Source organism: Curtobacterium sp. CFBP9011, assembly GCF_034045095.1.
Lineage (GTDB): Bacteria > Actinomycetota > Actinomycetes > Actinomycetales > Microbacteriaceae > Curtobacterium.
In genome coordinates this window covers 394,170-451,840 of the sequence record NZ_JAXCWN010000003.1, presented here as the reverse complement: position 1 = coordinate 451,840, position 57,671 = coordinate 394,170, and the positions used below count along the sequence as shown (strand labels likewise).

Annotated in this window: 47 protein-coding genes (2 of these 47 cut by a window edge); 23 read left to right on the top strand and 24 right to left on the bottom strand. The window is 72.7% G+C overall.

Features of this window, described 5'->3' with window-relative positions:
* The 6 genes from secA to mtrA form a co-directional block, all read right to left on the bottom strand.
* On the bottom strand, nt 1-404 hold the 5' portion of the coding sequence (gene secA, locus SOM35_RS09415; protein WP_320515190.1) for a preprotein translocase subunit SecA. 2,380 nt of this gene lie to the left of the window's left edge; only the first 404 of its 2,784 coding nucleotides appear in the window; the start codon lies at nt 402-404; its stop codon lies off the left edge, out of view.
* A 150-nt stretch (nt 405-554) separates the two neighbouring features.
* Nucleotides 555-1,277 (bottom strand): ribosome hibernation-promoting factor, HPF/YfiA family, encoded by a 723-nt coding sequence (gene hpf / locus SOM35_RS09410; RefSeq protein WP_301221749.1) that lies wholly within the window; start codon nt 1,275-1,277, stop codon nt 555-557.
* 185 nt (nt 1,278-1,462) lie between these two features.
* Nucleotides 1,463-2,242, bottom strand: coding sequence for a ComF family protein (locus SOM35_RS09405; protein WP_320515189.1), 780 nt, complete (start codon nt 2,240-2,242; stop codon nt 1,463-1,465).
* A gap of 198 nt (nt 2,243-2,440) precedes the next feature.
* Nucleotides 2,441-4,186, bottom strand: a complete 1,746-nt coding sequence (locus SOM35_RS09400; protein WP_320515188.1) for an LpqB family beta-propeller domain-containing protein — start codon at nt 4,184-4,186, stop codon at nt 2,441-2,443.
* On the bottom strand, nt 4,183-5,847 hold the full coding sequence (gene mtrB, locus SOM35_RS09395) for an MtrAB system histidine kinase MtrB (protein WP_320515187.1): 1,665 nt from the start codon (nt 5,845-5,847) through the stop codon (nt 4,183-4,185). The genes SOM35_RS09400 and mtrB overlap by 4 nt, the downstream gene beginning before the upstream one ends.
* A 5-nt stretch (nt 5,848-5,852) precedes the next feature.
* Nucleotides 5,853-6,530, bottom strand: a complete 678-nt coding sequence (gene mtrA, locus SOM35_RS09390; protein WP_110904734.1) for an MtrAB system response regulator MtrA — start codon at nt 6,528-6,530, stop codon at nt 5,853-5,855.
* Nucleotides 6,531-6,675: 145 nt separating this feature from the next.
* Here mtrA and SOM35_RS09385 point away from each other — a divergent pair, with 145 nt between their 5' ends.
* From SOM35_RS09385 to SOM35_RS09365, 5 genes are read left to right on the top strand one after another with little or no spacing between them, the layout of a single operon-like run.
* Entirely contained in the window at nt 6,676-8,154 is a 1,479-nt protein-coding gene (locus tag SOM35_RS09385; protein ID WP_320515186.1) for a glycerophosphoryl diester phosphodiesterase membrane domain-containing protein, read from the top strand.
* Nucleotides 8,151-8,792: a DUF4129 domain-containing protein gene (locus tag SOM35_RS09380; RefSeq protein ID WP_320515185.1), complete on the top strand. Its 642-nt coding sequence runs from the start codon at nt 8,151-8,153 to the stop codon at nt 8,790-8,792. Before SOM35_RS09385 ends, SOM35_RS09380 begins: the two co-directional genes overlap by 4 nt.
* On the top strand, nt 8,789-10,105 hold the full coding sequence (locus tag SOM35_RS09375) for a DUF4350 domain-containing protein (protein ID WP_320515184.1): 1,317 nt from the start codon (nt 8,789-8,791) through the stop codon (nt 10,103-10,105). The genes SOM35_RS09380 and SOM35_RS09375 overlap by 4 nt, the downstream gene beginning before the upstream one ends.
* 38 nt (nt 10,106-10,143) lie before the next feature.
* Nucleotides 10,144-11,133 carry an AAA family ATPase gene (locus SOM35_RS09370; RefSeq protein WP_414648566.1) on the top strand — a complete coding sequence of 330 codons (990 nt, stop codon included), beginning with the start codon at nt 10,144-10,146 and terminating at the stop codon, nt 11,131-11,133.
* On the top strand, nt 11,133-12,482 hold the full coding sequence (locus SOM35_RS09365) for a DUF58 domain-containing protein (RefSeq protein ID WP_320515183.1): 1,350 nt from the start codon (nt 11,133-11,135) through the stop codon (nt 12,480-12,482). The genes SOM35_RS09370 and SOM35_RS09365 overlap by 1 nt, the downstream gene beginning before the upstream one ends.
* A 50-nt stretch (nt 12,483-12,532) precedes the next feature.
* On the opposite strand, the gene SOM35_RS09360 is transcribed toward SOM35_RS09365, so the two are convergent.
* On the bottom strand, nt 12,533-13,528 hold the full coding sequence (locus tag SOM35_RS09360) for a stage II sporulation protein M (RefSeq protein WP_320515182.1): 996 nt from the start codon (nt 13,526-13,528) through the stop codon (nt 12,533-12,535).
* 77 nt (nt 13,529-13,605) lie between these two features.
* Here SOM35_RS09360 and SOM35_RS09355 point away from each other — a divergent pair, with 77 nt between their 5' ends.
* Entirely contained in the window at nt 13,606-14,475 is an 870-nt protein-coding gene (locus tag SOM35_RS09355) for an RDD family protein (protein ID WP_320515181.1), read from the top strand.
* A 62-nt stretch (nt 14,476-14,537) separates the two neighbouring features.
* On the opposite strand, the gene ahcY is transcribed toward SOM35_RS09355, so the two are convergent.
* Together ahcY and SOM35_RS09345 are read right to left on the bottom strand one after the other, a co-directional pair.
* Nucleotides 14,538-16,016, bottom strand: a complete 1,479-nt coding sequence (gene ahcY, locus SOM35_RS09350; protein ID WP_320515180.1) for an adenosylhomocysteinase — start codon at nt 16,014-16,016, stop codon at nt 14,538-14,540.
* Between the two features lie 108 nt (nt 16,017-16,124).
* Nucleotides 16,125-16,352: a DUF3499 family protein gene (locus SOM35_RS09345; RefSeq protein ID WP_110904719.1), complete on the bottom strand. Its 228-nt coding sequence runs from the start codon at nt 16,350-16,352 to the stop codon at nt 16,125-16,127.
* Nucleotides 16,353-16,420: 68 nt separating this feature from the next.
* Here SOM35_RS09345 and SOM35_RS09340 point away from each other — a divergent pair, with 68 nt between their 5' ends.
* Nucleotides 16,421-16,861, top strand: a complete 441-nt coding sequence (locus SOM35_RS09340) for a metallopeptidase family protein (RefSeq protein WP_111074221.1) — start codon at nt 16,421-16,423, stop codon at nt 16,859-16,861.
* A 58-nt stretch (nt 16,862-16,919) separates the two neighbouring features.
* Here the strand turns inward: SOM35_RS09340 and SOM35_RS09335 are convergent, their stop codons facing one another.
* The 5 genes from SOM35_RS09335 to manA form a co-directional block, all read right to left on the bottom strand.
* Nucleotides 16,920-18,317, bottom strand: coding sequence for a DUF5719 family protein (locus SOM35_RS09335; protein WP_320515179.1), 1,398 nt, complete (start codon nt 18,315-18,317; stop codon nt 16,920-16,922).
* Nucleotides 18,314-21,166 carry a glycosyltransferase gene (locus SOM35_RS09330; protein ID WP_320515178.1) on the bottom strand — a complete coding sequence of 951 codons (2,853 nt, stop codon included), beginning with the start codon at nt 21,164-21,166 and terminating at the stop codon, nt 18,314-18,316. The genes SOM35_RS09335 and SOM35_RS09330 overlap by 4 nt, the downstream gene beginning before the upstream one ends.
* A 75-nt stretch (nt 21,167-21,241) precedes the next feature.
* Nucleotides 21,242-21,574 carry a WhiB family transcriptional regulator gene (locus tag SOM35_RS09325; protein WP_374107134.1) on the bottom strand — a complete coding sequence of 111 codons (333 nt, stop codon included), beginning with the start codon at nt 21,572-21,574 and terminating at the stop codon, nt 21,242-21,244.
* Nucleotides 21,575-21,791: 217 nt separating this feature from the next.
* Nucleotides 21,792-22,754 (bottom strand): UDP-glucose 4-epimerase GalE, encoded by a 963-nt coding sequence (galE, locus tag SOM35_RS09320; RefSeq protein ID WP_320515177.1) that lies wholly within the window; start codon nt 22,752-22,754, stop codon nt 21,792-21,794.
* Nucleotides 22,755-22,834: 80 nt separating this feature from the next.
* Complete coding sequence (gene manA, locus SOM35_RS09315) at nt 22,835-24,061, bottom strand: mannose-6-phosphate isomerase, class I (protein ID WP_320515176.1); 1,227 nt, start codon at nt 24,059-24,061, stop codon at nt 22,835-22,837.
* A 92-nt stretch (nt 24,062-24,153) separates the two neighbouring features.
* Between manA and SOM35_RS09310 the strand changes: the two genes are divergently transcribed.
* Together SOM35_RS09310 and SOM35_RS09305 are read left to right on the top strand one after the other, a co-directional pair.
* Nucleotides 24,154-26,241: an acyltransferase family protein gene (locus SOM35_RS09310; protein WP_320515175.1), complete on the top strand. Its 2,088-nt coding sequence runs from the start codon at nt 24,154-24,156 to the stop codon at nt 26,239-26,241.
* Between the two features lie 24 nt (nt 26,242-26,265).
* Nucleotides 26,266-27,645, top strand: coding sequence for an O-antigen ligase family protein (locus SOM35_RS09305; protein WP_320515174.1), 1,380 nt, complete (start codon nt 26,266-26,268; stop codon nt 27,643-27,645).
* 57 nt (nt 27,646-27,702) lie between these two features.
* Here SOM35_RS09305 and SOM35_RS09300 read toward each other — a convergent pair whose 3' ends face one another.
* On the bottom strand, nt 27,703-29,196 hold the full coding sequence (locus tag SOM35_RS09300; protein WP_320515173.1) for a hypothetical protein: 1,494 nt from the start codon (nt 29,194-29,196) through the stop codon (nt 27,703-27,705).
* A 121-nt stretch (nt 29,197-29,317) separates the two neighbouring features.
* Here SOM35_RS09300 and SOM35_RS09295 point away from each other — a divergent pair, with 121 nt between their 5' ends.
* Entirely contained in the window at nt 29,318-30,592 is a 1,275-nt protein-coding gene (locus SOM35_RS09295) for an exopolysaccharide production protein (protein WP_320515172.1), read from the top strand.
* A gap of 49 nt (nt 30,593-30,641) precedes the next feature.
* On the opposite strand, the gene SOM35_RS09290 is transcribed toward SOM35_RS09295, so the two are convergent.
* From SOM35_RS09290 to SOM35_RS09275, 4 genes are all read right to left on the bottom strand, one after another.
* The gene (locus SOM35_RS09290) at nt 30,642-31,406 is read right to left on the bottom strand and encodes a polyprenol monophosphomannose synthase (protein WP_204607509.1); all 765 of its coding nucleotides are present in this window, start codon (nt 31,404-31,406) and stop codon (nt 30,642-30,644) included.
* A gap of 32 nt (nt 31,407-31,438) precedes the next feature.
* The gene (locus SOM35_RS09285) at nt 31,439-32,875 is read right to left on the bottom strand and encodes a hypothetical protein (protein WP_320515171.1); all 1,437 of its coding nucleotides are present in this window, start codon (nt 32,873-32,875) and stop codon (nt 31,439-31,441) included.
* Between the two features lie 159 nt (nt 32,876-33,034).
* On the bottom strand, nt 33,035-35,119 hold the full coding sequence (locus SOM35_RS09280; protein WP_320515170.1) for a hypothetical protein: 2,085 nt from the start codon (nt 35,117-35,119) through the stop codon (nt 33,035-33,037).
* A 182-nt stretch (nt 35,120-35,301) separates the two neighbouring features.
* Nucleotides 35,302-36,327, bottom strand: a complete 1,026-nt coding sequence (locus SOM35_RS09275) for a glycosyltransferase family 2 protein (protein WP_320515169.1) — start codon at nt 36,325-36,327, stop codon at nt 35,302-35,304.
* A gap of 153 nt (nt 36,328-36,480) precedes the next feature.
* Here SOM35_RS09275 and SOM35_RS09270 point away from each other — a divergent pair, with 153 nt between their 5' ends.
* From SOM35_RS09270 to SOM35_RS09245, 6 genes are all read left to right on the top strand, one after another.
* Nucleotides 36,481-39,048: a glycosyltransferase gene (locus SOM35_RS09270; RefSeq protein ID WP_320515168.1), complete on the top strand. Its 2,568-nt coding sequence runs from the start codon at nt 36,481-36,483 to the stop codon at nt 39,046-39,048.
* 72 nt (nt 39,049-39,120) lie between these two features.
* Nucleotides 39,121-40,017 (top strand): ABC transporter permease, encoded by an 897-nt coding sequence (locus tag SOM35_RS09265; RefSeq protein WP_320515167.1) that lies wholly within the window; start codon nt 39,121-39,123, stop codon nt 40,015-40,017.
* A 4-nt stretch (nt 40,018-40,021) separates the two neighbouring features.
* Nucleotides 40,022-41,260, top strand: a complete 1,239-nt coding sequence (locus tag SOM35_RS09260; protein ID WP_320515166.1) for an ABC transporter ATP-binding protein — start codon at nt 40,022-40,024, stop codon at nt 41,258-41,260.
* Between the two features lies 1 nt (nt 41,261).
* Entirely contained in the window at nt 41,262-42,410 is a 1,149-nt protein-coding gene (locus SOM35_RS09255; protein ID WP_320515165.1) for a glycosyltransferase family 4 protein, read from the top strand.
* The gene (locus SOM35_RS09250; protein WP_320515164.1) at nt 42,407-43,258 is read left to right on the top strand and encodes a glycosyltransferase family 2 protein; all 852 of its coding nucleotides are present in this window, start codon (nt 42,407-42,409) and stop codon (nt 43,256-43,258) included. The genes SOM35_RS09255 and SOM35_RS09250 overlap by 4 nt, the downstream gene beginning before the upstream one ends.
* Nucleotides 43,259-43,311: 53 nt before the next feature.
* Nucleotides 43,312-44,448 (top strand): glycosyltransferase family 2 protein, encoded by a 1,137-nt coding sequence (locus SOM35_RS09245; RefSeq protein WP_320515163.1) that lies wholly within the window; start codon nt 43,312-43,314, stop codon nt 44,446-44,448.
* A gap of 83 nt (nt 44,449-44,531) precedes the next feature.
* Here the strand turns inward: SOM35_RS09245 and SOM35_RS09240 are convergent, their stop codons facing one another.
* The 4 genes from SOM35_RS09240 to SOM35_RS09225 all read right to left on the bottom strand — a co-directional run bounded on the left by SOM35_RS09240 (nt 44,532) and on the right by SOM35_RS09225 (nt 49,123).
* Entirely contained in the window at nt 44,532-46,337 is a 1,806-nt protein-coding gene (locus SOM35_RS09240; protein ID WP_320515162.1) for a glycosyltransferase family protein, read from the bottom strand.
* Between the two features lie 113 nt (nt 46,338-46,450).
* Complete coding sequence (rfbA, locus tag SOM35_RS09235; RefSeq protein WP_320515161.1) at nt 46,451-47,314, bottom strand: glucose-1-phosphate thymidylyltransferase RfbA; 864 nt, start codon at nt 47,312-47,314, stop codon at nt 46,451-46,453.
* 12 nt (nt 47,315-47,326) lie between these two features.
* A complete protein-coding gene (locus SOM35_RS09230; RefSeq protein ID WP_320515160.1) occupies nt 47,327-47,938 on the bottom strand; it encodes a dTDP-4-dehydrorhamnose 3,5-epimerase family protein in 612 nt (203 codons plus the stop codon).
* 75 nt (nt 47,939-48,013) lie between these two features.
* Nucleotides 48,014-49,123: a glycosyltransferase family protein gene (locus SOM35_RS09225; protein WP_320515159.1), complete on the bottom strand. Its 1,110-nt coding sequence runs from the start codon at nt 49,121-49,123 to the stop codon at nt 48,014-48,016.
* Nucleotides 49,124-49,252: 129 nt separating this feature from the next.
* Here SOM35_RS09225 and SOM35_RS09220 point away from each other — a divergent pair, with 129 nt between their 5' ends.
* Genes SOM35_RS09220 through SOM35_RS09195 form a run of 6 tightly spaced genes read left to right on the top strand, consistent with a single transcriptional unit; the run spans nt 49,253 to nt 56,114 of the window.
* Entirely contained in the window at nt 49,253-50,194 is a 942-nt protein-coding gene (locus tag SOM35_RS09220; RefSeq protein WP_320515158.1) for a glycosyltransferase family 2 protein, read from the top strand.
* A 4-nt stretch (nt 50,195-50,198) separates the two neighbouring features.
* A complete protein-coding gene (locus SOM35_RS09215; protein ID WP_320515157.1) occupies nt 50,199-51,755 on the top strand; it encodes a DUF2142 domain-containing protein in 1,557 nt (518 codons plus the stop codon).
* Between the two features lie 48 nt (nt 51,756-51,803).
* Nucleotides 51,804-52,790: a dTDP-glucose 4,6-dehydratase gene (rfbB, locus tag SOM35_RS09210; protein ID WP_320515156.1), complete on the top strand. Its 987-nt coding sequence runs from the start codon at nt 51,804-51,806 to the stop codon at nt 52,788-52,790.
* A 14-nt stretch (nt 52,791-52,804) separates the two neighbouring features.
* The gene (gene rfbD, locus SOM35_RS09205) at nt 52,805-53,656 is read left to right on the top strand and encodes a dTDP-4-dehydrorhamnose reductase (RefSeq protein ID WP_320515155.1); all 852 of its coding nucleotides are present in this window, start codon (nt 52,805-52,807) and stop codon (nt 53,654-53,656) included.
* Complete coding sequence (locus SOM35_RS09200) at nt 53,653-54,591, top strand: NAD-dependent epimerase/dehydratase family protein (protein ID WP_320515154.1); 939 nt, start codon at nt 53,653-53,655, stop codon at nt 54,589-54,591. Before rfbD ends, SOM35_RS09200 begins: the two co-directional genes overlap by 4 nt.
* The gene (locus SOM35_RS09195; protein WP_320515153.1) at nt 54,588-56,114 is read left to right on the top strand and encodes a hypothetical protein; all 1,527 of its coding nucleotides are present in this window, start codon (nt 54,588-54,590) and stop codon (nt 56,112-56,114) included. The genes SOM35_RS09200 and SOM35_RS09195 overlap by 4 nt, the downstream gene beginning before the upstream one ends.
* Here SOM35_RS09195 and SOM35_RS09190 read toward each other — a convergent pair.
* Nucleotides 56,078-57,259: a glycosyltransferase gene (locus SOM35_RS09190; protein ID WP_320515152.1), complete on the bottom strand. Its 1,182-nt coding sequence runs from the start codon at nt 57,257-57,259 to the stop codon at nt 56,078-56,080. The genes SOM35_RS09195 and SOM35_RS09190 overlap by 37 nt on opposite strands.
* Before the next feature lie 28 nt (nt 57,260-57,287).
* Between SOM35_RS09190 and SOM35_RS09185 the strand changes: the two genes are divergently transcribed.
* Nucleotides 57,288-57,671: the beginning of a lysylphosphatidylglycerol synthase transmembrane domain-containing protein gene (locus SOM35_RS09185; RefSeq protein WP_320515151.1), read on the top strand. The gene runs 699 nt beyond the window's last position; only the first 384 of its 1,083 coding nucleotides appear in the window; the start codon lies at nt 57,288-57,290; its stop codon lies off the right edge, out of view.

Below are 57,671 nucleotides of genomic sequence, written 5' to 3'. Positions count from 1 at the left end.
GCCAGGAAGTCGTTGACCGTGATGACGTGCACACCGCGCGACGGGATCGCGTTGAGGTAGGCGGCGGTCGTCGCCACGAGGGTCTTGCCCTCACCGGTCTTCATCTCGGCGATGTTGCCGAGGTGCAGCGCCGCGCCACCCATGAGCTGCACGTCGAAGTGCCGCATGCCGAGGGTGCGCTTCGAGGCTTCGCGGACGGCGGCGAACGCCTCCGGCAGGAGGTCGTCGAGCGTCTCGCCGTTGGCGTACCGCTCGCGGAGCTCCGTCGTCTCCTCCTGGAGTTCCTCGTCGGTGAGGCTCGCGAAGTCGTCCTCGAGGTCGTTGATCGCCGAGGCGTACGCCTTCAGCCGACGGAGGGTCCGCCCTTCACCGATGCGGAGGACCTTCTCCAACACGTTTGCCACGTGAGCTCCTTACGAAGTCGTCGTGCGCGGTCGACGCGCCCGATCAGCCAGTCATGCTAGCAACCCGCCGGGGTCCGGCGCTGGGAGCAGCACGAGTGCGCACGACCCCGGACGGGACCGTGCGCACTCGGAGGTGGTGCGTCGCGTCGACTACGCGGTGGCGGACACGGACTCCTCGACGAGGACGTGCTCGCTCCCCCGGGCGTCGGCGCCCGGGTTCTCGTCGATGCCAATGACGCCGTAGTCCCAGCCCTTGCGGCGGTACACGACGCTCGGGCGGTGGGTCTCGGAGTCGACGAAGAGGTAGAAGTCGTGCCCGACGAGCTCCATGTGGTAGAGCGCGTCGTCGACCGTCATCGGTGCGGCTTCGAAGACCTTCTGGCGGATGACGACCGGCGAGTACGCGGCGTCTTCCTCGTCGCGCCCGGCTTCCTGGTCGGCGTCGACCACGGGGACGGCTCCGGTGGCGACGGTCTCGATGAGCCTGCCGTCGGCGGGCTCGACGCCCATGCCCTCGAACGCCGCACCCGAGGCCTCGGCCACCGAGGTCGGACGGTGACGCCCGCGGTGCACCTTCTTGCGGTCACGTGCCCGGCGCAGGCGCTCGGCGATGCGCGCGAACGCCAGGTCGAAGGCGGCGTACTTGTCCGACGCGGCGGACTCGGCCCGGACGAGCGGTCCGGGTCCGATGAGGGTCAGTTCGACGCGGTCCTCGCCCTGCGCCCCGCTGCTCTTCTCGTGGTGCCGGCTCACCCGCACCTCGAAGGCGAGGGCCCGGTCGGCGAGCACGTCGATCTTCTCGGACTTCTGCTCCACGTAGGCCCGGAATCGGTCGGTGACCCCGACGTTGCGGCCCGTGATCGTCACGTCCATGGCGGCTCCCATCCACATTCGGCGGTTCGCCTGCGTCCGGCGAACACCAACGCCTTGCCGCGAGGCTAGACCCTGCGGGCTCGACCCGTGCCGCTGGGGGCCCGCGTGCCGGAGACCTCCACCGGATGCCCAGGGGACGTCCATCTCCGTGGCCGGGCGCTCGTCCTGGTCGTCGGCGTGCACGCTCACACCTCCACCGTGGCGACGGCCACGCAGCGGACGACACGGCCGCCGGCGGCCCGGACGGCCCGGATCGCCTCGGCCATCGTCACGCCGGTGGTGACGACGTCGTCCACGAGCACGACGTCGTGGCCGTCCACCCCGTCCGCGACGAGGGTGCCGACGGTGGCCGCCACGCGCTGGATCGCGGTCCGTTCCTTCTGCCCCCGACCGGCTGCCCCGGCCGCGTGCGGTCCGTCACCGCGCACCGGATCCGGCAGCGGGACGCGCCGCAGTGCCCGCGCGCGTCGGACGCCCGCACAGCGCAGCACCGTCACCACCGGGTCGAAGCCGCGTCGCCGGCGCCCGCGCGGCGAGGGCGGGACGCGGAGGACAACCGTGCCCGGGGGCGCTGCGGCGAGCGCCGACCGGACGAGGTCTGCGGTCCGTCTGGTGAGGCCGCGGACGACGTCCACCCGCCCCCGCAGTTTCCACTCGAGCACGAGGGTGCGGACGAGACCGTCGTACTCGTGGGCGGCGTCGAGCCGGACGCCGGCGACGAGCCGGGTGCGTGTGGGGAGGGCGTCGAGTGCTGACCGGCAGGCGCGGCACAGGGCGCGGTCTGCGACGCCGCAGCCGACGCAGACGACGGGCAGGACGAGGGCGAGGACCGTGGCGGCGGCATCGGACCAGGGCCGGTCCGCGCAGCGCGGCGGTGTCGGCGGTCGCGGCGAGCCCGCCGATGACGGGACGGCCGATGACGGGACGGCGGGTGGCGGGACGGCGGGCATCTGGAGCGTCGGCATGACCCGATGGTGCCGGGCGGGGACCACCGGGCGCGGGCCGGCGGGACGGACTGTGGACGGGCCTCCCGGCCGGGCCGGATGTGCAGGACGAGGCGACCAGCCGGCACCGACCGGAGCAGCACCGACCCGACCAGCGTCGACCCGACGGTCAGCGCTGCACGCCGACCAGCACCGACCGGACCAGCACCGACCCGACGGTCAGCGCTGCACGCCGAGCACCGACGCCTCGACGCCGGTGGTGTCCCACGCGCCCCCGGTGGACTGCAGCACCGACCCGTCCGACATCCGGAGCAGCAACGCGCTGCCGCTCCCCCCGACGATCCCCGTGGCCCGCCCGTCCGGCTTGGCGAGCGTGTCCCACTGGCCGCCGACGGTGGTGCGGACGACGCTCGAACCGGCGCTGGTGCGTCCGACCGAGGCGACGTCGAGCTCGTCGACCCAGGCGGCTCCGACGGGGTCGCCCTCGGCGGCCTGCACCCGGACCGGCGGTCCGAGTGAGGTCGGTGCCCGGTCCGACCCCCGGGTGATCGCGACGACGTAGAGCGCTGCCCCGTCGTCGGTGTCGAGCAGGGCCAGGGCGCGCGTCGAGTCGCGGGACACCTGGAACGACACGAGTTTCCCGTCCGGCAGGGTCGAGGTGACGGTGTGCGGGTCGCCGCCGAGGCCGTAGGCGGTGATCGACCGGGTGTCGGACCGCTGGGCGACCCAGACGAAGCCCTGGTCGTCGATGCTCGGGGCGACCAGGTCCTCCCGGGTGTCGATGCGGAGCGGGGCCTTGCCGGACCGGACGACGAACACGCCGTCGTCGTTGCCGACGGCGGCGACCGTGCCGGAGGCGGAGAGCGCGAGGAACTGCGGTCGGAGCCCGGCGATGCGGTCGCTGAGGCCGCCGCCGAGCGCGGTGACGTCCCCGGTGCCGGCCGTCGCGTACCCGGTGACCCGGTCCTGCACGACGAGTGGACGGGCGTCGACGTCGGGGTTGCGCTGCGCGCTCGTGCCGCTGGAGTCGGGCAACGGGACGGGGACGCCCTCGACCGTGAGGTCGACCGAAGAGATCGTGGCGACGGACGAGAGCGAGTCGGTGAGCTGTTCGCGCATCCGGACCTTCTCGACCGTGTTCGCCCGGAGCGCCTCGCTCGACAGGTCGACCTGCGCGCTGCCGCTCTCGATCGTGACGGCGTTCAGCGAGAGCTGCGTGCCCTCGGGGAACGAGGACACGACCGAGCCCTCGAGCCACTCGGCGGGTCCGGCGAGCAGGGCGCTGACGATTCGGGTGCTCGTCGAGGACCGGGCCAGGAACCACCGTTCGTCGGGGACGAGGAACCGGTAGGTCGGGTCGTAGAAGTACAGGGCGTGCGGCTGGAACACCGAGGTGAAGTTGACCGGCGACAGGATGATCCCGTCGGGGGCGTAGCTGATGCGCCACTGGCCGTCCTCGCGGACGAACTGGAACGTCAGCGTCGAGGACGTCGGCCGGACGGCCTGGGTGTACTCGCCGTCGGCGTCGACCGAGGCACTCGCCGTCAGGGTGTAGGTGAGTTCCTCGTCCCCGACCCGTTCGACGTCGCCGTCGCCCTGCCGGATGGTGACGCCCTGGCGCGGGTTCCACTTCTGCGAGAACCCGCTGCTGAGGAACTCGCGCGCGACCGCGTAGTCGTTCTGGGCACCGGTGGCGGCGTCGATGAACTGCGTGAGCAGGTCGGTCTGGTTCGCACCGTCCTCCGGTCCGGTGGGGCGGTAGTCGACTCCGCCGGTGGGCGACTCGTTCGTGATCGACTGCCCGGAGCGGACCGGGCCGCCGGTCGGGATCGCGGCACAGGCGGTGGCGCCGAGCAGCGTCACGGCGGCGAGCGCGGCCGTGAGCACGAGCCGGAGGCGCGTGGTGCGGGTCCGTCGGTCGGTCCGGGTCGTGCCGGTTCCTCCGTGGCGGTCGGTCCGGGTCATGCCGGCTCCTCCGTTCCGGTCGGTCCCTCGTAGGACTCGTCGAGTGCGGGCAGCGGGATCGCGGAGGTCGGCGGGGCCTCACTGCTCCGGCGGGGCAGGGTGAGCACGAACGCGGACCCCTCGCCCGGACGGGACCACACGTCGATGCGGCCGCCGTGCAGCTGGGCGTCCCCGAGGCTGATGGCGAGCCCGAGTCCGGTGCCGCCTATGGTGCGCTTGCGGCTCGGGTCGGCGCGCCAGAAGCGGTCGAACACGCGGGCGGTGTCCTCGGCCGGCATCCCGACTCCTCGGTCACGCACCGCGATGGCGACGGACCGGGAGTCGCTGTCGACCACGACGTCGACCGGGCGGCCGTCGCCGTGCTCGATGGCGTTGCCGACGAGGTTCCGGAGCACCCGGCGGATCCGGCGGGCGTCGAGCTGCATGGTGGTGTGTCCACCCGGGGTGGCCAGGCGCAGTTCGACCTCGGCACGGTCGGCGAGCGGGCGGAACTCCTCGACGATGTCGGCGGCGAGTGCGGCGGGGACGACCGGTTCGGTCTCGAGCTCGACGGCCTGCGCGTCGTACCGGGAGATCTCGAGCAGGTCGGCGAGCAGCAGTTCGAACCGGTCGACCTGGGCGTGCAGCAGTTCCGCGGAGCGGGCGACGGACGGCTCGAAGGCGTGGCGGGCGTCGAACAGCAGGTCACCGGCCAGGCGGATCGTCGTCAGCGGGGTACGGAGCTCGTGCGAGACGTCGGACACGAAGCGCTGCTGGACGCGCGAGAGTTCGGCCAGCTGGGTGATCTGTCGACTGACGGCGTCGGCCATGTCGTTGAAGCTCCGGGCCAGCGTGGCGATGTCGTCCTCGCCCCGGACCGGGATGCGTTCGTCCAGGCGGCCGGCGGCGATCTTGCGGCTGGTCTCGGCAGCGCCGCGGATCGGGACGACGACCAGGCGCACCACGAGCGAGGTGACGAGGGCGATGAGCACGATGAGGGCGACACCGCCGATCGACAGGGTCTGCGACACGAAGTCGAGCGTCTGCTGCGCATCGGACAGGTCGTACACGATGTACAGCTCGTACTGCCCGGCGCTCGGGATCTGCAGGGTGGACCCGACGGCGAGTCCCGGCCCCCGGCCGCCCGGCCCGTCGAGCCGCACGGGCTGCAGGCTGAGCTCGCCGGTGTCGGCGGCGACCCGTTTCCGCAGGTCGTCGGTGATCACGGAGTCGGGGAACCCGTAGCTGGCGACGTTCTGCAGGATCTGCGGGGTCCGGGCTCCCGGTGTCCGTTCGATCGCGATGCTCGTCCCACCCGGACTGGTCGTGTTCGAGAGGATCGCGTTCTGCGCCTCGCTCTGCAGCGACTCGAGTTCGGTCTGGTTGTTGTCCTCGGCCGCGGTCGCCGCGTCGAAGATGTTCTGCGCGACGATCGTCGCGCGTGCCGACTCGGCCTCGATCTGGTCGCGGCGCTGCGCGTAGACGTTGTTCGAGATGCTCACCATGACCGCGGTGCCGATCACGGCGACGGCGAGCCCGGTGGTCGCGACGGTGATCGCGGCGGAGCGGACCATCAGCGAGCGACGCCAGAGGTACGCGATCCCGCGCCAGATCCGGCGGAGCCAGGTGCGGACCCGCCGGCGCACGCGGCGGAACGGCGCCGGGGCCGACGACGACGGCACGGGCGTCAGCTCTGCGCGCCGGCCCGGTACCCGACCCCGCGGACGGTGGTCACGATGCGCGGGTTGTCCGGGTCGTGCTCGATCTTGGCGCGGAGGCGCTGCACGTGCACGTTCACCAGGCGGGTGTCCGCCTTGTAGTGGTAGCCCCAGACCTGCTCGAGCAGCATCTCGCGGGTGAACACCTGGCTGGGCTTCTCGGCGAGCGCCCGGAGCAGGTCGAACTCCAGCGGGGTGAGGGCGATGGCGGCGTCGCCCCGGCGGACCTCGTGCCCGGGGACGTCGACGACCAGGTCACCGACGTGCAGGACGGTCGCGTCGGTCGCGGTCGGCCGCAGGCGGGTCCGGATCCGGGCGACGAGCTCCTTCGGGTTGAACGGCTTCACGACGTAGTCGTCGGCTCCGTTCTCGAGCCCGGCGACGACGTCGGCGGTGTCGCCCTTGGCGGTGAGCATGATGATCGGGGTGCCGCTCTCGGCCCGGATCCGCCGGCACACCTCGATGCCGTCGATGCCCGGCAGCATGACGTCGAGCAGCACGAGGTCGGGCTTCGTCGCGTGGAACGCCTCGACGGCGTCGTTGCCGTCGGCACTGAAGTCGGGCTCGTACCCCTCCGACCGGAGGACGATGCCGATCATCTCGGCGAGGGCCTGGTCGTCGTCGACGACGAGGATGCGCGGTGTCATGGGATGCGGACTCCGGAGGGCAGGGTGGGCACCCAGGGACGGGTGCTCTCCGCTCACGATAGCCGAGGCCCCGTCATCGGAGGTTTTCCGACAGGATGGACACGGTCGCGCCGTTCCGGCAGCGGCCAGGCGAGGGGGCAGTTCGATGGTCGACGACGGATGGCAGGTCCCGGGGGCGAACGGGCCGCAGCACGGCGGCGGTGCGCAGCCGCCGGCGACGCCGACACCGCAGGCACCGCAGTACCCGACAGCGCAGCAGTACCCGACAGCGCAGCAGTACCCGACGGCCTGGGGCCCGGTCGGACAGCCGGGAGGCACGCCCGCCCCCGGCTCCCCCGTCCCGCCCATCGGTGGGCCGGCCCCACTGCCGCCCGCGTCCCGCCCGGTGATCCCCCTCCGGCCGCTGGGTCTCGCGGACGTGCTGGCCGGCGCCTTCACGGTCTTCCGCCGCAACGCCCGCGTGCTGCTCCTCTGGGCCGTCCTGCTCTCCGGTGTCCTCGGGCTGCTGGCCACCCTCGGCACCACGGCCGGTCAGCAGATCCTGCAGAGCCGTGTGCTCTCGGCCGTCGACGGCGGGGGCCGTGGGGAGACGGACAGCATCATCGCCGGCACGGTGACCCTGTACGCGGTGCTGTCGATCGGCCTGCCGTTCCTCACCTACCTGGCGCGCGGGTTCCTCGTCGCCCCGGTCGCGGTCGACACCGGGCAGCGCGTGCTCGGGCGGCGCGGCACGTTCCGTGGCCTGTGGTCGCTGCTCGCCGGGCGCCGGGGTGCTGTGATCGGCTGGATCGTCCTGCAGCTCGTCGCCGGGATCGCGGTCGCCGTCGTCTTCGTCGTGGTCGTGATCGCGTTCGTGGCCGCCCTCGCCGCGGGCCGGAGTTCGGCCGGCTGGTACGTGTTGGCGATCGTCGTCATGGCCCTCGGGTTCACGGTGCTCCTGGCGTTCCTGGTCACCCGGTTCGCCTTCACGGTGCCGACGATCGCGCTCGAGGGACGCGGGGTCTTCTCGGCGGCCGGACAGTCGTGGCGGCTCACCCGCGGCGCGTTCTGGCGCACGTTCGGCATCCTGCTGCTCGTGCAGGTCGTGCTCGGGATCGCGGGCAGCATCGCCAGCATCCCGCTCACCCTCGGGCTGAGCCTGTTCTCCGGCGTGTTCGACCCGCTCGGGCAGACCGCGTCCACGAGCGGCAGCCCGTCGGTCGGCGGCGTCATCGCCCTCGTCATCGGCAGCCTGCTCGTGATCGCAGTGCAGTCCGTGACGGACGTGCTGAGCGCCTCCGTCGTGACCTTCCTGGCGATCGACCGCCGCATCCGCACCGAGGCGCTCGACCAGCGCATCGCGTCGCACCTGGACACCGGGCAGCCCGCGGACCCGTTCGCGCCGCACGCCCCGGTGGCGCGTCCGCCGTGGACGCCGGGCGCGCCGTGGCAGCAGCCGTGGCCACAGCAGCAGTGGCAGCCCCAGCAGCCGCAGCAGCAGCAGCAGTGGCAGGGCTGGCCGCAGCAGCCGCAGCAGCCGTGGAGCCCGCAGCAGCCGTGGCCACAGCAGCAGGGCTGGCAGCCCCAGCAACCGCAACAGCCGGCACAGCCCTGGACCCCGCAGCCGCCGGACGCCCGCGGATGAGCACCCCCGGACCCGACGAGGCGCGCCGACTGCTCGAGCAGGAACTCGCCCACCGGGAGTACCGCGGCGCGCAGGAGACGTGGTGGGACCGGGCCTCGCGGTCGTTCCTCGACTGGCTCGGCTCCTTGGCCCCGGACGGTGTCGGCTCGCCCGGCGTCGGCCGCACCCTGCTCGTCATCGCCGTCCTCGTGCTCGTCGCCGTGGTCGTCCTGGTCGTCGTCACACGAGGGCTCCCCCGCCGCCGTGCCCGCCTCCGGCCGACGGCGCCCGGCGGGGTCTTCGACGACGACGACCGCCGCTCGGCACAGGCCGTCTCCGCCGCCGCCTCGGCCGCGTTCCGTGCCGGGGACTGGGCGACCGCCGTCCTCGACGGGTACCGTGCCCTCGCCCGCGGGCTCGGCGAACGCGACCTGGTCCTCGTCGTGCCGGGGGCCACCGCCCGCGCCATCGCCGACCGTGCCACCCTCCCGTTCCCGCAGCTCGGCGACGTGCTCCGCGGCGCCTCCGACACGTTCGACGCCGTCCGCTACCTGGGGGTCGAGGCCGACGAGTCCGCCGCCCGTCGCGTCCTCGAGACCGAGCGCGCCGTCCGGGAGGCCCGTCCCACCCCCACGGACCGGCCGGCGGTCCCCGCGTGAGCGCCCCGACGGCACCGGCAGAGGCAGCGGCACCGACCGGGGTCCCCGGTGCCGCGACCGCCGCCGGCGAGGACCGGAAGCCGCGCTCGGACCGCGTCCTCCGCGTCGTCGGCTGGATCGCGGTCGTCGTGGTCGGGTTGCTGCTCGCCGCCCTGACCGCCGCGGTGGGCCAGGGTGACCCGCAGCGACCCGTCCCGCTCGACCCGACCTCGACGGCGACCAGCGGCTCCCGGGCCGTGGTCCGGGTCCTCGAACAGCAGGGCACCCGGGTCGACGTGGTGCACGACGCCGACGCGCTCGACGTCGGCACGGGCGACACGGTCCTGGTCGACGACTCCGCCGGGGTGCTCGACCGTGGCGTGGCCCGACGCATCGCCCGGACGGCTCCGGACGTGGTGCTCGTGACGAACGACCCGGGCGTCCTGGAGTCCTTCGACGTCGACGCCCGTCCGGCTGGCAGCACGTCGTCGACCCGCGTGGCCTCGACCGCGTCCTGCCCGATCCCGGCGGCGCGGACCGCGGGCTCCGTCACCGTCGTCGGTGCCACCTACGACACCGACGACCCGACGGTGGAACGCTGTGCGCCGTCCGGCACGGGCGCGGACACCCGCTGGGGGTTGCTGCGGACCACCACGGTGGACGGCCGGGTCACCCTCCTCGGCACCACCGGTGTCCTCCGCAACGACACCGTCATCCGTGCGGGCAACGCGGCCCTCGCGCTCGGCCTGCTCGGCAGCGGCGACCGCCTGGTCTGGTACGTCCCCACCGCCGCAGGCAGCGACGCGGCCCCGTCCCTCGGTGACCTCGCCCCGCCGTGGGTGCCGAGCGCCATCGCCGTCCTCGGGCTCGTCGCGGTCGCCGCCGCCCTCTGGCGCGGCCGCCGGCTCGGGCCCCTCGTCGTCGAACGCCTGCCCGTCGTCGTCCGCGCCGCCGAGACCACCGAGGGACGCGCCCGCCTCTACGCCCGGGTCCGCGACCGCACCCACGCCCTCGACACCCTCCGGCTCGCGGCCGTCCGGCGGATCGGACGCAGCCTCGGGCTCCCCCGGTCCGCCCACGTCGACGAGGTCGTCCGACGCACCGCCGCCGTGACCGGGCGGTCCGCCGACCGCGTCGGCGCCGTGCTCGTCGGCGGCAGCACCGACGACGACCGCGCGCTCGTCGACGGGGCAGCCGCCCTGGACGAACTCGAGCACGCGGTCCGCCGAGCCCGCTCCGGGGACGCGGGACGGGCCTCCCGGTCGGCGCCCACCGGGGCACCCGCGGAACCGACACCACCGACCACGCCCGAACGACCAGGAGGACGATCGTGACCGACCTGCCCACCACCCCGCCCTCCGGCAAGGCCGCCGTGCCTGCCACCGGGCCCACCTCCGGGCCGACCCCGGGCGGCGACCCGCTCCGCGAGGTGCTCGGCCGTGTCCGCACCGAGGTCGGCAAGGCCGTCGTCGGGCAGGAGGGCGCCGTCTCCGGCATGATCGTCGGGCTGCTCGCCCAGGGCCACGTGCTGCTCGAGGGCGTCCCCGGTGTCGCGAAGACCCTGCTGGTCCGCAGCCTCGCCGCGGCGATGTCGCTCGACACCAAGCGCATCCAGTTCACGCCCGACCTGATGCCCGGCGACGTCACCGGCTCGCTCGTGTACGACGCGTCGACCGGTACCTTCCCGTTCCGCGAGGGACCGGTGTTCACGAACGTCCTGCTGGCCGACGAGGTGAACCGGACCCCGCCGAAGACGCAGTCCGCCCTGCTCGAGGCGATGGAGGAACGGCAGGTCAGTGTCGACGGCGCAGCACGGATGCTGCCCGACCCGTTCTTCGTCGCCGCCACGATGAACCCGATCGAGTTCGAGGGCACCTACACGCTCCCCGAGGCACAACTCGACCGGTTCCTCATGAAGCTGACGCTCGACCTGCCGCCGCGCGAGGTCGAGTGGCAGGTCCTCCGCCGCCACGCCGACGGGTTCGTGCCGCGCGACGTCCGCTCGGCGGGGATCGTCCCCGTGGTCGGCGTCGACGAGGTCCGGGCCGCGCAACGCGCGGTGCGTGCCGTCGGTGCCCGGGACGACGTCCTCGCCTACGTCGTGGACCTGGCCCGCGCCACCCGCCAGGCCCCGTCCGTCCGGATCGGTGTCAGCCCGCGCGGGTCCACCGCGCTGCTGGCGGCCGCGAAGGCATGGGCGTGGCTGACCGGCTACGACGCGATCACGCCCGACCACGTCCAGGCGATGCTGCTGCCCGTGTGGCGGCACCGACTGCGGATCGCCGCCGACGCCGAGCTCGAGGGCGTCGACGCGGACGGTGTGCTGCAGCAGGTCCTCGAACAGGTCCGGGTGCCGATCTAGTGGCGGTCTCGGGTCGGTTCGTCGCGCTGCTGGTGGTCGCCGTCGTCCCCACCGTGCTGCTCGGCAGCGGGTGGGGCGCGCTGGCGTGGATCGGCCTGCTGCTCCTGGCGAGCGCCGTCGACCTGCTGCTCGCCGCGGACCTCACCCGCGTCCGGGTCGACCGCCGGATGCCGCGACTCGCGCGTCGGGACACCGCGGCGGAGGGCACGCTCGTCCTGAGCAACGACGGCAGCCGCGTCCTCCGCGCCCTCGTCCGGGACATGTGGGAGCCGTCGGCCGGCCAGGAACCGCGTCGCGTCCGTCTGACGGTGCCGTCCGGCGAACGCCGCACCGCCCGGATGCGCTTCACCCCGTTCCGGCGCGGACGACGGACCACCACCGGGATCGCGGTCCGGGCCTCGGGTCCACTCGGCCTCGTCGCCCGCCAGCGGGTCGTCCCAGCCCCCGGCGAACTCGTCGTCACGCCGCCGTTCCGGTCCCGGCGCCACCTGCCGTCGCGACTTGCCCGGCTCCGCGAACTCGACGGCGAGACCACGCTACAGCTGCGTGGGCACGGCACCGAGTTCGACTCCCTCCGCGACTACGTCCGCGGTGACGACGTCCGGTCCATCGACTGGCGGGCCACGGCGCGCCGCCAGGACCTGGTCGTCCGCACCTGGCGCCCCGAGCGCGACCGCCGCGTCGTCGTCATCGTCGACGCCGGACGCGCGGGCGCCGGCCGGGTCGACGACGAACCCCGCCTGGACACCGCCATCGAGACGGCGCTCCTCGTCGGTGCCCTCGCGGCGGCCGCCGGTGACCGGGTCGACCTCGTGGTGCTCGACGACGCCGTGCGCGGCCGGGTGCACAGCGCGACCCGCTCGGACGTGGTCCAACGGTTCGGCGAGACCCTCGCGCTGGCCGAGCCGGAACTCCGGCCGACCGACTGGGCCGCGGTCCCCGGGATCGTCGACGCCGTGACCACGCAGCGCGCCCTCGTGGTGCTCGCGACCAGCCTCGACTCGGTGGGCGCCTCCGGCGACCTGCTGACGGTCCTTCCCCTGCTCGCTCGGCGTCATGCCGTCGTCGTGACGTCCGTCGAGGACCCGGCCGTGGCGCGGATGGCGGCGAGCGGCGAGGGTGACCGGCGGGGCGGGAGCGAGGCGGGCCTCCCGACCGGGACCGCTGCGACCCACGGGTCGGTCGACGTGTACCGGCGCGCGGCCGCGGAACGGTCGCTGCTCGACGCCGACGGCGTCGCGGACGTCGCCCGTCGCGCCGGCGCGGAGGTCATCCGTGGTCTGCCCGAGGAGGTCCCGCCACGGACCGCCGACGCGTACCTGCGGGCGAAGGCGGCCGGGCGGCTCTGATCGGGAGCGCTGGCCGGCGGGCGCTGACCGGGAGGCGCTGGTCGGCACTGTCAGCCGGCGACGATCTCGGTGGCTCCCCGGTCGAACTCGTCGACGTCGCCGCGCTCCCCGGCACGGTGCGCGCGCCCGCCGACGACCCACTGGTACGTCAGGACCAGCGCGAGCGCCACCGTGCCGATGCCGATCTTGACGGGCCACGGCCAGTCCTGCCGGGTCACCGTCCCCTCGACGATCCCGGAGAGCAGCAGGGTGAGCACGAGACCGATCGCGACCGTGTTGAGTGCGCGGCCGTCCTCGGCGAGGGCCTGCGCGCGCGTCCGGTGTCCCGGGGCGATCCACGACCACGCGATCATCAGGCCGGCACCACCCGCCAGGAAGATCGAGTACAGCTCGAGCTGCCCGTGCGGTGCGATGTAGAGGAAGAAGTCCCCGAGCCGCCCCTGCGAGTGCATGATCGACGCCGAGACGCCGAGACTCACCGCGTTCTGCACGATCGAGTACGGCACGAAGAGCCCGGTGATGCCGAACGCCACCATGCTCGCGGCGATGTAGGCGTTGTTCGTCCACACCTGCGCCGTGAACGCGCCGAGCCCGTGGTCGGAGTAGTAGTCGACGAAGTCCTGTGTGGCGTACCGGCGGAGCGCCGAGTCCGAGCCGAACGTCGCGACGGCGCCGGGCGTCGAGGTGATCCAGACGGCCGTGACGGCGGCGATCAGGACGGTCGCGACGGCGACACAGATCGTCACCCAGCGGATCCGGTACAGCGCAGCCGGCAGCTGCAGGGCGAAGAAGCCGACGACCGCGGTCACCGGGTCGACCGGCGTCCCCGTGAAGCGGAGCCGCGCACGGTGCAGGGTCAGCGACAGCCGGTCCCCGGTCGCCGAGCGCGGGGACACCTGCCGGATGCGGGCGAGGTCCGTCGCGGCCGACTGGTAGTCGGCGAGCATCCGGTCGACGTCGTCACCGGAGGTCGGGCGTCGCCGTGCGAGCCGGTCGAGTTCGTCCCATCGCGCCCGATGTGTCTCCGCGTAGGCGTCCAGGTCCATGCGCTCCCCCTCGTGCTGGTCGGAGCCGCGCTCCGGGTCCCCGACCGCTCGTGGTCGTCTTCCGACAGAATGATCCCATGCCGAAGCGCGCCACGCCCCGGGACCTCGCGGACCGCCGCTTCGTCCGCGCCCTCGACGACACCGACGACGCACTCGTCGTCGGTGAGGCGGTCGCGCTCGACGTCGTCCCCGCGAGCATCGTGTTGCGAGGCGCGGCGGCCCTGCTCGACGCGCTGTGCCTCCTCGCGCTCCTCGTGATGCTGCTGCTCGGGCTGTCGCGCGTCATGCCGGCCGACATCGACTCCGGCTGGGCCGCCGCGACCCAGATCGTCGTGATGGTCGTCGTCTTCGTGCTCGTGCCGGCGGCCGTCGAGACCGTGACGCGTGGCCGGAGCGTCGGCCGGTACGCCCTCGGCACCCGGGTGGTGCGGGTCGACGGCGGCGCAGTGTCGTTCCGGCACGCGTTCACCCGGGCGCTCGTCGGGCTCCTCGAGCTCTGGCTGACCGTGGGGTCGCTGGCGCTGCTCGTCGCCCTGTTCGGGTCCCGCCCTCGGCGTCTCGGCGACCTGCTGGCCGGCACCGTCGTGCAGCACGAGCGCCTGCGTCGGTCGGTCGACCCGGTCGTGACGCTGCCGCCGTCGCTCGTCGGGTGGGCCGGCCTCGCCGACGTCCGGCGGCTGCCGCAGCGGCTGGAGAACCGGATCGCCGCGTTCTTCCGGGGTGCGGGAACGGTCCAGCCCGGTCTGCGTGCCGAGGTCGCTCGTTCCTTGGCAGCCGAGGTGGCCGAGTACGCCCAGCCGGTGCCGACGGTGCCGGCCGAGGAGTTCCTCGCCGGGGTGGTCGCCCTGCGCCGCGCCCGTGACCTGCGGGCGTTCACCGGGCGGGCGCGCACCCTCGAGCGGGCGAGCGTCGCGGCGGGCGCGCGTCCGCCGGGCTTCCCGCGCTGAGCCCCGGACGCTGACGCCCGACGGACTCCGACACCGGACGGACGCTGCCCGCCGATCTGGGCTCAGTACCGGTACTGCTCCGACTTGTACGGGCCGTCGACCGGAACGCCGATGTACGCGGCCTGCTCCGGCCGGAGTTCGGTGAGCCGGACCCCGAGGGCGTCGAGGTGCAGCCGCGCGACCTTCTCGTCCAGGTGCTTCGGCAGCACGTACACGCCGATCGGGTACTGGTCGAGCCGGGTGTGCAGCTCGATCTGCGCCAGCACCTGGTTCGTGAAGGAGTTGCTCATCACGAAGGACGGGTGCCCGGTCGCGTTGCCGAGGTTCATCAGGCGGCCTTCGCTGAGCACCAGGATCGAGTGGCCGTTCGGCAGGCGCCACTCGTGCACCTGCGGCTTGATCTCGACCTTCTCGGCACCGGCCATCGACTCGAGGCCGGTCATGTCGATCTCGTTGTCGAAGTGCCCGACGTTCGCCACGATCGCCAGGTGCTTCAGGGCGAGCATGTCGTCCACCCCGACGACGCCGAGGTTGCCGGTGCACGTCACGACGATGTCCACCTGGTCGGCGACGTCCTGCAGCCGGGCGACCTGGTAGCCGTCCATCGCTGCCTGGAGGGCGCAGATCGGGTCGACCTCGCTGACGATGACACGGGCACCCTGGCCGCGGAGGGCCTCGGCCGCCCCCTTGCCGACGTCGCCGTAGCCGACGACGAAGGCGACCTTGCCGCCGATGAGGACGTCGGTGGCCCGGTTCAGGCCGTCCGGCAGCGAGTGTCGGATGCCGTACTTGTTGTCGAACTTCGACTTGGTGACCGAGTCGTTGACGTTGATCGCCGGGAACTTCAGCTCACCGGTGCGCGCCAGTTCGTACAGGCGGTGCACGCCCGTGGTGGTCTCCTCGGTCACGCCTTCGATGTCGGCGGCGATCCGGGTCCAGCGGTCGGCGGACTGCTCGAGCGAGGACGCGACCGTGGCCAGCACGATCTTCCACTCGGCGCTGGCGTCCGGCTCGGCGTCCGGCACACGACCGGCCGCTTCGGCGTCCACACCGGTGTGCACGAGCATCGTGGCGTCACCGCCGTCGTCGAGGATCAGGTTCGGGCCGGTCCAGTCGGCGCCGGACGCGGCGGCCTCAGCGCTCCAGTCGAAGACCTGGTTCGTGCACCACCAGTACTCGTCGAGGGTCTCGCCCTTCCAGGCGAACACCGGGACGCCGGCGGGGGCGTCCGGGGTGCCGGTCGGCCCGACGGCGACGGCGGCCGCGGCTTCGTCCTGCGTGGAGAAGATGTTGCAGCTGGCCCAGCGGACCTGCGCCCCGAGGGCGACCAGCGTCTCGATGAGGACCGCGGTCTGCACGGTCATGTGCAGCGAGCCGGCGATGCGCGCCCCGGCGAGCGGCTGCGCGGTGCCGAACTCGTCGCGGAGGGCCATCAGGCCGGGCATCTCGTTCTCGGCGAGACGGATCTGGTGGCGTCCGGCCTCGGCGAGCGAGAGGTCGGCGACGCGGAACGGGACGGCGGCGCGGGTGTCGGTCGGCATGATCGTCAGTCTTCCACGCGCTGCCGACGACGGTGGGGGCTCGTGACGTCCGTGGACAGCACCACGGGAACGGCCGCCGGTGCAGGAGAGCGCTGGACGGGCCTCCCGTCAGGAGGGGTGACGCTCCGGCGTCCGCGGCGGCGGGTCGCGGCGGATCACCCGCCAGCCCTGCGGGACCCGCAGCGTCGCGGCGTGCCGGGCACAGAGGTCGTACCCGTGCGGTTCCACGCGACCGGAGAGCGGTCCGACGACGACCATCGAGTCGGCGTAGTCGTACGTCAGGGTCGCCGAGGCGCCCGCGCCACAGGCGACCTTGCTGCAGATCCGTACGTCCATACCGGAGACGACCCTACCGGCCGCGTCCCGGGGACCCTGCCCGGGGTGTGGCCGCGTACGATGGCCGGATGCGCCGCAAGCCCAGGATCGTCACCCCGGTCGACCGTGCACGCGGACGCTCCCGTCACGGCCGCGGCCACCGGTCGAGCGTGACCGGACCCGAGCTCGCGCCGGTGATCACCCGTGCCGAGACCTTCGACCGCATCGTCGGCGACACCGCCCACTACCTGGTCGGGCTCTGGCCCGGAGAGCTGGCGGGCGTGGTGTTCCAGGTCGCGGACATGCCGACCGACACCGGCCTGCCGGACGAACTGCCCCGGTGGCGCATCGAGCGCGACGACCGCCGGGTGACGGTCTTCCGGATCCCGGTCGAGCGGGTCACCCACAGCCCCGAGAAGGACGACGTGGACCGGCGGATCGTCGTCGAGACCGCGGTGTTCCGCGCGGTGGCGGAGCTGCTCGACAAGGACCCGTGGGACCTGGCACCGGACCGCTACCGCCACTGGTGACGCACCGGTCGGCGGCGCCCGCCGGGCGGACGGCCGACGGCGGACAGCAGACCGCGCCCTAGGGGTAGATGCGCACCGGGCTCGAGACCTCGGTCTCCGGCCGGACCGGGAACCCGGCGATGCCGTCGTCCCCCTGGTACGTGACCCCGGCGACCAGCCCGTCCGCACCGCTGATCGTGACCTGCTGTGCGGTCGGCACCTTCACCGTGGCGGTCGAACCGGAGGTGACCTGTACCTCCTGCGAGTCGTCGCCCGAGCGCACGGTGACGGTCGCGTCCTGCCGGGTCGGGTTGACGAGGTTCAGACGCGCCCCGGAGCCGGCGGCGACCGCGGTGACCGTGGTGCCCGAGAGCGGCTCGGCCGAGGCGAACCAGCCCAGGTCGGTCCGGTCGTCGTCGGTGGGGGTCGTGGTGCGGGCTCCGGCGACGATCGGCACCGACGAGTCGATCGTGAACGAATAGCGCCCGTCCGGGAAGTCGTCGAGCGGCACGTCGGTGACGACGCCCGGCTCGGCGGTGGCGTCGACCGTCGTGCCGCCGCCGTCCGCCGTGGTGATGCCGAGGGTGACGCGTGCGACCTCGGTGCCCGGCACGTAGAGGCGGAGGACCGGGCCGGCGTCGGCGGTGTCCTCACCGCGTTGGGCCCCCTCGGCGTCGTCGAGGACGACCGCGGGGATGACCTGGCTGCGCGACGGTGCCGCCCCGCCGGAGACGATGTCGAACCCGCCGGGGGTGAGCGTCCGGACGACGGTCTCCTGCATGTGGGCGACGATCTGGCCGCCGGACGAGGTGACGTGCACGACGGTCGAGCCCTGGTCGGTGACGAAGCCGGAGAGCGGCACGACCTTCTGCGAGTTCGGGGCGACCACGATGCCGGTGGTCCCCGGGGCACTGACGGTGCCGGTGGCGTCCGCGATGGTCAGGTCGACGGTCGCGTTGACGTCGGTCGGGTTGCTGAGCGTGACCAGGCTGGTGCGGCCGGTCTCGGTCGATCCGCCGACCAACCACGTCGACTGCGACGGGTCGTCACAGGAGGCTGCGCCCACGCCGACGACGTCGCCGTCGGACACGCTCTGGTAGCTGCTGCCCGCCACCTGCGGCGCGGTCTCCCCCGCCGGTGCGGTGAGGAGGGTCGGTGCGCTGCTGCCGGTGCTCGCGCTGCCGAGCTCGCTGCGGTCGACCCGGTCGCCGGTGGTGGCGGTGGCGATCTGCGGCGACCCGATGGTGCTCGCGCGGGTGGCGTCGTTGCCGGCGTCGTCGGACAGACGCAGGGCGCTGCCGGCGCAGACGCGCTCCGCGGCGGCCGGCACCGGGGTGACGGTCCGTCCGGCGGGGTGTCCCGGGTCCTCGGTGGTGCCGATCGTGTGTGCGGCGGCGATCGTGCCGACCGCGACGATCACGGCGACGGCGGTGGCGGTGCCGCGGAGGGCCCAGCGGCGCGCGGTGCTCGTGCTCATTCGTCGCGCTCCTCGTCGAAGGTGGTGGCGGGTTCGTCGGCCTCGAGGACGTTCGACGTCGCACGGCGGCGGCGCGGCGCGGTCGGCACGGCGAGCAGTGCGGCGGCGCCGAACACCACGCCGATCACCACAAGGTAGAGCACGTGGGTGGCCTTCGCGGCGGCCGAGCCCGTGCTGGTCCGGTCGACGGCGCCCTCGTAGTGGAACAGCGACCCGTTGGTGGTCTCGCCGATGCTCGTGAAGCGGGCGTCCTGACCGATCGCACCGGCGGCACGGTCGTGCACGGCGCGGGCCTCCGGGTCGGCGGGGGCGTCGTCGAGCAGGACGAAGCTGACGCCGAGGTCACGGAGCGCCGGCTCGGGGTCGTAGCCGCTGCGGCTCGCGAGGTTGCCGGCCAGGGTCGCCAGGCGGCTGCCCGACCGGCTCAGCGAGAGCGCGGTGGCGTCGAGGGTGGACTGGTCGTCGAGCGTGGAACCCTGGCCGCGTTCGAGGGCGACCGCGAGCGAGCCGTCGGTCTGCGGCTGGACGACGAGCGTGCCGACGTCGGGGTTCGCCTGCGCCTCGGCGTTGACGTAGGCGCTGAGCACCCGGCCCGAGGTCGGCTGGATGGCCGCGCGGTCGAGGTAGAAGGCGGCGAAGGCCGGGGCGACCGCGACGGCGGCGAACACCGTCGCGACGAGTCCGACCACCGGTGCGGCCCGGGGCACGGTGTCGACACCGATGCAGGCGGCGACGACGATCGCGAGGGCGAAGACCGACAGCGCACTGCCCGGCCAGACGATCGTGGTGGTGGACCCGACGCCGGTGACGGCCAGGTGCGTGGCGCCGAACGCGGTCGCGTAGCCGAGGAGTGCGGCGACCAGCGCGGTGCCGGCGAGCGACCAGCGGTGACCGAGGACGGCTCCGACGGCACTGGCGGCGACCGGCAGGGCCAGCACCGCCATCACGATCGGCAGCACCGCGTCACCGAGGCCGAGCGGCGCGACCGCGGACAGCCAGCCGTTCCAGTCCGGCAGCGGCTGCCCGATCGCGAGCTGCAGGGCGCTCGGCGCGGGCGTGGCGGAGGGGACGCCCGGGTCGGCGAAGACCGCGAGCGGGTTGCCCCGGGCGACCTGCGCGAGCACGAGCGGGACGAAGAGCACCGCGGCGGGCACCGGCACGAACACGCGTCGGTGGGCGTGCCGCCAGCCGACCACGAGGGCGACGAGCCAGCCGATGAGCAGCACCGGCAGGAGTGACGGTGCCGAGGCGGCGATGACGGCGAAGAGCAGAGCGGCGCCCGAGGCCGACGCCCAGGAGCGGTGCGCCTCGACGAGGGTCAGGAACAGCCAGGGCAGCAGCACGTGGGCGATCACGGCGCCGAGGTGACCGGTGGTGACTGCACCGACGAGCGCGGGAGCGACCGTGTAGAGGACGGCGCCGATGACCGGCACCCAGGTGCGCGTCGTCACCTTGCGCACCGCAGCCCACGCACCGAGGGCGGCGAGCGGGAAGGACAGCAGCATGACCACGACGACCGAGGTGGACGGCGACCAGAACGTGATCGAGCCGAGCGCCGCGACGACCGCGGCGAAGGGGTCCGACGGGCCGGTGAACCCGGTCCCGAGGGAGTGCCAGCCGAACCCGACGTTCCGCCAGAGGTCGCCGACGTCGGTGCTCAGCGGCAGCAGTCCGCCGCCGGTGAGCGCCGGCGACCCGAGCAGCGGGAAGAGCGTGACGACGCTGAGCACGGCCGCCGCGAGGACGACCCAGATGCCGCCGTCGGCCAGGAACGAGGCCCGGGCGATCGGTGCGTCCTCGACCCGCGCGAGCTCGACGTCGCGGGAGGTCGTGCGGTGCTCGTGCACCCGCCGCCAGCTGATCCGGAGCGGTTCGACCGCGGCCCAGCCGAGCTTCCGGTTCGCCGCGAGGGTCTTCCGGGCACGACCGACGCCACCGCCGAACGCGACCGCGAACGCCGCGGCGAGTTCGCCACCGACGGCCGCCGGGTGCTTCGCGACGAGGTGGCCGATCGCGCGGCCGAGGGCGAACGGCACGAGGGTCAGCCAGTGGATCCAGAGGACCCCGGCGGACGAGTAGGTCAGGCGGCGGTGCAGCTGCGCCTGGCGGTGCATCCGCACGCGGCGACGCTCGGAGACCTTGGCGCGGCCGAACTCCTCGATCGGCCCGGCGCTGGTCGCGCGGGCCTCCGGGACGACGGCGACACGGTGGCCGGCCAGGCGTGCGCGCACCGAGAAATCGAGCGCGGCGTCGACGTCCGGCAGGGCCGGGTCGAACCCGCCCAGGCTGTTCCAGACGGAACGGCGGACGAGCATGCCGCCGGCGGAGACCCCGAGCACGTCGGTGTGCCGGTCGTGCTGGCCCTGGTCGAGCTCGTCCTGGACGAGGGTGATCGAGCGGCCCATCCGGGTCATGCTCTCGCCGAACGCGGCGATGCGGGCCGGGTCGTCGACGTTGACGAGCTTCGGGCCGGCGATCGCGACCGAGGGGGCGATCTCGACGGCGCCGAGGAGGGCGGCCAGTGTGCCGGGCGTGGGGCTGTTGTCGTGGCCCAGGAGCCACAGCCACTCGTCGACGCCGTCCCCGGGCTCGGCGCGCGGTGCGACCTGTTCGCCGTGCCGGACGGCCTCGCCGAACGGGCGACCGGCCGCGATGCGGGAGAGCTGGGCGCTGCCACCGAAGGAGAGTTCCGAGGTGGATCCGTCGGTCGAGCCGACGTCGACCACCACGAGCCCCTCCGGCGGGCGGGTCTGTGCCGCCAGGGCGTTCAGGGTGCGGTCGAGATGGTCCGACCCGTTGGCTGCGACGAGGATCGCGGTGACGCGGGGCGTGGAGGCACTGGGCTGCATGACGGGAGCGACTCTACGGGCCGGGAGGCGCGGTGCCGGCCGCCGACGGCGGCGCGGCGTGAACCTGTGGGAGCCTCAGGCGCGCTTCCGGAGCTTGCGACGCTCGCGTTCGGAGAGGCCGCCCCAGATGCCGAACCGCTCGTCGTTCTCGAGTGCGTACTCGAGGCACTGGGAGCGGACCTCGCACGAGGTGCAGATCTTCTTCGCCTCGCGGGTGGAGCCGCCCTTCTCGGGGAAGAACGCCTCGGGGTCGGTCTGGGCGCAGAGCGAGTCGACCTGCCACGAGAGCGGGTTCTCCTCGTCGGCCTCGGTCGACCGTCGGACCCCCGGGACGCCGAGGGCGACGGGATCGACGTGCCAGTCGTCCGGCACTCCGGCTTCGAAGTCGGATGCGCTCACCCTGATCACCCCTTGACGTCTCGGTTCGGGTCCCTGACGACGGTGTCGTCGGTGTAATTACATCGGTGTGATTCCCCGGAGTCAAGTCGCGGATCATAGAAGCCGCTCCGGCTTCTGCCGTGGCATGTCCCCCATTCGGGCGTGTCGCGGCGTGTCTGCGGGCCTTTCGGGGGACAGCGACGCCCCGCGTCCGGGGTGGAGGCGGGGCGTGGCGGTCCGACGCTGTCTACGCGGCGCGCTGCCGGGCCTCCCAGGCGCTCGTCACCATGTCGTCGAGCGTGTGCCGCATCGCCCACTCGAGGTCCCGACCGGCCGCCTCGCCGGTGGCGACGATGCGGGCCGGGTCCCCGGCGCGACGCGGGGCGACCTCGGGCCGGAAGTCGATGCCGGTCCCCCGGGCCATCGCGTCCATGATCTGGCGGACGCTCACGCCGTCACCGCTGCCGAGGTTGTACGCGCGCTGCAGCGGCTCCCCCGCCTCGAGCTTGCGGGCGGCGACCGCGTGCGAGTGCGCCAGGTCGGCGACGTGCACGTAGTCGCGGACGCACGTGCCGTCCGGCGTGGCGTAGTCGTCGCCATTGATCCGCGGCGTCCGACCCGCCAGCAGGGCGTCGAAGACGAGCGGGAAGAGGTTGTGCGGGCTGGCGTCGTACAGGTCCGGCTCCCCCGACCCGACGACGTTGAAGTAGCGGAGCGACGTCGTCGTGAACCCCGCCGCGACCTCCATGTCCCGGAGCAGCCACTCGCCGATGAGCTTCGACTCGCCGTACGGGGACTCCGGGGCCTTCGGGGTCTCCTCGACCACCACGTCGACGTCCGGCGTGCCGTACACGGCCGCGCTCGAGGAGAACACGACCTTGTCGACGCCGGCGTCGGCGGCGGCACGGAGCAGGGTCGCCATGCCGGTCACGTTCTGCTCGTAGGTGTGCAGCGGCCGTTCGACCGAGACACCCGCGTACTTGAAGCCCGCGACGTGCACGACACCCGTGACGTCGTGTTCGCGGAGCGTGCGGGCGAGGAGCTCGCCGTCCAGGATGGTGCCCTCGACGAAGGGCACGCTCTCCGGCACGAACGCGCGGAAGCCGCTCGAGAGGTCGTCCAACGCGACCGTGTCGAGACCCGCCGCGACCAGCGCTCGGACGACGTGGGACCCGATGTACCCGGCACCGCCGGTGACCAACCAACTCATGCCGCCACGCTAGCGGACCGGCCGGCCGCCCCGGGCGCGTGCCCGGCGCCCGGTGTGCGCCGGGCCTGCGGTGCGCTCCCCTATGCGCCGGTCGCGATGAAGACCGTCGCGGTGCGGCCGCTGCCGGCGTCCGCCTCGACCGACACGTCGCCCTCGTCCGGCGTGATGTAGCAGGACTCTCCCTGGCGGAGCAGCGTCGCGGAGTGCGCCCCGACGAGCGTGACGACCCCCTCGGTGCAGATCGCGATCGACGGACCCGACAGCGGCGCGGTCCCGCCCGTCGTGAGTCCGACCGGGCGACCGTCGCTCGTGACACGCACCAGGGCGAACCCGACGTCCTCGGGAGCGAAGCGGTCGACGACCGGGCTGAGGTGCTCCGGTTCGAGCAGCGGTGCCGGGTACGCCGTGAAGTCGAGGACGCGCAGCAGTTCGGGGACGTCCACGTGCTTCGGGGTGAGGCCGCCACGGAGCACGTTGTCGGACGGTGCCATCAGCTCGATGCCCAGTCCGTCGAGGTACGCGTGGATGTTGCCGGCGGGCAGGTACATCGCCTCGCCGCGGGTCAGCGTCACGCGGTGCATGAGGAGCGAGACGACGACGCCGGGGTCGTCCGGGTAGGCCCGGGCGAGGTCCGCGGCGGTCGCGGTGTTCGGCGAGACGGTGGTGTCGGCCGCGGTGGCGGCGTCCACGGCCGCTGCGGCCAGGTGTCCGACCGCACCGATCACGGCGCGGGCGGAGTCGTCGGTCTCCTCGAGCCAGCGCACGGTGTCCTCGAGCCCCTGCTGCAGGTGCACGACGAGCGGGCCGAGTCGACCGGACCCGGCGTCGAGGGTCTCGACCTCGGCGAGCGCGTCGGCCACGGGGCGGAAGCCGCTGAGGGCCTCGAACCGGTCGCTGAGCGCGACGACGAGTTCGGGCTTCGGGAACGGGTCCTTGTAGTTGCGGGCCGGGTCGTCGATCGGGACGCCCGCGGCTTCTTCACGGTCGAAGCCCTCGCGTGCCTGCTCGGGCGTCGGGTGTGCCTGCAGGGAGAGCGGGGCGGCGGCGGCGAGGACCTTGAGCAGGAAGGGCAGACCGGTCCGGTCGTCGCCGAGGGCGGTCTGCGGTTCGGCGTCGATCCAGTCGAGGACGGTGTCCGCGCCGCCGACCATGGCGGGGTTCACCACGACGCTCGGGCTGCCGGGGTGGGCGCCGAGCCAGAGTTCGGCCTGCGGGACGCCGGTGACGGTCCGTCCGAGCAGTTCGGGGATCGCGGAGACGGACCCCCAGGCGTAGTCGCGCGGGGTGTTCGTGATGCCGAGAAACATGGGTCGAGCGTATCCGGCGACGCCGGACCCGAGCGGCGCGAGACGGGAGCGGCGCACGACGTGCACGATCCGCGATACATAGACTCTCGGCGATGTCCGAGCCAGCTGCACCCGTTCACGACCGTACTCGCTGGGACGTCCAGGCACTCCGCGCGTTCGCCGTCGTGGCCGTCGTGCTCTACCACCTGTGGCCGAACCGGCTGCCGGGCGGGTTCGTGGGCGTCGACGTGTTCTTCGTCATCTCCGGCTTCCTCATCACCGGCCACCTGCTCCGGGAGCAGGTGCGGACCGGCCGGATCGCCCTGGGGACGTTCTGGGCGCGGCGCGCCGGGCGGCTCCTCCCCGGTGCCTTCCTGACGCTGACCGTGACCGGGATCGCGGTCCTCGCCGTCGTGCCGAGTTCGCTCTGGGGCCAGTACGGCCGGGAGCTCATAGCCGCCACGGTGTACCTGCAGAACTGGCAGTTGGCGTCCGACGCGGTCGACTACCTGGCCAGCGACAACCAGCCGTCGCCGTTCCAGCACTTCTGGTCACTGTCGGTCGAGGAGCAGTTCTACATCGTCCTGCCGGTCCTCCTGGTGCTGCTCGCCGCCCTGCCGCGCCGGCGCCGCGCGGACCCGGTCCGGACCGCCCGGGTCCTGCTCGGGACCATCGGTGTGCTGAGCCTGGTCTGGTGCGTGGTCGAGACGAGGACGGCCCCGGGGATCGCGTACTTCTCGACCGCGACGCGCGCGTGGGAGTTCGCGTTGGGCGGGCTCGTCGCGACCGTGCCGCTCGCCGCGGCACGGTCGGCTCGCGTGACGGCGGTCCGGGCGGGAGGCACGTGGGCGGGTGTCGCAGGTCTGGTCGCGTCGGTCGTCGTGATCACGCCGTCGACGCCGTTCCCCGGCACCGCGGCGCTGCTGCCGGTGCTCTCGGCCGCGCTGGTCCTGGCCGCGGGGGCGCGCAGCACCCTGGAGGTCGTCGGTCGGACGGCACCGGTGGCCTTCATCGGACGGACCTCGTACGCGATCTACCTCTGGCACTGGCCGGCGGTCGTCCTGCTGCCGGTCGTGCTGGGGCACCCGCTCGGCACCACGAGCAAGCTGGCGGTCCTGGTCGGCGCGCTCGTGCTCGCGGCGGCGTCGACCCTGCTGGTCGAGGAGCCCCTGCGCGCGCGGGTCCGGACGGTGCGGATGCGACCGTTCCGGGTGGCGGTGATCGGCCTGGTCGCGACCGCGGTCGTCGTCGCCCTGGGTGCCGGCACCCTGACGGCGGTGCACGTCCAGCAGGTCCAGGCCCAGGCGTTCACGGAGCGTCTGGCGCGTGGGGACGTGGACTGTTTCGGGGCGGCGACCCACATCGGATCGGCCGAGCCGTGCGTCAACCCCCGGCTGGCGGACGTCCGCGTCCCGGCCCCCGCGGCCGCACTCCACGACGACGCCAACGAGGACGCGTGCTGGTCGAACACCACCGCGGACTTCAACGTGTGCTCGTTCGGACCGCGGACCGGCTACCGGAAGCACCTGCTGGCGGTCGGCGACTCGCACAACAACGCGTTGATCACGGCGTACGCGGCGATCGCGGAGCGTGAGCACTGGCGGATCGACGTCGCCGGGCACATCGGCTGCTACTTCACCACTGCGACGCAGCAAGCACCGACCGAGGCCTACACCGACAGCTGCCAGGGCTGGAAGCAGAACGCGGTGCGATGGGTGCAGGACCACGCGGACGGGCTCGACGCCCTCCTCGTGACGCACGCCGCGACCAAGAGCCCGGTCATCGCCACCGACGGCGCGGACGCCGACGCGACCGTCGTCCGGGGGCTGGTCGGGGCCTGGCGGAGTGCGACGGAGAACGGTGTGCCGGTCATCGCGCTCCGGGACAACCCGACCGCGCGCGACGACGTGCCCGCCTGTCTCGCGCAGATGCGGGGCCCCACGACGGGCGCCTGCGACCTGCCCCGTGACCAGGCCCTCGCGGCCTTCGACGGCAGTGAGCAGGCGGTGGCGGCGATCGGTGACCGGGCGCGGTACGTCGACCTGACGGACTGGTACTGCTCGGCGACGACCTGTCCGGCCGTGATCGGCGGGGTGCTCACCCACCGCGATCCGACGCACCTGACGGCGACCTTCGCCACGACGCTCGCTCCGGCCCTCGGATCGGCGCTGCGCTCGGCGCTGAGCTCGCTCGGCAGGTGACCGGTGCGCGCTAGCCTGTCCCCCGTGACGATCACTTGGCCGCTCGCCCGCGGATCCGTCCCCGAGCGGGAGGCGTTCGCCCTCGCCACCGCGGTCCTGCTGACGCTGTTCGCCGGGGACGCCGTCCCGAACACGATCACCTGGTACGGCGCCGCGGCCGTGTGGGCGCTCGAGGGTGCCTGGGGCATCAGCGTCGTGGTCCGTGCCCGCCCGCCCCTCACCCGCACGCCACGCGCGCTCTGGCTCTTCCTCGCCTGGTGCCTGGTCACGGTGATCTGGTCGCACTGGCGCCCGGCGACGCTCGCGAGCACCGTCGCGCAGGTCGTGTGCGCACTCGTGGCGTTCGCGATCGCCTCGACGCTGACGTGGCGCCGCATCCTCGACGCGGCCAGCCTGGCGTTCCGCTGGGTGCTCGGGTCGTCCCTGCTGTTCGAGGCCGTCGTGGCCGTCGTGGTGCGCCACCCGATCGCCCCGATCTGGACCGACTACGGCGACCGGAAGATCCCGGACGCGTTCTACTTCTCCCGCGCGGAGCTGTTCACCGGTGGACGCATCCAGGGGCTGCCGGGCAACGCCAACCTGCTCGCGATGGTCGCGCTGCTCGCCGCGATCGCCGTCGCCGTGCAGCTCGCCGAGGGCCGGCTCCGTCGGAACCAGGCGATCGGCTGGCTCGTGGTCGCCGCTGTGGTGTCCGCGCTGACCCGCTCGTCGACGGTGATCGTCGCCGCTGTCGCCGTCGCTGGTGTCCTCGCGGTCGCGCTGTGGATGCGCCGCGTGCCCAGTGGGCACCGTGCCGGCCGGTACCTCGGGCTGGTCGCCGTGGTCGCCGTCGTGGTGGTCGCGGTGGTCCTCGGCCGCGAGCAGCTCCTCGACGTGCTCGGTCGTTCCTCGGACCTGACCGGTCGCGGCACGATCTGGGCCGCCGTGTGGGGGCTCGTCGTGCAGCACCCGGTGCTCGGGTGGGGCTGGATCGGGTACTGGTGGCCGAACATCCCGATGCTGTCCGGTCTGGCACCGCTGCACGGCGTGCAGTACCTGCAGGCGCACGACGCCGGACTGGACGTCTGGATGCAGACCGGCATCGTCGGCCTGGTCCTCTTCGCCGTCTACGTGCTCACCACCCTGGCGCGGTCGTGGGCCGGCGCGACCCGACCCGGGTTCGGACCGGACCTCCGTCCGCGCCCGTTCGACCCGGTGACCCTGTTCCCCCTGCTCGTCGTGGTCGCGCTCCTGGTGCAGTCCGTCGCCGAGTCGCGGCTGCTCTACCAGGGCAACTGGGTGCTCTTCGCCCTCGTGGCGATCAAGTCGCGGATCGTGCTCGTCACCGAGGAGCCCGCCTCCGTCGGCGACGGTCCGCGGACGCCGCTGGCCAAGCGGGCGTTCCGGTGGGCCGCGAACCCCTGATCGACGGGCGCTGACCGACGCGCGGAGCGTCCTGCCCCGCGCTCTCGTGCTCTGTGGTCAGCGGTCCTGGAGCACCAGCGAGCAGGGCACCTCGGCGCTCCAGGGCAGCGCCCGGATCCGAACCGTCCCGGACGGACGCCGGGCACACGCGCGTTCCGCGGCGACGAACTGCGGCTGCCACGTCGGCCCGGAGGCCCGCTGCGCCACGCCGGGCACGTTGCCGACCCACGAGGCGACGAGCAGGGCGACCACGGACCAACCGACGGTGACGAGGACGGCGGCGGTCGGGCCTCCCGTTCGTCGACGACGCCGACCGGACACGTCCTCTGCCCGGTCTCGTCCCCGACGGACACGGCGGTCGACGGGCACCGCGGCACGGCGGTCGACGAGCACCGCGGCACGGCGGTCGACGGGCACCGCGGCACGGCGGTCGACGAGCACCGCGGCCGCGACGACCACGGACGCGCAGAGCAGGAGGCCGGCAGCCGCCGCGTACCGGGACGGTGTGGCGGCGACGAGGTCGCCGGGTGCGGCGCGGGACCACCGGCCGTCGGCCGAGGCGTTCGCGACCAGCGCTGCGGTCCAGACCGCCGCCGCACCGAGCGCGAGCGCCAGCGCGAGGACCGCGCGGCGGGGGTGGCCGTCGCGGAGCGCGGTCACCGCGCCGAGCACCACGACCGCGTGGAGTGCGACGGCCGGCACAGCCACGACGGCCCAGCCGTCGGCCACCACGGCACGCCCGACGGCACCGACGTCAGCGGTCCAGAGTCCACCGACCGTCTGCAGTGCCCAGCCGGCGGCGACGTCCTGGGCCGTGGGTGCGCCCGGCGCGGACGCACGCTCGGTGGTCAGCGCCGTCCCGATCTGCGCGGCTTCGGTCCCGACGGCGGCGAGGGTCACGGGCAGGGCGCGCCACCGCGTGCTCCGCCGACGGCCGGCCACCCCGGTGTCGCCGCCTCGCGCGGCCGACGGCGACCACGCCAGCACGAGGAGGGGCAGGAAGACGACGGTCTGCGTCTCCGACCCGACCACCAGCACGGTCACGAGCGCCAGGACCGCGGCACCCCACCAGGTCCGGACCCGGTGCGCGAAGAGCCACGGTGCCAGGAACAGGCCGAAGGTGTGCAGGTTCGCCGCGGTGCCGGAGACCTCCCACGGCGCTGCGGGCAGCAGCACGGGCACCGCGGCCAGCACGAGTCGGAGCGGCCAGGACGGCACGACCTCCCGCGCCAGGACCCAGACGCCGCCGCACACCGCGCCGACGAGCAGGCAGGACATCGCCGAGACGGCGAGGACGTACCACTCGACCGGCAGCAGGAAGGCGACGTCGACCACCAGCCGCGGGACCACGTGCAGGTAGCCCGCGTAGGGATGCACGACGCTCTCGACGGCCCCGAGCTCGAGCCGTTCACGGAAGAACAGGCCGATGTCCTCGGCCCACCCCGTCCCGCGGCCCTCCGGTCCGAGCCGCACCCAGGCGACGGCGGCGGCGAGCACCCCGAGGAGCACGGCCGCAGCGGCCGACCAGCGCTGTGTCCCGGGGCGTCGCATCGAGGGCCGACGCTACCGGCGGAGCGACGATCCGTGATATCGACGCTCCGCGATGGCGCAGCTGCAGCCGAGTCGCGTACGTCATCATGGACGGATGACGGACGGCCGGACGACCCGACGCATGCGCGCACGTCGGTACCTGTCCGCCTGGATCGGGTTCTCCGCGGGCGGCCGGTTCAGCCAGGCACTCGCCACGACGATCGTGCTGTTCGCCTTCGGCGAGCCCACCGTCCGGGCCCTCGTCGGCGCTCCGGGGACGTGGGCGGTCCTCGTCACACTCGTCGTCCTGGCCGGGCTGAGCCTGCTCGGACAGCGCTACCGGATCGAGTGGCACGGCGTCCTGCCGCTGTCCCTGATCGCCCTCGTCGGGTACTGCGGGCTCAGCGTGCTGTGGAGCGAGTACTCCTGGGTCGCGCTCCGGGGGTTCGCGGCGACGCTCGGTTTCGTCGGTCTGGGCCTCTACCTGGCACTCGGCCGCGACCTGGTGCAGGTCATCCGGGCCTGCGGTGATGCGTTCCGGGTCCTGTTGGCCGTGGCACTCGGGTTGGAGGTCCTGTCCGGCCTGGTCCTGGACCTGCCGATCCCGGCGTTCGGCATCCGCGGGGACATCGCGTTCGGTGGGCCGATCCAGGGCATCGGCGGCACCCGCAACTTCATGGGCTTCATCGCCGCCACCGCCCTCGTCACCTTCGTCGTCGAGTTCCTCACCCGGTCGGTGACGCGGTGGCGGGCGATCGTGTCGACCGCCACCGCGGTCGTCACCCTCATGTTGGTGCAGTCACCCATCACCGGACTCGCGACGATCGCGCTCACCGTCACCGCGCTGGCGCTCTGGTCGCTTCGACACGCCCGACCCGGCACCCGTCCCGTGGTGAACACGGTGCTCAGCACGTTCGTCGTCGCCATGGGGATCTTCCTCGTCATCGCGCGCGACCGGGTGCTCCCCGAGATCGGCGCCGCGGGCGGGACGACGACCCGGCTCGAGCTCTGGTCCGAGATCCGCACGTTCATCGCCCAGTACCCGATCCAGGGCTGGGGCTGGGTCGGCACCTGGCCCACGGAGCCGGTCGTGCCGTACGTGGCGTTCGTCGACCCGTCCGGGGCTCGGTTCACCTCGGGGTTGGACGCCGTGGTCGACGCGTGGCTGCAGATCGGCCTCGCGGGCATGCTCCTGCTGGTCGGCGCTGCCGTGCTCGCCTTCGCCCGGTCGTGGGTGACCGCCACGACCTTCCCGGGGGTGGCGTACGTCTGGCCCGCGGCGGTGCTCGTCCTGCTCGGTGTCACGAGCGCCGCGGAGAGCTACGTGCTGCACGGTGCCGGCCTGATGCTCTTCGTCACCGTGCTGGTGGTGTCGGCCAGGCGGCGGTCCTGGCGGATCCGACTCCCCCGGACCTGACACGCCCCGGGCCTGACCCGCTCACCGTCGCCGGCGCGGCCCTGCTGTCTCAGGCGCGGCGCTGCGACCGGGGACGGAAGCGGCGCTGCAGGCCCCACTGGGTGGTGCGGACCATCGCCTCGACGATGATGTCCTTGCTCATCTTCGACACCCCGTGCACGCGGTCGCGGAAGCGGATGGGCACCTCGACGATGCGTCCACCCAGGTCGTGTGTGCGCAGCGTCATGTCGATCTGGAAGCAGTAGCCCTTGGAGTCGATCGACCCGAGGTCCATCCGGGCGATCGCTTCGGCGCGGTAGACGCGGAAGCCAGCGGTGATGTCGTGGACGGCGAGGCCGAGGATCAGGCGGGCGTACGTGTTCGCCCCGCGGCTGAGGACCTCGCGGCGCTTGGGCCAGTCGACGACCGAGCCGCCACGGATCCAGCGCGATCCGATCGCGAGCATGACGTCGTCGGCGGGGTCCGCGTCGGCCACCGCCGCGATCAGCGCCGGCAGACGGTCAGCCGGGTGGGAACCGTCCGCGTCCATCTCGACGAGCAGGTCGTACCCCTGCTCCAGGCCCCAGCGGAACCCGGCGACGTACGCGGTCCCGAGGCCGAGCTTGCCGGCGCGGCGGAGCAGGTGCACGCGGTCGTCGTCCTGCGCCATCGCCTCGACCAGGTCGCCGGTGCCGTCCGGGCTGCCGTCGTCCACCACCAGCAGCGACGCCGTCGGCACGGTCTCGAGGATGCGGGCCGCGATGTCGCGGATGTTCTCTGCCTCGTTGTACGTCGGGACGATGACGAGGGCTCGGGGTTCGGTGGTGCGGGTCATTTCCTTCTCACGGTTCGCGGTCTGCTCGGCGCTCAGCGCACGGCGTCCTGGTCGATGATGGCGCAGGGCACGCTGACGGCCCACTGCGGCCCCGGGGCGATCTGCACGGACGCATCGGCACTCGGCGTCTGCGCGCAGCGGGACTCCGAGGTCTCGATGCCCTGGTCCCAGTACGGGCCGGCCTGGCGGTTCGCCTTGTCCACCGAGAAGTTCAGCGCGAACGACAGTGCGACGCCGAGGACCAGCAGGATGCCGACGACCCGGAAGACCCAGACGACGCCGACCCGGTGCCGTCCGGTCACTGCGCCCCGGTCGAGTCCACCCCGGACGAGTCCGCCGCGGACGAGTCCGCCGCGGGTGAGGGCGATGTCGGCGAGCACGACGAACGCACCGATGACGTACATCGACCCGGCCGCGCTGTAGCGGAACGTCCAGTTCCCGAGCCACTGGCCCGCGTCGAAGTGGGCGAACGCGAGCATCTGGTTCGGGTTCAGGAACACCGCCCCGAACCAGACCGCCGCCGAGGCCCACACCATCGAGCCGAGCATCCAGCGCTGGCCGGGGGCCCCGAGCCACAGGCCGAGGGCCGTCAGGACGGCGGCGACGACGAGCGGCAGCACCACGACCCAGACGCCGTTCTCGGCGATGGCCCGACCGACGGCCGGCATGCTCCAGGTGAACGACCCGGCGAACGGCTGCACCGCGTAGCCGAGCACCATGTCGGCGACGGTCTCGTGCGGGACCGTCGCGGCGGCGCGCGGGTGCGTCAGGGTCGTGACGACCTGGGCGGCACCACCGATCACCGACCCGAGGATGATCGGCCAGCGGTACCGGTTCCGGATGCCGACGAAGAACAGTGGGAAGAACGCCACGATCTGGATCTCGGTCAGCCCGGCCAGCAACGTCGCGATGCCGAGCAGGATCCCCTTCGACCAGGAACGCACCGGCGTCAACAGGGCGAAGGGCATCAGGAACATCAGGAACCAGTGCAGGTTCGCAGCGTTCGCCTGGATCTCCATCGGACCGAGGGGCACGAGCGCCGGGATCAGTGCCAGGAGCAGCCGAGCGACCACGGAGCGGATGACCCCGGCGGTGAGCACCCAGACCGCGGCACCGACGGCGGCAGCGACGACGACGCAGAGCGCGGACACCGTCACGGCGAGTCGGTCGATGGGACCGATGTGGGACGCGACCGCGACGACGAGCCGCGGCACGACGTGCAGGTAGCCGGCGTAGTCGTGGAACAGCGCCCCGGCGACCCCCAGGCGGTACTGCTCCCCGAGGAAGACCTTGCCGTCCTCGGCCCAGAGCGTGTTGCGGACCTGCGGGGTCAGACGCAGCCAGCCCGCCAGGGCGATGACGACCCAGATGACGAGCGGGACGACGATCGACAGGACACGGCGGCGGACGGGACTGCCCGTCGGCTCGCCGTCCGTCATCCCTCCGACGGGCGGTCTGGTCTCAAGCACCGGACGATCCTCTCACAGCAGCCACCGGTGGGACTGGACCGGCACCGGGCGCGTCCCGCACCCTCACCGACGGCGACGACCACGGCGCAGCAGGACGCCGCCGCCCGGTGGGCGACGGCGTCCGTGGTGGTCGAGCGCTCAGGGCTCAGGGCTCAGGGCTCAGGGAACCTTCACCGTCTTGCAGCCCAGCGGCGTCCCGGCTCCGCCGGCCCAGTCGACGGCCGTCGCGCACACCTTGTGCGTGCCGGCCGAGGCCCCCAGCGTGGCCCGGTACCCGTGTGCGGCGCCGGCCTCGGGGTACGAGCGCGCCACGTCCGGGCGGCTGGCCGATGCGGTGACCCGCTTCACCGTCGAGTCGACGGTCAGGTCCACGGCGATCGAGGACTTCGTGTCCGGGTCGATCGCCCACCCCGCAGCACTGATCCCCCCGGCGACCGGCTTGACCTCGTCGAGGCTCCCGATCGGCGCCGCGTTCACGACCGTGACGGTCTTGCACCCCAGCCGAGGGCTGTAGTTGCCCGAGCCGGTGTTCAGTGCCTTGACACAGACCTCGTGCGTGCCGCGTGACGCGGGGACCGACACGGTGAACCCGCGCGCCGAACCGTAGATCGGGTAGAGCTTCGCGACGTCCGGTCGGGAGCCGTCCGCGGCGACGCGCTTCGCGACACCGTCGACGGTGACCTCGACCCGGATCGGGCTCTTGGAGTCGCCGTCGAGCGCCCAGCCCGTCACGGTGACGGCCGTCGGCGTGACGGTGGCCCGCTCGAAGGACCCGATCGGACGGGATCCGGGCACGTTGACGGTCGAGCACGACCCGATCGTCGCGTTGCTGCCCTTGCCGATGTTCGTCCCCGTGACGCAGATGCGGTGGCTGCCCGCCGGGACGGGACTCGTCGCACCGAAGCCGTGCGCCGGGCCTGCCTTCGGGTAGGCCCGGGCGACGTCCGGGCGGCTCTTCGTCGCGGTGAACTTCTTCACGGCCTTGCCGTCGGAGGTGACGGTGACGCCGATCGACTTCGCGGTCTCGGGGTCGATCGCCCACCCGGCGACCGAGACGCCGCCGGGAGCGGCGGCCGCCCGGTCGAGCGCACCGAACGGCGAGCCGTTCAGCACGGTGACCGACTTGCACCCGAGGTCCGCCGAGGTCTTGCCGTTCGACGAGAGCGCGCTGACGCAGACCTGCTGCGAGCCGGGGGATGCGGCCACGGTCGCGGTGAACCCGTGCTTCGCCCCGGACTTCGGGTAGGCGGCGGCGACGTCGGGACGGTTGCCGGTCGCAGAGGCCGTGCTGGACGTCGATCCGACCGTGACCCGGATCCGAGTGCTCGCCGTGGTCGTGGTGTCGAGCGCCCAGCCGGCCACCGTGACGGTGTTGTAGGACGCGGTGACGGCGTCGTAGCTGCCCTTCGCCGTGGTGGGCACCGGCGCGTTCCCGGTGGTGGAGCCGAACCAGTCGGTGTACATGCGCCAGAAGTTGCGGTTGCCGTAGGCGGAGCAGCCGTCGCCGGTGCCGTAGAGGTTGTTCAGCGCGGCGGTGTTCGGCGTGTACGGCGTGTAGTAGTACAGCGCGGCGGTCGCCTTGTTCTGGACCGCGACGGACTTCGTGCCGCACGACGTCGGCACGTTGTACTGGATCGCGCGGTTGCCGCCCGGGTTGAACCAGGTGAAGTAGTTGCTCGTGCCGGGCGGGTTGCTGTAGCGCTTCCACTGCCACGCCGACCAGTACATCTGGTTGCCGACGCCGGCGTAGGCCGGGTCACAGTGGCCACCGACGTTGTCCGGGCAGGCGTAGCCCATGGCGCGCTCGAGCACGGCGGCGGACGGCCCGCGGGACGTGATCAGGCCCTGTTCCTTCTGCAGCGTGACCAGCATCACCTTCGGGCTGATCCCGCACGCCTTGCCGACGCGCGTGACGATCTGGGCGGTCGAGAGGGACGACCCGCCAGTGACCGCGGCGCACATGGCATCGGCACCGCGGCTGCTCATCGAGTACCGGCCGTTGCGCAGGCAGTTGCTGTTCGTGCACGTCGACACCTGGCTGTCGAGGAACGCCTGCACCTGGTTGATCGTCATCGACCCGCCGTTGTAGAAGTTCGCGTCGGAGATGATGTTCCCGGCCTGGAACGACGACCCACTGAGGGCGTTCGCAGGCTGTTGCCCCGCAGTCGGTCCGGCGATCTGGAAGCCGACCAGCACGCTCGCGACGGCGAGCACGGTGGCGGCGATGGCGACGAGCTTCTTCACGTCGGGGGCCTTTCCGGGGGCGGCGACGGGGTGTGGTCGAGCACGCGGTTCGGGTGTGAGCAACTGACGACCCCAGATCGCGACGGAGGCTCACGCGCCCCAGAAGACTACCTGTGCAACAGCGATCACACAGCCCCCACTTCACCCCCCGTCCGGGACACCACTCGACCCGGCCGCGGGGCTCACGTCAGCAGTGACTCCACACGCCGACGCGCCTGCGCGTCGTGACCGTCGACGCGGCGCAGGCGACGTGCGCGGCGGAGCGCGGCAGGGGCCTCCCGGACGAGCCGCCACCACGCACCCGGCGTGAGCTGCGCGCGAGCGGGCTGTGCGAGGTCGCGCACCATCCGCACCACCGTCCGCGCGACGACCCGACCGACCATGCGGTCCGTCGCGTCACGAGCCGTCACGACGAGCCGGTTGCGCATGCTCTGGTACCGCACCAGCGGCGAGTCGCTGCCCGAACTCGCCGCGTGCCGGTGCACGACCACCGCATCCGGGGCCGCCCCGATCCGGTACCCCGCCAGGCGGAGACGCCAGGCGAGGTCGAGGTCCTCGTAGTACATGAAGAGGGACTCGTCGAACCCGCCGACCGCGTCGACGGCGGCGCGGCGCAGGAACGCGGCGCCGCCGGAGAACCCGAACAGCGGGGCGTGCTCCGGTGCGTCGTCCACCGGCCGGAGCCAGTCCCGGTCCCGCCCGTTGCCGGAGCGGTCGAGGACGACCCCGGTGCCGTTCACGAGCGTCACCCCGCCGGTCTCGACCCGTCGCCAGCGGCGGCCGTCGGCGGCGACCAGGTCGTCGTCGGAACGGGAGGCCCCGGGCACGACCGGTGCGAACCGTCCCTCCAGCACCGCGGTCGCGGCCACGGCTGCCGTCGTCGGTCCCCCCGCGGCCAGTGCCGCCAGCCCGCGGTCGAGGAAGCCGTGGTCGGCGACCGCGTCGTTGTTGACGAGGACGACGACCGCCCCGGACGACGCGGCGAGGCCGCGTGCCACGCCGCCGGCGAAGCCGGCGTTGGTCGGTTCAGGCACGATCACGAGCGCCGGGAAGTCCTCGCGGTACGAGCGCACCGTGTCGTCGTCGGCGTCGTTCACGACCAGCACCACCTCCACCGACGCGTCCACGCGCTGCGACAGCACGGATCCGACGGCCCGACGCGTGAGGTCGGGCTGATGCCAGTCGACGATGACCACGGAGACGTCCACGCCGACAGTCTCCCAGGCCGACCGTCCGGGTCACCGACACCGCGCGGCCACCCCGGGAGGCCCGTGGTGTTCTCGGTATAGTGGTGCCGCCTTCCGGGGTTCCCGCGGCGCGCCCTCCGCGCTCCGCTGCCAGTCGATGTACGGAGTCCAGCCATGCCCACTTCCGCGCCCCGCGTGTCCGTCGTCGTCATCAACTTCCGCGGCACCGACGACACCCTCGAGTGCATCGCCCGTCTCAGCGAGGTGGACTGGCCGGCAGACCGTCTGGAGATCGTCGTCGTCGAGAACGGCTCCGGCGACGACAGCGAAGCCCGCCTCCGCGCAGCGCTCGGCGGCCAGGCCAACGTGCGGATCATCGTCTCGGCGGAGAACCTCGGCTTCACCGGCGGCAGCAACCTCGGAGCGCGAGAGGCCACCGGCGACGTCGTGGCGTTCCTCAACAACGACGCGAAGCCGCACGTCGACTGGGTCAAGGAGGGCATCGCCGGCTTCGCCCCGAGCCCCCGGGTCGCCGCGGTCGCGAGCAAGGTCCTCGACTGGGAGGGCCGCACGATCGACTTCGTCGAGTCCGGTCTCAGCTGGTTCGGGATGGGATACAAGGCGCACATCGCCGAGGTCGACGACGGCCGGTTCGACACCCCGCAGGACCTGCTCTTCGGGACCGGGTCGGCGCTCTTCGTCCGCCGCGACGTCTTCCTCGAGGTCGGTGGGTTCGATGAGGGCCTGTTCATGTTCTACGACGACGTGGACCTCGGCTGGCGCCTGAACCTGCTCGGCTACCGCGTCCGGTTCGCCCCGCGCTCGGTCGTCTTCCACAAGCACCACGGCTCGATGAAGTCGTTCGGCGACCACCGTGAGATGTACCTGCTCGAGCGGAACGCCCTGCACCTGCTCTACAAGAACCTCTCCGACGAGAACCTCGGGGTGTTCCTCCCCGCGGCACTGGCGCTGCTCGCCCGTCGCGCGGTCGCCAAGAGCGGTCGCGACTCGGAGGAGTTCGACATACGCCGCTTCACCGGCGCACCGGACGAGTTCGACGCCCTCACCGCGATCTCGAAGGAGACCGTCGCCGGGTTCTTCGCGCTCGACCAGTTCGTCGCCGACCTGCCACGCCTGTCCGAGGAGCGTCGCCGGATCCAGTCGCAGCGCGTCCGCAGCGACAAGGACGTCTTCCGGCTGTTCGGCGACGCGTTCAAGCCGCTCTTCGAGGACGGCTACTTCCTGGAGGGCTACCGCGCCATCCTCGAGGCGTTCGACATCGAGGCGCCGATGCACCGGACGAAGGTCCTCGTCATCACCGGCGACGCCCTCGGCGAGAAGATGGCCGGGCCGGGCATGCGCGCCTGGAAGATCGCCGAGGCGCTGTCCGCCGACAACGACGTCCGCCTCGTGACCTGGAACGTGGCCAACCGGAAGTCCGACGCCTTCGAGGTCGCCCGTGTCCCGCTGCAGCACGAGCGTGCGATGCGGGAGCACGAGGAGTGGGCGGACGTCATCTTCTTCCAGGGCTACGCACTGCACCACTTCACGACCCTGCAGCGGTCGAACAAGATCATGGTCGTCGACCTGTACGACCCGATGCACCTCGAGCAGCTCGAGCAGGCGCGGGACAACGGTGACGTCGGCTGGCGCAACCAGGTGACCAGCACGACCGAGGTCATCAACGCCCAGCTCGAGCGCGGCGACTTCTTCCTCTGCGCCTCCGAGCGGCAGCGTCTGTTCTGGCTCGGACAGCTGGCCGCGGTCGGTCGCGTCAACCCGGACAACTACCTGGCCGACGACAACCTCCGGAAGCTCATCGCGGTCGCCCCGTTCGGCATGGACTCGAAGCCGCCGCAGCACGAGCGCAAGGCCATCCGCGGCGTCACGCCGGGCATCGGCGACGACGACAAGGTCGTCATCTGGGGCGGTGGCATCTACAACTGGTTCGACACGCCGTCCCTCGTCCGTGCGATCGCACAGGTCGCCGAGCGCCACGACGACATCCGTCTGTTCTTCCTGGGCGTCGCACACCCGAACCCCGACGTGCCGGAGATGGCGATCGTCTCCGAGACCCGGCGCATCAGCGACCAGCTCGGCCTGACCGGCAAGCACGTCTTCTTCAACGAACAGTGGGTCGCGCTCGACGACCGCCAGAACTACCTGCTCGAGGCGGACGCCGGCGTCAGCACGCACTTCGCGCACATCGAGACGACCTTCTCGTTCCGCACGCGGATCCTCGACTACATGTGGGCGAACCTGCCGATCGTCACGACCGACGGCGACAGCTTCGGCGACCTGGTCGCGGCGGAAGGCATGGGCGTGGCCGTGCAGGAACGCGACGTCGACGCGCTCGCCGCCGCGCTCGAGTCGATGCTCTACGACCCGATCGCCGCACAGGCGGCTCGTGACGCCGTGACCCGCGTCCGGGACGAGTTCACGTGGGAGCGCGCGCTCGCCCCGCTCGTGGAGTTCTGCAAGGACCCACAGGTCGCCGCCGACCGGGCGCACGACGCGGCCGTCCCGGCCGGGTCCGTCACGGCGGGGAGCCGACCCCGCGTCGCGTTGAGCCCCGCACGGGCGCGTGAGATGGAGTTCCACGAGATCGCCAACAGCCGGCACGGAGTCGTCCGCGACGTCCGCCTGGCCACCTGGTACCTCAAGCAGAACGGCGTCGGGGGGCTCCGGGACAAGGTCCAGAACCGTGTGCGCATCATGCGCGAGAGCAAGAACGGGCGCTGACGGTCGCAGTCAGCCGTCCCGAGGGCCGATGTACAGTTGTCCGTCGCCCCAGCGCACCTACGTGAGGAACCCATGAGCAACATCGTCAGCGAGCGATTCGACCGTCTCCGCCAGGAGCGCATGGTCCCCGCCGGTCGTCCGGCGACGGCGCTGCTCGGTTCCGTCCGGGAGGTCTTCGCACACCGGCAGCTGCTCGACCTGCTGATCCGCCGCGACCTGAAGTCGCGGTACAAGGACAGCGCGCTCGGGTTCGCCTGGACGCTGATCCGCCCGCTCGTGCAGCTGGCGATCTACTACTTCGTGCTCGGTGAGATCCTCGGCGCGTCGCGGAACATCCCCGAGTTCGCCATCTACGTGTTCTCGGGCCTGACCCTGTACGGGCTGTTCAGCGAGATCGTGGCCTCCGGGACCGCGTCGATCGTCTCGAACGGCGGCCTGATCAAGAAGGTCTACCTGCCACGGGAGATCTACCCGCTGGCGAGCGTGGGTGCCGCGCTGTTCAACTTCGGCGTGCAGCTCGTCGTCCTGCTGGTCGCAGCGATCCTGCAGAGCGGCTTCGCCTGGCTCCGGCCCGACCTGCTCTACTTCCTCCCGGCCACCCTGGTGATCCTCATCTGGGCGACGGCACTGGCCCTCCTGCTCGCGGCGGCGAACGTCTACCTCCGCGACATGCAGTACCTCGTCGAGGTCCTGGTCCTGCTGCTGATGTGGGGCTCCCCCATCGTCTACAGCTGGCAGATGGTCGCGAGCCGTGCGCCCGAGTGGCTGCTGAACCTCTACTCGGCGAACCCGATCACCCTCGCGGTGCTCGGCATCCACCGTGCGTTCTGGACCGCCGGAGCCGACGCCGAGTACCCGTCGCACCTGCTGCTCCGCCTGGGCATCGCGGCCGTCGTCGGCCTCGTCGCCCTCGTCGTGTGCCAGCGCGTGTTCGCCAAGCTGCAGGGCAACTTCGCCCAGGAGATCTGATCCGATGACCATCGACAACGACCTCGCGCAGACCACCACCTCGCCGTTCGCCGACGCCCCGGCCGTCGTCACGGTGCGGAACGTCTCCAAGCGGTTCACGATCCGCAAGGACAACTCGCTCAAGGAGCGCGTCGTCACCCTCGGCCGTGCCGGACGACGCCACAGCGAGGACTTCTGGGCGCTCAAGGACATCAGCCTGGACATCCCGGCCGGCACGACCATCGGGCTGCTCGGCCCGAACGGTTCCGGCAAGTCGACCCTGCTGAAGACCATCGGCGGCATCCTCGAACCCACCACCGGGACCGTCGACCGACGGGGCCGTCTGGCCGCACTCATCGAGCTCGGTGCCGGCTTCCACCCCGACCTGACCGGTCGCGAGAACGTCTACCTGAACGCCGCGATCCTCGGCCAGTCGCAGGAGGAGACCGAAGCCCGCTTCGCCGACATCCTGCAGTTCTCCGGCATCGGTGACTTCATCGACACCCAGGTGAAGTTCTACTCATCCGGCATGTACGTGCGACTCGCCTTCGCCGTCGCCATCAACACCGACCCGGACGTCCTGCTGGTCGACGAGGTCCTGGCCGTCGGCGACGAGCAGTTCCAGAAGAAGTGCCTCGACAAGATCCGTGAGTTCCAGGCCCAGGGGCGGACCATCATCCTGGTGTCGCACTCGCTCGGTCAGGTCCAGGAACTCTGCGACTCCGCGGTCGTCCTGCACCACGGCGAGGTGATGTTCCAGGGGTCCGCACGCCTGGCCGTGAAGAACTTCCGCGACATCCTCGAGGACCGCCGCGTCGCCGAGGTCGAGGCCCACGACCCGAAGGACGTGGCGAGCCCCGGCAAGGTGGAGCACGTCGAGCTCGAGATCCCCGGCAAGCCCGAGGGCGCCGAGCACCGCCACGGCGACGACCTGATCGTCCGGGCGACGTTCTCGCACACGACGGTCCTGCCCGAGTGGCGTGCCGGCATCAAGATCGAGACGCACCTCGGCCACCCGGCCTTCGGCGTCGACAGCCGGCAGCTCGCCACCCACCACGACCCGCTGCGTGGGACCGCCACCGTCGAGTGGCACCTGCGCGACGTGCGACTCGGCGGTGGGCAGTACTTCGTGCACGTCTTCCTGGCGAAGCCCAACGGCGAGCACATCGTGATCCAGCGCGAGGCAGTCCGCTTCGTCGTGGCCGACGAGGACACCCAGTCCGGCATCGCCTGGACGCAGGCCACCGAGCGCCAGGTCCGCTGAGGTGCGGGCACTCCCCGTGCTCGTCGACGCCACCTCGATCCCACCGAACCGCGGTGGGGTGGCGCGCTACATCTCCGGGCTGCTGCAGGGCCTGGCGGAACGCGGTGCCAGTGTGGCCGTCGTCGTGAAGGCCGAGGACCTGGACTGGCTCCGCGGCCTCGCTCCGGGGCACCGGTACCGTGCCGCCCCCACCTGGACGTCCTCCCGGCCGCTCCGTCTGGTCTGGGAACAGGTCGGGCTGCCGGCGCTGCTGCGCCGTGCCGGGGCCGAGGTCCTGCACAGCCCGCACTACACGTTCCCGGTGACCCGCGCCTCCCGGACCGTCGTCACGCTGCACGACGCGACCTTCTTCTCCGACCCGGCGGCGCACTCGCGCCTCAAGGCGACGTTCTTCCGCACCTGGACGAAGCTCGCTCGCCGGCTCGCCCGCGCGACGGTCGCGCCGAGTCGAGCCACCGTGGCGGAACTCGACCGCCTGGCCGGTCGTCCGCGGCGGTCGACGGCGGTGGCGCACCTCGGTGTCGACACGGCCGTGTTCCGGGTGCCGACGGCGGACGAGGTCACGGCGTTCCGAGCCACCCACCAGCTCGACGCGGGCACCGACTGGATCGCGTTCCTGGGCACGGTCGAGCCGCGCAAGCAGGTGTCGGCGCTCATCGCCGCGCACCGTGCTCTGCGCGACCGCGACAGCGAGTCCGGAAACGGCACCGGCACCGTCCCGACGTTGCTCGTCGCAGGCGGACTCGGCTGGGACGGAGCGGCAGCCGCCGCGCTCTCCGCCGCCGGCGACGTCCCCGGCGCTCCCCTGCGCTACCTCGGCTACCTGCCCGTCGACGAGCTGCGGTCGTTCCTCGGCGGTGCGCGCGTGGTCGCCTACCCGAGCACCGGCGAGGGGTTCGGGCTGCCCGTGCTCGAGGCGATGGCCTCCGGAGCCGACGTCCTCACGACCGACCGGCTCGCGATCCCCGAGGTCGGCGGTGACGCCGTGACCTACGTCGAACCGGAGACGACCGCCATCCGGGACGGCCTCGCCGCCCTGCTCGCCGACACCACCGACGTGCGCTCCGAGCGGATCCGGCGGGCCCGGGACCGCGCCGACAGCTTCACCTGGGCGGCCTGCGCCGACCGGCACATCGAGGTGTACGCGTGAACGCCGACGGCCGTGCGGCGATCGTCACCGTCACCTACAACTCGGACGACGTCCTGCCGGACTTCCTCGCCTCCACCGCCGCCGCGAGCGGCTCGTCGGTCGAGATCGTCGTCGCCGACAACGACTCCGCGACCGCCGAGCACCTGCGGGCCGTGACCGAGGCCGCCGGGGCGCGTTTCGTCGCCGTGGGTGCGAACCTGGGGTACGGGGCAGCAGTGAACCGTGCCGTCGCGACCCTCACCCCCGACGTGCGGTGGGTCCTGGTGTCCAACCCCGACGTCGTCCTGGAACCGGCCGCCCTCGACCGGATGATCGCCACCGCGGCCGAGGACCCGACCATCGGCGCGGTCGGGCCGAGACTGCTGGAGCCGGACGGTGCGGTGTACCCGTCCGCCCGTCTCGTCCCGTCGCTGCGGACCGGCCTCGGTCACGCGGTGTTCGCCAATGTGTGGCACGACAACCCGTGGACCAAGCGCTACCGGCAGGACGGCGACCACACCGTCCGGCGTGACGCGGGGTGGCTCTCCGGCGCATGCGTCCTCATCCGCCGCGACGTCTTCGACCAGCTCGGCGGCTTCGACGAGACGTTCTTCATGTACTTCGAGGACGTCGACCTGGGATGGCGGATCGGGCGGCTGGGCCTCCGGAACGTGTACGAGCCGACCGCTGTCGCGACCCACGTCGGCGGGACCGCCACGCGCGGTTCCTCCGAGCGGATGCGTCTGGCACACCACCAGAGCGCGTACCGGTTCCTCTCGCACAAGTACCCGGGTCGGCTGCTGTGGCCGCTGCGGACCCTGCTCCGCATCGCACTCGCCGTGCGCGCCCGTGCCACGCACACCCGCTGAACCCAGATAACCTCTCAGGGAGCAGTCCCACTCCCCGACCCGGAATGCAGCACATGATCCTCGCCGTCACCCTGATGGTCCGCGACGAAGCGGACGTCCTCCCTGCCTGGCTCGACCACCACGTCGCGCAGGGCTTCGACGTGTTCGTCATCACCGACAACGGTTCGGTCGACGGCACGACCGACCTGCTCGCGGCATTCGCCGAGCGGGACGACGTCACCGTCGACCTGCGCGACGACCCGGTGCACCGCAAGCAGCAGGGCACCGTCGTCACCGGGATGGCCCGCGACGCCGCGGCCGTGCACGGGGCGGACTGGGTGGTCAACGCCGACGCAGACGAGTTCATCATCCCCGTGGACCGGACGCTCACCGTCCGGCAGGTCTTCGAACGCCTCGACCCCGTGGTCGGTGCGTTCTTCGTCCCGGTGGTCAACCTGACCGGGGAGCTCGCCACGTCCGGTGCCGGCGTCGAGCGACTGCACTGGCGCGACGAGCGATCCGCCGACGAACTGCGCGCCGCCGGGCTCATCGCACCCCCGACGCCCAACACCGTGCACGTCGGCGATCCGTCCGTCACGGTCGTCCAGGGCAACCACCGCGCCAGTGTCGCGAACGGCGCGCCGGTGCCGGAGGAACTCGCGCTCGAGGTCCTGCACCTGCCCTGGCGGTCGTGGGAACAGTACGCGCACCGGGTCGAGGTGAGCGGCCGGGCCTACGAGGCCAACCCCGACCTGACGCCGAGCCCGCGCCACCACGGGATGATCGACTACCGCCGTCTGCAGGAGGGAACCCTGCAGGCCGTCTTCTCGCTGCGGTTCGTGACGGAGGACGATGCGGCGACGGGCCCGTTCACCCGCGACGACGGGCTCGTCGACGTGCTGCGCGGCGCCGGGTCGTCGTCGCTCGGTGCTGCTCCGGACCCGGTGGTCAGTGACGAGGAACTGCGGTCGCTGCAGCGCATGGGCCGGGTCATCGCCTCCCGCGACTCCCGGATCCAGGATCTGGAGGACGCGGTCCGTGCGGGCGAGGACACCGCGGACACCCTCCGCACGACGGTGCAGTTCGAGCGCGACCGGGCCGACGCCCTGCGACGCGAGCTCCAGGGCGAGATCGACCGGATGCGTGCACGTCGGGTGGTGCGGCTGGCGGACCGCGTCGGCGACGCCGCGCGACGCCTGCGCTCCCGCTGACCGCCAGCCGCGTCCGCTCCCCCTCATCGCCAGCCGCCTGCTGACCGTCAGCCGCCTGCTGAGCGCCAGCCGCCTGCTGACCGTCAGCGGCTCGCGCGCTCCCGCCGGACGGCAGCGATGAGCGTCTCCGCTCGTCGGATGAAGGAGTGCTCGGCCCCGATCCGGGCACCGCGAGCAGCCCGGTCCGTGTCCGGGGCGGACTCGCCCAGCCGGACGAGCGCCCGCAGCTCGGCGACGTCCCGGTACGGGTGGACCGCGCCGTGGAACAGCTCCGCGACGCCGGGGACGGGGTCCGTGACGACGAGGGCCCCGGACGCTGCCGCGTCGAACAGACGGTTCGACACGAACCCGTCGCGCGCCATGTCGTCCCAGTGGTCGTTGAGCACCACGCGGGCGCTCCGGTAGAGCGCCGGCAGCCGGTCGTTCGGCACGAAGACGCCGCGGTGCACGCCGTCCGGCAGCAGTCCCGCCCACCCTTCGCCCCAGACGGCGAGGTCGACACCGGCCGCGACGGCGTCGCGGACGACCGGCCGGAAGACCTCGCGGGTCTTGCCGACGAAGGCGGTGTCGAGCTCCGGGAACGCCGGGTCCGGCGGTCCCGGGTGGAAGCGGGACGGGTCGGTCGCCTGCAGCAGGGGCACGACACCCAGCCCGGTCTCCCGCTCGACGCGGGCGGCCCACACCGGACCGGCGGCGAACCGGAGGTCGTAGCGGGCGAGCTCGGACGCGGACACCAGATCGGGGTGCGAGATCACCCAGAGCACGTTGGTCGCCGTCGGGTGGACCGGGGTGTCGTCGAGGCCGCGGAGGGTCAGGGCGACGTCGTCGAGGTGCTCGGAGAACGGCCGGACGTGCGACTCCCGGTGGTCCACGACGACGTCCTGGCCGAGTGCACGCAGCGCGGTGGCGAGGTCGTGCGCGAAGAACGTGTCGCCCCAGTCGTCGCCACGGGGGCCGGGGTGCGCAGCGATCCTGATCGACCAGCGGAGCCGCTCGCCACGGTCCCTCGTGTCCAGGCGTTCGGCGCGGACCACCGGCTCGCGCAACGCCACGGGCGCCCCGGCCGGATCGGCGGTGCCCGCCGTCGGACGGAACCCGAGGCGGCCGAGGGCGGCCGCTGCCGAGTGGTCGATCCGGTCCCGCCAGACGGCGAGCGCGTCCGCCGCGTCGGCGTCGTACCGCCGTTCTCGGAGCGGCTCGGTGCGGTACACCCGCCCGAGCGGGACCACGACGCAGTCACCGCCGGCGGCGTCGGCGGTGTCGCGGGTGAGCCGGGCGACGGCGGTGCGGGTGTCGACGGTGCGGACCGGGACCGCGAGGTCCGCCGTCCGGGCGGCGAAGCACGGTTCGTCCGCCGCGAAGACGCGCGCGCCGTCCAGGGCGTCGGCGTCCTCCGCGGGGTGTCCGCGCAGGAGCGAGGCGACCGGCGCCGTGCCGCGCACCAGGACCGCGCCGGCGCTGGTGACCACGTCGGCACCGGACCGGACGACGGGGACGGCGACCACGGCCTCCCGGTCGGTGCGGGCGTCACCACCCGTACCGGTGCCGGCGCCCGTGGCGACCGTCGCGACGAGGCGGGCGAGGGCACCGAGGGGCAGGGTGACGTCGGCGTCTTGCACGACGACCACCGGTGACCGGAGGACGGACCGGGCGGCGGCGACCGCGCCGCCCCAGGTGGCGGCCACGGTCGGTCCGGCCACGACATGGTCGTCGCCGCCGACCACCCGCGGGTACGTGCTCGTGGGACCGGCGTGCACGTCGTGGACGGCCACGACCACCGTCGTCGCCCCCGCGGCACGGGCGTCCCGCACGCTCGGCAGGTGTCCGCCGGCGCTGTGGACGGCCTGGCGGACCGTCACGACGACGTCGAACCCGTCGTGGTCGACCACCGGCGCATCCGTCACCAGGGACGTGTCGACCGGGAGGCCCGGTGCAGCCCCGTCGTCCGTGTCCGGACCCGACGGGGACGCGCCCCGACCGAGCAGTCGGCCGAGCCGCACGGTCAGCCGCGGAGCAGGTTCTGCAGGTACACGCCGTAACCGCTCTTCGCCAGCGGGGCGGCGAGCGCCGCGAGGGCCTCGTCGTCGATCCACCCGTTGCGCCAGGCGATCTCCTCGATGCACCCGATCTTGTGGCCCTGGCGGTCCTCGATGACCTTGACGTATTCGGACGCCTGCATCATCGACTCGAACGTACCGGTGTCGAGCCACGCGGTGCCGCGGTCCAGGACCTCGACCCCGAGCGACCCCGCCTCGAGGTAGCGCTCGTTGACGGTCGAGATCTCGAGCTCGCCGCGGGCGCTCGGCTCGATGGTCTTGGCGATCTCCACGACGTCGTTGTCGTAGAAGTAGAGGCCAGGCACCGCGTAGTTCGACTTCGGGTGCGCCGGCTTCTCCTCGATGGAGACCGCGGTGAAGTCGTCGTCGAACTCCACGACGCCGTACGCCTTGGGGTCGGCCACGTGGTACGCGAAGATCGTCGCGCCCCGCACCGTGGTGTTCTTCTGCAGGCTCGTGCCGAGGCCGGTGCCGTGGAAGATGTTGTCGCCGAGGACCAGCGCGACGCTGTCGTCACCGATGAAGTCCTCACCGATGACGAACGCCTGCGCCAGACCGTCCGGGCTCGGCTGCACGGCGTACTCGATCGTCATGCCGAGGGCCGAGCCGTCGCCGAGCAGCGCGCGGAACTGGTCGTTGTACTCCGGGGTCGTGATGACGAGGACCTCGCGGATGCCGGCCATCATCAGCGTCGACAGCGGGTAGTAGACCATCGGCTTGTCGTAGATCGGCATGAGCTGCTTCGAGATGCCCTTGGTGATCGGCCAGAGGCGGGTGCCGGAACCACCGGCGAGGATGATGCCCTTCATGGGTATGCGTCCTTACTTGTTCGTGGTCCGGAGGGACTCGGTGTAGGCGACGCACTCGTCGTACGTCGGGAGGAGTCCGAGCTCGGCAGCCTGCTCGAGGGTCGGCGCTCCGGTGTCCTTCTCGGACAGGACCGGCTCGCCGATGCCGTCCGGCAGCGTCAGGCCGACGGTCGGGTCGAGGATGCTGATCCCCTTCTCGCGCTGGGGGTCGTAGTGGGCGCTGACCAGGTAGTTCACGGTGGACTGGTCCTCGAGCGCGACGATCGCGTGGCCCAGGCCCTCGGACAGGTACACGGCACGGCGGTCGACGTCGTCGATGCGGACGGAGTCCCACTGCCCGAACGTCGGCGAACCGACGCGGATGTCGATGACGTAGTCGATGAACGCGCCGCGCACCGCGGTGACGTACTTCGCCTGGCTCGGCGGGACCAAGGCGTAGTGGATCCCCCGCGCGACGCCGCGCGACGAGATCGACATGTTCACCTGACGGAGATCGAGCGGGTGCCCGACGGTCTGCTCGAGCACGTCGGCTCGGTACGCCTCGAGGAACGCTCCTCGTGCGTCGCCGTGCTGGACGGGCGTGAACTCCCACGCGCCGGGGATCTTCAGTTCGCGGATCTGCACCGGAGCAGCGTAGCAAGCCGGTCGGCGGCCGCGTCCACGCCCGGCCGCGCGCCTCGGGCAGCCGGGCCGCGCGTGTCAGGCGAGCCCGAGCGCCGCGCGCCACGCCCGTTCGCCGGGTTCGTCCCGCCCGCTGGCGACGACACGTTCCGCCCGGACGTACGCCTGCGCACGACGAACGCGGGTGTCCGGGTCGTGGAACGCAGTCCGGAGGGCCGCGCGCCAGTCGTCCGCCCGGTCACCGGCGAGCAGTCCACCGTGCGCGGCGACGCCGGCGTAGGACGGTCGGTCCGACCCGACGAAGGGCAGCCCGAGCATCGAGTACTCCAGGAACTTCAGATCGCTCTTGGCGTCGTTGAAGCGGTCGTCGGTGAGCGGTGCGACGCCGGCCGACCAGCGGTCCGCGTGGTCGCGGAGGAACGCGACGAACTGCGGGTAGTGGCTGGCGCCCTCCGGCAGCTCGAGTCGGTCGTACCAGGCGTCGCCGTCGTCCTGCGTGACGCCGACGACCTCGAGCCGGACGGGTCGGCCGTCGTCGTCGACGAGACCGTCGAACACGTCGCGGAGCAGGTCGAGGTCGCCACCGTGGGTCGCGCTCCCCATGTAGAGGACGCGCCGCGGTCCCGCCGCCGCAGGGACGACAGGGTCGTGCGCCCACAGCCCCGGCTGGACGCCGTTCGGGACGACGACCGCGTCGATGCCCTGCGCCGCGAGCACGGCGCGCAACGGTTCCGTCGAGACGACCACGGCAGCGGCAGCGCGCACCAGGCGGTCGACGGACGCCAGGCGCTCCGGGTCGTACTCGGCGCGGGCGAGCCGGGCACGCGCCTCCGCCGTGAAGAAGTCGTCGTCCACCTCGGCGACGATGCGGGTGCCCTCTGCGGACGCCCGGGCGAACGCCGCGTCGAGCGAGCCGAACGGGAACGCGTCGCGCTGCACCAGGATCGCGTCGAGGTGCGCGGTGTCCGAGCCGTCCGCCCACCGCACCGGGTCGACCTGCGCCACACGGGCCGCCCCGGAGGCCGCGAGCGCCGACATCCGACCGGTCACCCGGATGTGCGCCGACGCCGGGTGCACGCCACCGGCTCCGTGCACGACGAAGCCGACCAGCGGCGGCTGTTGCTCCGGTCCTCGCTGCTGCGCGCCCCGGCCGAGCAGACGGGCGACGGTCGACCGGAGGAGAGCCATGCGCCCATGGTGGCACGGACGCAGGGAGTCTCTGCATACACTGGGACGTCCGTGTGCCCGTCCACAGCATCGGGTGCCGTCCCCGGGCCGGAACCCGCCGGCCGACCAACCCAGGGAACCCACCACCTCGTGAAACTGTTCGTCCAGATCCCCTGCCTCAACGAAGAGGAGACGCTCCCCGCGGTCCTCGAGACGATCCCGACCTCGATCCCGGGCGTCGACGAGATCGAGATCCTCATCATCGACGACGGCTCGACGGACCGGACGGTCGAGGTCGCCCGGGCCCACGGCGTCACCCACATCGTCCGGCACACGACGAACATGGGCCTGGCACGGTCGTTCCGCGACGGCGTGGACTACGCGCTCCTGCACGGTGCGGACATCGTCGTCAACACGGACGGTGACAACCAGTACCCGCAGGCGCACATCACCGAGCTCGTGCAGCCGATCATCAACGGCCAGGCCGAGATCGTCATCGGTGACCGGCAGACGCGCACCATCGAGCACTTCTCCGGCTTCAAGAAGCTCATGCAGCGCTTCGGGTCGTTCGTCGCCAGCCGGGCCGCCGGCCTGGACCTGCCCGACGCCGCCAGCGGTTTCCGCGCGTACTCGAAGTACTCGCTGATCCGTCTCAACATCGTCACCCGCTTCAGCTACTGCATGGAGACGATCGTGCAGGCCGGCTACAAGCGCCTGGCGATCGCGAGCATCCCGATCACGACGAACGCGAAGACCCGCGAGTCACGGCTCTTCAAGAACATCTGGCAGCACATGTTCCAGTCGGGGTCCGCCATCGCCCGGGTCTACCTGATGTACCGACCGATGGCCCTGTTCGCATCGGTCAGCGCCGTGTTCGGCGTCGCGGGGCTGATCCCGTTCATCCGGTACCTCGTGCTGCTCTGGGCCGACAGCGGCGGCAACCACCTGCAGTCCCTGATCCTCGGCGTCACGCTCGTCATCAGTGCGCTGCTGTCGATGGTGATCGGCGTGGTCGCCGACCTGACCCGGATGAACCGCACCCTGGCCGAGGAACAGCTCGACCTGCAGAAGCTCGCGCGCTACGGCGACTGAGCGGATGCCGAGCCGACCGACCACCCCGGTGGACCGTCCGCGCGTCGGGCGGCCCGAGGGGATCACCCTCGGTCTCGTCGTCGCCGTGTTCGCCCTGGTGCTCGGACTCTGGGCGGTGCTCGTCCCGCCGTTCCAGGCACCGGACGAGAAGGCGCACTTCGACACCGCGCTGCACCTGGCGATCGGGGATGCCTGGGTCGGGCCGGGTGACCAGCGGTTCCTGAACGCCGTGCAGGCCGCCGCGGGTCAGGCTGCGGCCGGCACGGACTCCCTGCCCGCCGCGTCGCGGGCCACGGTGCAGGAGCTCCGCGCCGCGCACCCGGGCATCGACCCGGGCGCCGTCGACCAGATGACCCAGCACCCGCCGACCGCGTACCTGCTGCAGGCCGCGGTCCTGCGGACCGTCGGTTTCGAGCACCTGCGTTGGGACCACGCGCTGCTGGTACTGCGTCTGTTCGACGCCCTCGTGGTGCTGCCCTTGCCGGTGCTCGCCTGGGCCGCGGTCCGCCGGCTGACCCGGTCGCCGCGTGCCGCCGTCGTCGGTGCTGCCGCGGTGCTGGCGGTGCCGGAGCTGGCCTCGATCGCGGCCTCGGTGACGAACGACGCGCTCACGATGTCCCTCGGCGGGCTCGTCACAGCAGTGCTCGTCCTCGCGCTGACGGGCGACCGGCGTCCGCGCGTCCTGCTGTCGCTCGGGATCGCCCTCGGTCTGCTCGTCATCACGAAGGGCACCGGGCTCCCCGCCGTCCCCGTGGTGGCCCTCGCCCTGCTCCTCGGCCCCGGTGCCCCGGCGTGGGGTCGTCGACTCGTCGAGACGGCCGGGGTGCTCCTGCTGGCCGGCGCCGTCGGCGGGTGGTGGTGGGTGCGGAACCTCGTCGTGTACCGGACCCTGCAGCCCGACGGGTACGCAGCCATCCGGCCCCCGCAGTCCTTCCCCGCCGGACAGGGACCCGACGCGCTGACCTTCGTCGACGTGAGCTGGGGAACGGTCATCCGGACGTTCTGGGGCAGCTTCGGGTCGAACGCCTTCGCGTCGATGTCGCCGTGGCTGCTCGTCCCGCTCACGCTGGTCACCGTCGGCGTCGTCGCCGTCCTGGCCTTCCGGCGCGGGCCGGCGCGCCGGACCGCGGTGCTCCTCGCCGTCTTCCCGGTGCTGCTGCTCGCAGCGCAGACGTCGACCAGCGTCCACGGCTACCTGACGACGACGATGGTCGTCGGGACGCAGGGACGCTACCTGTTCCCCGCCGTCCTCGCCCTGATCGTGCTCAGTGCCCTCGCGTGGCGGCGTCTCACGGGCAGGACCCGGCTCCGGCGGCTCCTGCCGGTGGGCCTGGTCGTCGGGATGAGCGTCCTCGCGGCCGTCGGGCTCGCGACCGCCCGTGGCCGGCTCGTCCCGGGCGCCGGCTACGCGGTCTGGTCCGACGCGTCCCTCGGCGCGACCGCGACCGGGGTCCTCGCGTTCGTCGCCCTGCTCGCCGCGGCGGTGGCCGTGGTGGGTGTCGCGCGGCTCCCGTCCACACCCCCCGATGCCGTCGACAGCCCGGTCCACCCGCCCCGCTAGACTGCTCGCCGACCGACAACGGCCCACGGCCAGGAAAAGGAAACCAGCGTGAAGATCCTCGTCACCGGAGGAGCCGGCTTCATCGGCTCGAACTTCGTCCGTCGAACCCTCCAGGACGCCTACCCGGGCCTCGAGGGCGCCGAGGTCGTCGTCTACGACGCCCTCACCTACTCGGGCAACCTCGCCAACCTGGCCCCGGTCGCGGACTCCCCGCGCTACCGCTTCGTCCAGGGCGACATCCGCGACGCCGCCGCCCTCGACCAGGTCGTGCCCGGCATCGACGCCATCGTGCACTTCGCCGCCGAGTCCCACGTCGACCGCTCCGTCCGCGACTCCGGCATCTTCGTCGAGACGAACGTCGTCGGCACCCAGCGCCTGCTCGACGCGGCCCTGCGCCACGGCACCGAGCGCTTCGTGCACGTCTCCACGGACGAGGTCTACGGCTCCATCAGCGAGGGCTCGTGGGACGAGGAACGGCCGCTCGAGCCGAACTCGCCCTACTCGGCGTCGAAGGCCGGCAGCGACCTGCTCGCCCGCAGCTACCACCGCACGCACGGTCTGAACCTCTCGATCACGCGGTGCTCGAACAACTACGGCCCGTACCACTTCCCCGAGAAGGTCATCCCGCTCTTCGTGACGAACCTCATCGACGACGTGCACGTGCCCCTCTACGGCGAGGGCAACAACATCCGCGACTGGCTGCACGTGGACGACCACACCCGCGGCATCGCGATGGTCCTGACCCGTGGCCGCGCCGGCGAGATCTACAACATCGGCGGCGGTACCGAGCTGACGAACAAGGAACTCACCGAGCTGCTGCTCGAGTCCACCGGCAAGGACTGGTCGTACGTCGACCGCGTCGCCGACCGCCTCGGGCACGACCTGCGCTACTCGGTCGACATCTCCAAGATCCAGGCCGAGCTCGGCTACCAGCCCGAGGTTCCGTTCGAGCAGGGTCTCGCCGACGTCGTCCAGTGGTACCGCGACAACCGTGCCTGGTGGGAGCCCCTCAAGGAGCGTGCCGCGCTCGCCTGAGCCGGACCGACACCATGACCCGATTCCTCATCACCGGCGCCGCCGGCATGCTCGGCCAGGACCTCCAGCAGGCGCTGGCCGGGCGTGAGGTCACGGCGCTCTCCCGCGCCGACCTCGACATCACCGACCCGGACGCGGTCGCCGCTGCCGTCGCCGGGCACGACGTCGTCCTGAACGCCGCCGCGTACACGAAGGTCGACGACGCCGAGTCCCACGAGTCCGACGCGCACGCCGTGAACGCCCGCGGACCCGAGGTGCTCGCGACGGCCGCGGTCGCCGCGGGGGCACGGCTCGTGCACGTCTCGACGGACTACGTGTTCGACGGCTCCGGGACCACGCCCTACGCCGAGGACGAGCCCACCGACCCGATCGGCGCCTACGGCCGCACCAAGGCCGCCGGCGAGAACGCGGTGCGCTCGGTCGCCCCGGACTCGTCGTACGTCGTCCGGGCCGCCTGGCTGTACGGCGCCGGCGGTCCGAACTTCGCCAAGACCATGGTCCGCCTGGCGGCGACGCACGACACCGTCAGCGTCGTCACCGACCAGGTCGGACAACCGACCTGGACCGGTGACCTCGCACGCCAGATCGTCGCACTCGTCGACGCCGACGCGCCCGCGGGCACCTACCACGGCACGAACGCCGGCCAGGGGTCCTGGTACGACTTCACGCGCGCGATCTTCGCCGAGGTCGGACTCGACCCGGAACGCGTGCGCGAGACCGACAGCTCGGCCTTCGTGCGCCCGGCACCGCGCCCGGCGTACAGCGTCCTCGGCCACGACGGTTGGTCCCGCGCGGGTCTCGCCCCGATGCGCCACTGGCGGGACGCCCTGCACGCCGCCGTCGAGGCCGGGGTCCTCACCGCGTGAGTGGCGCGACTGCGCTCGTCGTCGGCGGCGGCGGGTTCCTCGGCCGTGCCGTCGTGGGCGAGCTCGTGCGCGCCGGCGACCGCGTGGTCGTCCCCCGCGTGCCCTGGAACGACACCGAGGCGGCCGCGGCCGTGCTCCGGGAAGCCGTGACGGGCCTCCAGGCCGGTGACACGCCCTGGCGGCTCGTCTGGTGCGCCGGCAGCGGCATCGTCGCGACCGGCGAGCAGGCGTTCACCGCCGAGTCGACGATCCTCGAGCGGGTGCTGGACCCCGCCGGCGCGACCCCGGACGCCCCCGGTGCGGTCTTCTTCGCGTCGTCGGCCGGTGGCGTGTACGCCGGCGCGAGCGGCGCGCCGTTCGACGAGGACACCGACCCGCTCCCCCTCGCGCCCTACGGCCGCAGCCGTCTCGCTGCCGAGGCCCGCTTCCGGGACTTCGCCGAGGCGACCGGGACGCCCCTGCTCGTCGGCCGGATCTCGAACCTCTACGGCCCCGGTGCGAACCTGCGGAAGCCGCAGGGCCTGGTGTCGCAGCTCGCGCTGGCCCACCTCGAGCGACGTCCCTCGTCGATCTACGTGCCGATGGACACCACGCGTGACTACCTCTACATCGACGACGCCGCGGCGATGGTGGCCGAGGGGCTCGCGGTGGTCGCCGACCATGCGGTCGGGCCGACCACGACGAAGATCTTCGCGTCCCAGCACGGGCGCACCATCACCGAGGTCGTCGAGGCGGTGTCGGCCGCGTTCGGCGAGCCGCTCGACGTCCGCGAGGGCCACGACCCCGCCGCGACCTCACACGGTCGGGACCTCCGCTTCCGATCATGCGTCATGACGGCGCTGGACGACCGGACACACGTGCCGTTCGAGCTCGGCGTGCGTCGCACCGTCGACGCGATCCGGGGCAGCCGTCCCACCGACCAGGAGACCGCATGAGCCAGCACCGCCGCCGCGCCCCGTCCTCCCGACGCTGGCGCAGCCCGGCGTGGGCCAGCCTGACCGTGTGGTCGGCGGCGCTGTTCATGGTCGCTGCCTCGGTCGCACGGCTCTTCACGTACCCGCCGCTCGGCAGCAAGGACGAACCGGCGCACTTCGACTACGCCGTGCTGCTCTGGCACGGCCGGCTGCCGGTGTTCGAGGACGGGATCACCTACGCGGCCCCGTTCGGGGTCGAGGCCCCGGTGCAGTGGGTCTCGCAGCACCCGCCGCTCTACTACGCGATCCTGGCGCCGATCGTGGGCCCGCTCTGGGACGCCCACCACCCGCTCCTCGCGGTGATGGCCGGTCGCGGCATCAGTGCACTGCTGGCCGGCGCCGTGGTGCTCGCCGCCGCCTGGGCCGCGTCACGCTGCTTCCCCGGCCGGGTGCGCCTGCCGGGTGCGGTGGCCGTGACGACCGCGTTCGCCGGGATGCTCATCCAGCAGGGCTCGTCGATCTACAACGACGTCCTGTTCGTCCTGCTCTGCACCCTGGCGTGCGGGGTCGCCGGCGCGGCGATCCGGTCCGAGGTCGGACCGCGGCTGCTCGTCGGTGCGTCCGTCGTCGCGGCTGCCGGCATGGCGACCCGGCTGACGTTCGTCGTCTGGATGGTCGCGATCATCGTGTCGCTCCTCGTCGCACGGTCCGTCCGGCTGGGCCGGCTCCGACCGCTCTGGGCGCGGCTGGTGGCAGCGGCGACCCCGGGCGTCGCAGCCGTCGTGTGCGCGGGCTGGTTCTACGTGCACAACAAGATCGACACCGGGAACTTCAGCGGTCGGCACGCGGAGTGGGGCCTCGAGCACGCGGACCGCGTCGAGCGGTCGTTCAGCGCGGTGACGTTCGACCCGTCCTTCTACACGAGCCTGTTCAGCGTGTACCGCGGCATCCTCCGCCCGTCCGACCCGACCCACTGGGTCCTCATGCTCACCCCGGTCGCGCTCGCGGTCGTGTGGGGTGTCGTGAGCCTGCTGCAGCGCCGTCGGGCACCGCTCCCGACCGTGCCGAGCACGAGCACGAGCGCCGTGCCGAGCTCGGGCAGCCCGTGGCTGCCCGCCGCGCTCGTCGTGGCCATGCTCGTCGCCGTGACGCTCCTGCTCGTGGTCGTCGAGATCCAGTACGTCACGGGCGGCGGTGCCCCGATCACGCGGTACGCGCTCACCGTGCTCGAACCCATCACGCTGCTCATGGGGGCGGGCTTGACCGGATCCCGTCGACTGTCGGGCGTCCTGGTGACGCTCTGGGTGGCGCTGGCGTTCGTGCCCTACCGGACGCTCTTCGACCTCCAGGTGCGCAGCATCGTGCCCGACGCGGCGCAGTGGGTGCACGTCGCGTTCTGGGTCTCGGTCGTAGCGGCTGCCGGCTGCGTCGTCGGGGGCTTCCTCGACGCACGACGGCGTCCGGACGCGGGCGCGCCGTTCGCCGCCACCGGGGACGAGCGTCCGGGTCAGCCCGCGAGCGCGTCCGCGATCAGCGACCGGTAGCGGTCCCCCACGGCGTCGACGGTGTACGCCGCCGCCGTCGCGCGGGCACCGGCACCGAGACGTTCCGCGAGCGCCGGGTCGGCGAGCAGCCGGTCCACCGCCGCCGCGAGGGCGTCGGCATCGCCTGGAGCGACGAGCAGGCCGTTCACGCCGTCCTCGACCACGTCGACGATGCCGGGCACGGCGGACGCGACGACCGCGCAGCCGGCCGTCATGGCCTCGAGGAGCGCGACGGGCAAGCCGTCCCGGTCACCGTTCGCCGCGGGGACGGACGGGTAGACCGCGATGCCGGCCTTGGCGTAGTGGGCGGCGAGGGCGGCCTTGTCCTGCGCACCGACGAAGTCGACGCCGGCGGCGGCACGGGCCTCGAGCGCCTGCCGGAGGGGGCCGTCACCGACGACGACGACCTCGTCAGGGCGGTGCTCGACGCGGTCGAGGGCGTCGAGCAGCACGGTGGCGCCCTTCTTCTCGACGAGGCGGCCGACGAAGAGCAGGCGACCCGGGGTGCGGGTCTCGTCGGCCACTGCACGCGAGATCGGCTCGAGGTCGACGCCCATCGGCACGATGTGGACCTGGTCGTCGCGCGCGCCGAGCTTGCGGAGTTCGAGGGCCATGTCGGTGCTCATGCAGGTCACGGAGGCCGCGCTCGCGATGACGGCCCGCTTGACGCGCTGGAGGACCGGGTTCCGGAGCGCGTAGAGGTCGCCGCCCAGGGTGGTCACCACGCGCGGCAGGTCGCCGAGGACGAGCTTGCCGACGGCGCCCTGCGGGATGATCCAGTGCAGCAATGCGACGTCGGGTCGGGAGCGCCGAGCCTCCCGACGGAACGCGAGGGCCATCGCACCGAAGAAGAACGGGACCTGCAACCACCGCGCGGGTGCGGCGCGGAGGTTGTCGACGATCGCGCCGTCGGCCAGGTCCTGCCAGCGGGCCGGGAAGTACGAGTAGCGGCGGACCTCGACGTCGCCGATGCGCTGGTGCTTCGTCGCACCCTTCGTCATCGGGGCCACGACCACGACACGGTGGTCGCTGGACAGTGCGCGGGCCAGGTCGAGCACGAACCCCGGGGTGCCGTCACCCGCCTCGGCCGGGAACGTCGATGCGGCGACGAGCAGGGTCGGACGAGCAACAGGGTCGGGATGCATCAGCGCTCTCGCTTAGAGTTGTCGGTCGATGGACGCACGACAGCCTACGGGGTCCGCCGCCGACGCAGATCCGGCCGATGGACAGCCCGCCAACACCCCCGACACCGACCAGACGATCGGTGCCGAGGTGCCCGTCGTCGCGCCCCGGAGCCGGCGAGCCCGCATCCTGAACGCGGTCAAGTGGGCCGCGGCTGCCGTCGCGGTGGTGCTCCTCGTCGTCGGCGTGGCCCGGCAGTGGGACGAGATCGTCGTCGACTTCGCGCGGCTCGATGCCCGCACCGTCACGCTCGGCGTCGTGCTCACCCTCGTGGCCCTCATCGCGAACATGCTCTCGTGGCGGGCGATGATGGCGGCGACCGGGTTCCGGGTCCGACCCGCCGCGGCCTCGTCGATCTTCTTCGTCGGGCAGCTC

Coding starts and splice junctions, on each gene's coding strand:
- hpf (WP_301221749.1), bottom strand. CDS start 1,277: ATGGACGTGACGATCACGGGCCGCAACGTCGGGGTCACCGACCGATTC.
- SOM35_RS09405 (WP_320515189.1), bottom strand. CDS start 2,242: ATGCCGACGCTCCAGATGCCCGCCGTCCCGCCACCCGCCGTCCCGTCA.
- SOM35_RS09400 (WP_320515188.1), bottom strand. CDS start 4,186: ATGACCCGGACCGACCGCCACGGAGGAACCGGCACGACCCGGACCGAC.
- mtrA (WP_110904734.1), bottom strand. CDS start 6,530: ATGACACCGCGCATCCTCGTCGTCGACGACGACCAGGCCCTCGCCGAG.
- SOM35_RS09385 (WP_320515186.1), top strand. CDS start 6,676: ATGGTCGACGACGGATGGCAGGTCCCGGGGGCGAACGGGCCGCAGCAC.
- SOM35_RS09380 (WP_320515185.1), top strand. CDS start 8,151: ATGAGCACCCCCGGACCCGACGAGGCGCGCCGACTGCTCGAGCAGGAA.
- SOM35_RS09360 (WP_320515182.1), bottom strand. CDS start 13,528: ATGGACCTGGACGCCTACGCGGAGACACATCGGGCGCGATGGGACGAA.
- SOM35_RS09355 (WP_320515181.1), top strand. CDS start 13,606: ATGCCGAAGCGCGCCACGCCCCGGGACCTCGCGGACCGCCGCTTCGTC.
- ahcY (WP_320515180.1), bottom strand. CDS start 16,016: ATGCCGACCGACACCCGCGCCGCCGTCCCGTTCCGCGTCGCCGACCTC.
- SOM35_RS09345 (WP_110904719.1), bottom strand. CDS start 16,352: ATGGACGTACGGATCTGCAGCAAGGTCGCCTGTGGCGCGGGCGCCTCG.
- SOM35_RS09340 (WP_111074221.1), top strand. CDS start 16,421: ATGCGCCGCAAGCCCAGGATCGTCACCCCGGTCGACCGTGCACGCGGA.
- SOM35_RS09335 (WP_320515179.1), bottom strand. CDS start 18,317: ATGAGCACGAGCACCGCGCGCCGCTGGGCCCTCCGCGGCACCGCCACC.
- SOM35_RS09330 (WP_320515178.1), bottom strand. CDS start 21,166: ATGCAGCCCAGTGCCTCCACGCCCCGCGTCACCGCGATCCTCGTCGCA.
- galE (WP_320515177.1), bottom strand. CDS start 22,754: ATGAGTTGGTTGGTCACCGGCGGTGCCGGGTACATCGGGTCCCACGTC.
- manA (WP_320515176.1), bottom strand. CDS start 24,061: ATGTTTCTCGGCATCACGAACACCCCGCGCGACTACGCCTGGGGGTCC.
- SOM35_RS09310 (WP_320515175.1), top strand. CDS start 24,154: ATGTCCGAGCCAGCTGCACCCGTTCACGACCGTACTCGCTGGGACGTC.
- SOM35_RS09300 (WP_320515173.1), bottom strand. CDS start 29,196: ATGCGACGCCCCGGGACACAGCGCTGGTCGGCCGCTGCGGCCGTGCTC.
- SOM35_RS09295 (WP_320515172.1), top strand. CDS start 29,318: ATGCGCGCACGTCGGTACCTGTCCGCCTGGATCGGGTTCTCCGCGGGC.
- SOM35_RS09290 (WP_204607509.1), bottom strand. CDS start 31,406: ATGACCCGCACCACCGAACCCCGAGCCCTCGTCATCGTCCCGACGTAC.
- SOM35_RS09270 (WP_320515168.1), top strand. CDS start 36,481: ATGCCCACTTCCGCGCCCCGCGTGTCCGTCGTCGTCATCAACTTCCGC.
- SOM35_RS09265 (WP_320515167.1), top strand. CDS start 39,121: ATGAGCAACATCGTCAGCGAGCGATTCGACCGTCTCCGCCAGGAGCGC.
- SOM35_RS09260 (WP_320515166.1), top strand. CDS start 40,022: ATGACCATCGACAACGACCTCGCGCAGACCACCACCTCGCCGTTCGCC.
- SOM35_RS09245 (WP_320515163.1), top strand. CDS start 43,312: ATGATCCTCGCCGTCACCCTGATGGTCCGCGACGAAGCGGACGTCCTC.
- rfbA (WP_320515161.1), bottom strand. CDS start 47,314: ATGAAGGGCATCATCCTCGCCGGTGGTTCCGGCACCCGCCTCTGGCCG.
- SOM35_RS09225 (WP_320515159.1), bottom strand. CDS start 49,123: ATGGCTCTCCTCCGGTCGACCGTCGCCCGTCTGCTCGGCCGGGGCGCG.
- SOM35_RS09215 (WP_320515157.1), top strand. CDS start 50,199: ATGCCGAGCCGACCGACCACCCCGGTGGACCGTCCGCGCGTCGGGCGG.
- rfbD (WP_320515155.1), top strand. CDS start 52,805: ATGACCCGATTCCTCATCACCGGCGCCGCCGGCATGCTCGGCCAGGAC.
- SOM35_RS09195 (WP_320515153.1), top strand. CDS start 54,588: ATGAGCCAGCACCGCCGCCGCGCCCCGTCCTCCCGACGCTGGCGCAGC.
- SOM35_RS09190 (WP_320515152.1), bottom strand. CDS start 57,259: ATGCATCCCGACCCTGTTGCTCGTCCGACCCTGCTCGTCGCCGCATCG.